The sequence below is a fragment of the Streptomyces sp. GSL17-111 genome (genome assembly GCF_037911585.1).
In the GTDB taxonomy this organism is placed as follows: Bacteria; Actinomycetota; Actinomycetes; order Streptomycetales; family Streptomycetaceae; genus Streptomyces.
The window spans coordinates 110039-166558 of sequence record NZ_JBAJNS010000001.1 but is presented as its reverse complement, the minus strand read 5'-3'; the positions used below and the strand labels follow the sequence as shown (position 1 = coordinate 166558).

General features: G+C 73.1%; 50 protein-coding genes and 3 pseudogenes (2 of these 53 only partly in view). 33 read left to right on the top strand and 20 right to left on the bottom strand.

Annotated features, from left to right (window positions below; all coding sequences use genetic code 11):
* Positions 1–572, top strand: partial view of a CPBP family intramembrane glutamic endopeptidase gene (locus V6D49_RS00830; protein WP_340563581.1) — the 3' portion only. 229 nt of this gene lie to the left of the window's left edge; only the last 572 of its 801 coding nucleotides appear in the window; its start codon lies off the left edge, out of view; the stop codon is at positions 570–572.
* 59 nt (positions 573–631) lie between these two features.
* Here V6D49_RS00830 and V6D49_RS00825 read toward each other — a convergent pair whose 3' ends face one another.
* Complete coding sequence (locus tag V6D49_RS00825) at positions 632–1453, bottom strand: PhzF family phenazine biosynthesis protein (protein ID WP_340556182.1); 822 nt, start codon at positions 1451–1453, stop codon at positions 632–634.
* Between the two features lie 188 nt (positions 1454–1641).
* On the opposite strand from V6D49_RS00825, the gene V6D49_RS00820 reads away from it, so the two are divergent.
* Both V6D49_RS00820 and V6D49_RS00815 read left to right on the top strand, forming a co-directional pair.
* Positions 1642–2649 (top strand): EamA family transporter, encoded by a 1008-nt coding sequence (locus V6D49_RS00820; protein ID WP_340556181.1) that lies wholly within the window; start codon positions 1642–1644, stop codon positions 2647–2649.
* A gap of 154 nt (positions 2650–2803) precedes the next feature.
* Positions 2804–3748 (top strand): annotated as a pseudogene (locus tag V6D49_RS00815) (DMT family transporter); the annotation flags it as partial.
* Here the strand turns inward: V6D49_RS00815 and V6D49_RS00810 are convergent.
* Positions 3743–4414 carry a pyridoxamine 5'-phosphate oxidase family protein gene (locus V6D49_RS00810; protein WP_340556180.1) on the bottom strand — a complete coding sequence of 224 codons (672 nt, stop codon included), beginning with the start codon at positions 4412–4414 and terminating at the stop codon, positions 3743–3745. The pseudogene V6D49_RS00815 and the gene V6D49_RS00810 overlap by 6 nt on opposite strands.
* Positions 4415–4451: 37 nt before the next feature.
* On the opposite strand from V6D49_RS00810, the gene V6D49_RS00805 reads away from it, so the two are divergent.
* Positions 4452–5792: an aminotransferase class I/II-fold pyridoxal phosphate-dependent enzyme gene (locus tag V6D49_RS00805; protein ID WP_340556178.1), complete on the top strand. Its 1341-nt coding sequence runs from the start codon at positions 4452–4454 to the stop codon at positions 5790–5792.
* Between the two features lie 61 nt (positions 5793–5853).
* On the opposite strand, the gene V6D49_RS00800 is transcribed toward V6D49_RS00805, so the two are convergent.
* From V6D49_RS00800 to V6D49_RS00770, 7 genes are all read right to left on the bottom strand, one after another.
* Positions 5854–6318 (bottom strand): Rieske (2Fe-2S) protein, encoded by a 465-nt coding sequence (locus V6D49_RS00800; protein WP_340556176.1) that lies wholly within the window; start codon positions 6316–6318, stop codon positions 5854–5856.
* Positions 6319–6438: 120 nt separating this feature from the next.
* A complete protein-coding gene (locus tag V6D49_RS00795; RefSeq protein WP_340556175.1) occupies positions 6439–8148 on the bottom strand; it encodes an amidohydrolase in 1710 nt (569 codons plus the stop codon).
* A gap of 108 nt (positions 8149–8256) precedes the next feature.
* Positions 8257–9234 carry an alpha/beta hydrolase gene (locus tag V6D49_RS00790; protein WP_340556174.1) on the bottom strand — a complete coding sequence of 326 codons (978 nt, stop codon included), beginning with the start codon at positions 9232–9234 and terminating at the stop codon, positions 8257–8259.
* 63 nt (positions 9235–9297) lie between these two features.
* Complete coding sequence (locus tag V6D49_RS00785) at positions 9298–10368, bottom strand: phosphotriesterase family protein (RefSeq protein ID WP_340556172.1); 1071 nt, start codon at positions 10366–10368, stop codon at positions 9298–9300.
* Positions 10365–11486, bottom strand: coding sequence for a phosphotriesterase family protein (locus V6D49_RS00780; RefSeq protein ID WP_340556170.1), 1122 nt, complete (start codon positions 11484–11486; stop codon positions 10365–10367). The genes V6D49_RS00785 and V6D49_RS00780 overlap by 4 nt, the downstream gene beginning before the upstream one ends.
* A gap of 111 nt (positions 11487–11597) precedes the next feature.
* Positions 11598–12272, bottom strand: a complete 675-nt coding sequence (locus tag V6D49_RS00775; RefSeq protein ID WP_340556168.1) for a GntR family transcriptional regulator — start codon at positions 12270–12272, stop codon at positions 11598–11600.
* A gap of 61 nt (positions 12273–12333) precedes the next feature.
* Positions 12334–13074: an alpha/beta fold hydrolase gene (locus tag V6D49_RS00770; RefSeq protein WP_340556167.1), complete on the bottom strand. Its 741-nt coding sequence runs from the start codon at positions 13072–13074 to the stop codon at positions 12334–12336.
* Positions 13075–13308: 234 nt separating this feature from the next.
* Here V6D49_RS00770 and V6D49_RS00765 point away from each other — a divergent pair, with 234 nt between their 5' ends.
* From V6D49_RS00765 to hpaD, 4 genes are read left to right on the top strand one after another with little or no spacing between them, the layout of a single operon-like run.
* Entirely contained in the window at positions 13309–14748 is a 1440-nt protein-coding gene (locus V6D49_RS00765) for a fumarylacetoacetate hydrolase family protein (RefSeq protein ID WP_340556165.1), read from the top strand.
* A 34-nt stretch (positions 14749–14782) separates the two neighbouring features.
* Positions 14783–15703: a 4-hydroxy-tetrahydrodipicolinate synthase gene (gene dapA, locus V6D49_RS00760; RefSeq protein ID WP_340556163.1), complete on the top strand. Its 921-nt coding sequence runs from the start codon at positions 14783–14785 to the stop codon at positions 15701–15703.
* 24 nt (positions 15704–15727) lie between these two features.
* The gene (gene hpaE / locus V6D49_RS00755) at positions 15728–17227 is read left to right on the top strand and encodes a 5-carboxymethyl-2-hydroxymuconate semialdehyde dehydrogenase (protein ID WP_340556161.1); all 1500 of its coding nucleotides are present in this window, start codon (positions 15728–15730) and stop codon (positions 17225–17227) included.
* 20 nt (positions 17228–17247) lie between these two features.
* A complete protein-coding gene (gene hpaD, locus V6D49_RS00750; protein WP_340556160.1) occupies positions 17248–18273 on the top strand; it encodes a 3,4-dihydroxyphenylacetate 2,3-dioxygenase in 1026 nt (341 codons plus the stop codon).
* A gap of 219 nt (positions 18274–18492) precedes the next feature.
* Here the strand turns inward: hpaD and V6D49_RS00745 are convergent, their stop codons facing one another.
* The 4 genes from V6D49_RS00745 to V6D49_RS00730 are packed head-to-tail and all read right to left on the bottom strand — an operon-like array spanning position 18493 to position 22879.
* Positions 18493–19713 carry a multidrug effflux MFS transporter gene (locus tag V6D49_RS00745; RefSeq protein WP_340556159.1) on the bottom strand — a complete coding sequence of 407 codons (1221 nt, stop codon included), beginning with the start codon at positions 19711–19713 and terminating at the stop codon, positions 18493–18495.
* Between the two features lie 29 nt (positions 19714–19742).
* The gene (locus V6D49_RS00740) at positions 19743–20780 is read right to left on the bottom strand and encodes an alpha/beta hydrolase (protein WP_340556158.1); all 1038 of its coding nucleotides are present in this window, start codon (positions 20778–20780) and stop codon (positions 19743–19745) included.
* Positions 20781–20782: 2 nt separating this feature from the next.
* Positions 20783–21745 carry an aldo/keto reductase gene (locus V6D49_RS00735; RefSeq protein WP_340556156.1) on the bottom strand — a complete coding sequence of 321 codons (963 nt, stop codon included), beginning with the start codon at positions 21743–21745 and terminating at the stop codon, positions 20783–20785.
* 24 nt (positions 21746–21769) lie between these two features.
* Positions 21770–22879 (bottom strand): zinc-binding dehydrogenase, encoded by a 1110-nt coding sequence (locus V6D49_RS00730; protein ID WP_340556155.1) that lies wholly within the window; start codon positions 22877–22879, stop codon positions 21770–21772.
* 101 nt (positions 22880–22980) lie between these two features.
* Between V6D49_RS00730 and V6D49_RS00725 the strand changes: the two genes are divergently transcribed.
* Positions 22981–24384 carry an amidohydrolase gene (locus tag V6D49_RS00725; RefSeq protein ID WP_340556153.1) on the top strand — a complete coding sequence of 468 codons (1404 nt, stop codon included), beginning with the start codon at positions 22981–22983 and terminating at the stop codon, positions 24382–24384.
* 57 nt (positions 24385–24441) lie between these two features.
* Here the strand turns inward: V6D49_RS00725 and V6D49_RS00720 are convergent, their stop codons facing one another.
* A complete protein-coding gene (locus tag V6D49_RS00720) occupies positions 24442–25182 on the bottom strand; it encodes an SDR family NAD(P)-dependent oxidoreductase (RefSeq protein ID WP_340556152.1) in 741 nt (246 codons plus the stop codon).
* A gap of 89 nt (positions 25183–25271) precedes the next feature.
* On the opposite strand from V6D49_RS00720, the gene V6D49_RS00715 reads away from it, so the two are divergent.
* The 9 genes from V6D49_RS00715 to V6D49_RS00675 all read left to right on the top strand — a co-directional run bounded on the left by V6D49_RS00715 (position 25272) and on the right by V6D49_RS00675 (position 35230).
* On the top strand, positions 25272–26240 hold the full coding sequence (locus tag V6D49_RS00715) for an aldo/keto reductase (protein WP_340556150.1): 969 nt from the start codon (positions 25272–25274) through the stop codon (positions 26238–26240).
* Positions 26241–26311: 71 nt separating this feature from the next.
* Positions 26312–27310: a methyltransferase family protein gene (locus tag V6D49_RS00710; RefSeq protein ID WP_340556148.1), complete on the top strand. Its 999-nt coding sequence runs from the start codon at positions 26312–26314 to the stop codon at positions 27308–27310.
* Positions 27311–27603: 293 nt separating this feature from the next.
* Complete coding sequence (locus V6D49_RS00705) at positions 27604–29073, top strand: ABC transporter substrate-binding protein (RefSeq protein ID WP_340556146.1); 1470 nt, start codon at positions 27604–27606, stop codon at positions 29071–29073.
* 63 nt (positions 29074–29136) lie between these two features.
* A complete protein-coding gene (locus V6D49_RS00700) occupies positions 29137–30078 on the top strand; it encodes an ABC transporter permease (RefSeq protein WP_340556144.1) in 942 nt (313 codons plus the stop codon).
* Complete coding sequence (locus V6D49_RS00695) at positions 30075–31868, top strand: dipeptide/oligopeptide/nickel ABC transporter permease/ATP-binding protein (protein WP_340556142.1); 1794 nt, start codon at positions 30075–30077, stop codon at positions 31866–31868. Before V6D49_RS00700 ends, V6D49_RS00695 begins: the two co-directional genes overlap by 4 nt.
* Positions 31865–32716: an ATP-binding cassette domain-containing protein gene (locus tag V6D49_RS00690; protein WP_340556140.1), complete on the top strand. Its 852-nt coding sequence runs from the start codon at positions 31865–31867 to the stop codon at positions 32714–32716. The genes V6D49_RS00695 and V6D49_RS00690 overlap by 4 nt, the downstream gene beginning before the upstream one ends.
* A 7-nt stretch (positions 32717–32723) precedes the next feature.
* On the top strand, positions 32724–33314 hold the full coding sequence (locus V6D49_RS00685) for a TetR/AcrR family transcriptional regulator (protein ID WP_340556138.1): 591 nt from the start codon (positions 32724–32726) through the stop codon (positions 33312–33314).
* A gap of 53 nt (positions 33315–33367) precedes the next feature.
* Positions 33368–34831 carry an aldehyde dehydrogenase family protein gene (locus V6D49_RS00680; protein WP_340556136.1) on the top strand — a complete coding sequence of 488 codons (1464 nt, stop codon included), beginning with the start codon at positions 33368–33370 and terminating at the stop codon, positions 34829–34831.
* 12 nt (positions 34832–34843) lie between these two features.
* Positions 34844–35230: a nuclear transport factor 2 family protein gene (locus V6D49_RS00675; protein WP_340556134.1), complete on the top strand. Its 387-nt coding sequence runs from the start codon at positions 34844–34846 to the stop codon at positions 35228–35230.
* Between the two features lie 69 nt (positions 35231–35299).
* On the opposite strand, the gene V6D49_RS00670 is transcribed toward V6D49_RS00675, so the two are convergent.
* On the bottom strand, positions 35300–36652 hold the full coding sequence (locus V6D49_RS00670; protein ID WP_340556132.1) for a glutamine synthetase family protein: 1353 nt from the start codon (positions 36650–36652) through the stop codon (positions 35300–35302).
* Positions 36653–37014: 362 nt separating this feature from the next.
* Between V6D49_RS00670 and V6D49_RS00665 the strand changes: the two are divergent.
* The 7 genes and pseudogenes from V6D49_RS00665 to V6D49_RS00635 all read left to right on the top strand — a co-directional run bounded on the left by V6D49_RS00665 (position 37015) and on the right by V6D49_RS00635 (position 44111).
* A pseudogene (locus tag V6D49_RS00665) lies at positions 37015–37822 on the top strand (acetoacetate decarboxylase family protein).
* Positions 37823–37859: 37 nt separating this feature from the next.
* Positions 37860–39323, top strand: a complete 1464-nt coding sequence (locus V6D49_RS00660; protein WP_340556130.1) for an aldehyde dehydrogenase — start codon at positions 37860–37862, stop codon at positions 39321–39323.
* Entirely contained in the window at positions 39316–40230 is a 915-nt protein-coding gene (locus V6D49_RS00655; protein ID WP_340556128.1) for a 3,4-dihydroxyphenylacetate 2,3-dioxygenase, read from the top strand. The genes V6D49_RS00660 and V6D49_RS00655 overlap by 8 nt, the downstream gene beginning before the upstream one ends.
* A 24-nt stretch (positions 40231–40254) precedes the next feature.
* Positions 40255–41100, top strand: coding sequence for a fumarylacetoacetate hydrolase family protein (locus V6D49_RS00650; protein ID WP_340556126.1), 846 nt, complete (start codon positions 40255–40257; stop codon positions 41098–41100).
* A gap of 27 nt (positions 41101–41127) precedes the next feature.
* Positions 41128–41787, top strand: a complete 660-nt coding sequence (locus V6D49_RS00645) for a TetR/AcrR family transcriptional regulator (protein WP_340556124.1) — start codon at positions 41128–41130, stop codon at positions 41785–41787.
* Between the two features lie 111 nt (positions 41788–41898).
* Positions 41899–43383: an aldehyde dehydrogenase gene (locus V6D49_RS00640; protein WP_340556122.1), complete on the top strand. Its 1485-nt coding sequence runs from the start codon at positions 41899–41901 to the stop codon at positions 43381–43383.
* Positions 43380–44111, top strand: coding sequence for a gamma-glutamyl-gamma-aminobutyrate hydrolase family protein (locus tag V6D49_RS00635; RefSeq protein ID WP_340556120.1), 732 nt, complete (start codon positions 43380–43382; stop codon positions 44109–44111). Before V6D49_RS00640 ends, V6D49_RS00635 begins: the two co-directional genes overlap by 4 nt.
* Before the next feature lie 15 nt (positions 44112–44126).
* On the opposite strand, the gene V6D49_RS00630 is transcribed toward V6D49_RS00635, so the two are convergent.
* The 4 genes and pseudogenes from V6D49_RS00630 to V6D49_RS00615 all read right to left on the bottom strand — a co-directional run bounded on the left by V6D49_RS00630 (position 44127) and on the right by V6D49_RS00615 (position 49200).
* The gene (locus tag V6D49_RS00630) at positions 44127–44699 is read right to left on the bottom strand and encodes a MarR family winged helix-turn-helix transcriptional regulator (RefSeq protein WP_340556118.1); all 573 of its coding nucleotides are present in this window, start codon (positions 44697–44699) and stop codon (positions 44127–44129) included.
* A gap of 201 nt (positions 44700–44900) precedes the next feature.
* Positions 44901–46225: pseudogene (locus V6D49_RS00625) on the bottom strand (SPFH domain-containing protein).
* The gene (locus tag V6D49_RS00620) at positions 46222–47934 is read right to left on the bottom strand and encodes an SPFH domain-containing protein (RefSeq protein WP_340556116.1); all 1713 of its coding nucleotides are present in this window, start codon (positions 47932–47934) and stop codon (positions 46222–46224) included. Before V6D49_RS00620 ends, V6D49_RS00625 begins: the two are co-directional and overlap by 4 nt.
* 384 nt (positions 47935–48318) lie before the next feature.
* Positions 48319–49200 carry a lytic polysaccharide monooxygenase auxiliary activity family 9 protein gene (locus V6D49_RS00615; RefSeq protein ID WP_340556114.1) on the bottom strand — a complete coding sequence of 294 codons (882 nt, stop codon included), beginning with the start codon at positions 49198–49200 and terminating at the stop codon, positions 48319–48321.
* A 441-nt stretch (positions 49201–49641) separates the two neighbouring features.
* Between V6D49_RS00615 and V6D49_RS00610 the strand changes: the two genes are divergently transcribed.
* The 7 genes from V6D49_RS00610 to V6D49_RS00580 all read left to right on the top strand — a co-directional run bounded on the left by V6D49_RS00610 (position 49642) and on the right by V6D49_RS00580 (position 55852).
* Positions 49642–50460 (top strand): HipA family kinase, encoded by an 819-nt coding sequence (locus V6D49_RS00610; protein WP_340556112.1) that lies wholly within the window; start codon positions 49642–49644, stop codon positions 50458–50460.
* On the top strand, positions 50457–50903 hold the full coding sequence (locus tag V6D49_RS00605) for a DUF3037 domain-containing protein (protein WP_340556111.1): 447 nt from the start codon (positions 50457–50459) through the stop codon (positions 50901–50903). The genes V6D49_RS00610 and V6D49_RS00605 overlap by 4 nt, the downstream gene beginning before the upstream one ends.
* An 81-nt stretch (positions 50904–50984) precedes the next feature.
* Entirely contained in the window at positions 50985–51746 is a 762-nt protein-coding gene (fabG, locus tag V6D49_RS00600; RefSeq protein WP_340556109.1) for a 3-oxoacyl-ACP reductase FabG, read from the top strand.
* Between the two features lie 33 nt (positions 51747–51779).
* Entirely contained in the window at positions 51780–52535 is a 756-nt protein-coding gene (locus V6D49_RS00595; RefSeq protein WP_340556108.1) for an SDR family oxidoreductase, read from the top strand.
* Positions 52536–52909: 374 nt separating this feature from the next.
* Positions 52910–54466 carry an ABC transporter substrate-binding protein gene (locus V6D49_RS00590; RefSeq protein WP_340556106.1) on the top strand — a complete coding sequence of 519 codons (1557 nt, stop codon included), beginning with the start codon at positions 52910–52912 and terminating at the stop codon, positions 54464–54466.
* 97 nt (positions 54467–54563) lie between these two features.
* Complete coding sequence (gene ung / locus V6D49_RS00585) at positions 54564–55235, top strand: uracil-DNA glycosylase (protein WP_340563578.1); 672 nt, start codon at positions 54564–54566, stop codon at positions 55233–55235.
* 110 nt (positions 55236–55345) lie between these two features.
* Entirely contained in the window at positions 55346–55852 is a 507-nt protein-coding gene (locus V6D49_RS00580; RefSeq protein ID WP_340556103.1) for a hypothetical protein, read from the top strand.
* On the opposite strand, the gene V6D49_RS00575 is transcribed toward V6D49_RS00580, so the two are convergent.
* Entirely contained in the window at positions 55840–56292 is a 453-nt protein-coding gene (locus tag V6D49_RS00575; RefSeq protein WP_340556102.1) for a hypothetical protein, read from the bottom strand. The genes V6D49_RS00580 and V6D49_RS00575 overlap by 13 nt on opposite strands.
* 196 nt (positions 56293–56488) lie before the next feature.
* On the opposite strand from V6D49_RS00575, the gene V6D49_RS00570 reads away from it, so the two are divergent.
* A protein-coding gene (locus V6D49_RS00570) for a Gfo/Idh/MocA family protein (protein WP_340563576.1) crosses the window boundary here: on the top strand, positions 56489–56520 show its beginning. It continues 874 nt past the right edge of the window; only the first 32 of its 906 coding nucleotides appear in the window; the start codon lies at positions 56489–56491; its stop codon lies off the right edge, out of view.

Genomic DNA, 56520 nt, shown 5'->3' with positions numbered 1-56520 from the left:
CGCTGGTGCCCGTCCTCCTCGTGGCCCACCTGCTGACGCGCGAGCCCGCCCGGTCCACCGGGTCCGCCGACGGCGGGCTGCGCCTGCTCGGCTTCGACCCGCGTCGGCTCGGCTTCGACCTCGGCCGGGGCGCTCTCGTCGCGGCCGGGATCGGCGGCAGCGGCCTGCTGCTCTACCTCGGCGCCCGCGCGGCCGGAGCCAACCTCACGGTGGTGCCCGAATCGCTGCCCGACGTGTGGTGGAAGCTGCCCGTCCTGGTCCTCTCCGCCGTGCAGAACTCCGTCGTCGAGGAGGTCATCGTCGTCGGCTACCTGCTCCGACGACTCGACCAGCTCGGATGGAGCCCGCTGGGCGCTCTCGCCGCCAGCTCCCTGCTGCGCGCCACCTACCACCTCTACCAGGGCATCGGCGGCTTCGTCGGCAACCTGGTGATGGGCGTGATCTTCGTCTGGCTCTACCGCCGTTGGGGCCGCGTCGGTCCGCTCGTCGCGGCGCACGCCTTCATCGACATCGTCGCGTTCGTGGGCTACGCCCTCCTCGCGGACAAGGTCGGCTGGCTGCCCACCGGCTGAGCCGTGGTCGGAGAGAGGCCCAGCCCGGTCGTGACGCGCGCACACCGCGTCGGAGCCCGTCACACGCCGACGCGCAGCCGGCCCTCCAGCACGGTGACGGCGTGTCCGGCCAGCAGCGTCCGGTCCCCGCGCAGCGTCGTGCGCACCAAGCCGGTGCGCCGGCCGCCCTGCCGTCCGGTGAGGCGCTCGCGGCCCAGCCGGGCGCTCCAGAAGGGGGCCAGCGCGGTGTGCGCGCTGCCGGTGACCGGGTCCTCCGCGATGCCCACCGAGGGGAAGAAGCACCGCGAGACGAAGTCGTGCTCCGCCTCCGGGTCGCCCGCCCGGGCGGTGACGATGAACCCGCGTGCACCGAACCGACCGAGGACCGCGACGTCCGGGTCGAGGGTGCGCACGGTGGACTCGTCGGCGACCTCCACCAGGAAGTCGCCCACGTCCGGCCCGGTCTCGTGCACGCTGAGCGGTTCGACGCCCAGCGCCGCGGCGGCGCCCAGGGGCAGCTGCGCCGCCGTGAGTGGGGCGGTGGGGAAGTCCAGGGTGACGCCCCCGTCCTCGGCGACGCTCGCACCGAGCACCCCGCTCAGCGTGGCGAACCGCACGTCCCCGGTGGCCGGACGTGTGGTGTGCAGGACGTGTGCCGTGGCCAGCGTGGCGTGGCCGCACATGCGGACCTCGGCGGCGGGGGTGAACCAACGCAGCGCCCAGTCCGCCTCGCCGCCCCCGGGCAGCGGGTGGGCGAAGGCCGTCTCGGACAGGTTCATCTCCGTCGCGATGCGCTGGAGGGCCGCGTCCTCAGGGAAGGACGCGCCGTCGAAGAGCATGACGGCGGCGGGGTTGCCGGCGAACGGACGCTCGGTGAAGGCGTCGACGATGCGGATCTCCATGCGGCGGACGCTACGGCGCTCCGCGCGGACCGGTCCATGGCCACCTCGGCTGCGGTGGACCGCCGTGGAGAAGGGGTGCCGACGCAGGCGCGTGCGGGCGGACGGGGCGGCCGGGCGCGGCGTGGCCACACTGCGAGACAGGAGCGACTTCGCTCGACACTCATGTTGGCCGTGGGCATGATGTCGGCATGCCGGAAGCCCCCACATCCGCCGTTCCCCGCCGCGCCGGCGGCGGCATCGGCCTCGCCCTGGTCTCCGCGTTCGCGTTCGGCGGCTCCGGGGTGGCGGCGAAACCCCTGATCGAGGCCGGGCTCGACCCCCTGCATGTCACCTGGCTCCGGGTGACCGGCGCGGCGCTGGTGCTGCTGCCGCTGGCGTGGCGGCACCGCGCCCTGGTGCGCGAACGCCCGGCGCTCCTCGCCGGGTTCGGCCTGCTGGCCGTCGCGGGGGTGCAGGCCTGCTATTTCGCCGCCATCGCCCGCATCCCCGTCGGCGTCGCGCTGCTGATCGAGTACCTGGGGCCCGCGCTCGTGCTGGCCTGGGTGCGGTTCGTCCAGCGGCGGCCGGTGAGCCGCGCGGCGGGTCTGGGCGTCGTCCTGGCCGTGGCCGGGCTGGCCTGCGTGGTGCAGATCTGGGCCGGTCTGCGGCTCGACGCACTGGGGCTGCTGCTGGCGCTGGGTGCCGCGTGCTGTCAGGTGGGCTACTTCATCCTGTCCGACCACGGCGGCACCCCGGTCGACGGCCGCAGGGTGCCCGACCCCGTGGGCGTCATCGCCTACGGCCTCCTCGTCGGCGCCGTCGTGCTCACGGTCGTCGCCCGCCCCTGGACGATGGACGGGCGCGTGCTCACGCGGACGGCGCTCATGGGCGGGGCGGAAATGCCGGCCGTGGTGCTGCTGGCGTGGGTCGTGCTGGTCGCCACCGTGGCCGCCTACCTCACCGGCATCGTCGCGGTGCGCAGGCTCTCTCCCCAGGTGGCCGGCGTGGTCGCCTGCCTGGAGGCCGTCGTGGCGACGGGCCTGGCCTGGTTCCTGCTCGGCGAGCGGCTGGCCGCCGTGCAACTCCTCGGCGGCGCGCTGGTGCTCGCCGGCGCGCTGACGGCGCAGCGTGCGACACCCGCCGCCGCGCCCGCGGAACCCGTCGCCCGGGGCGGGGGCGGGGACGCGCGATTGCCCGAGGACGTCCGGCTTCCCTAAGGTGCTCCCATGCCGATGAGCGTGCTCTCCCCGCCCGCCGCCTGAGGCGGGCGGGCCGAACGACGCACGCGGGCCCCTGGGGGCGCCGCGTGGGCCCCGGCTGCCCGCACACGGGACGAACCTCTTCTTCGACTCGTCGTGGAGCACTCGGCACATGAATCCTCGAACCGCTTCCGCCGCCCTGCCCGTCGGGCGCGGCCTTCTCTTCGTCATCGTCTCCGCCGTCGCCTGGGGCACGGCCGGGGCGGCGGCGGCCCTCCTCTTCGACAGCAGCGGGTTGGGCCCGGTGGCCCTCACCTTCTGGCGCACGGCCGGGGGCCTCGCGCTGCTCGCCGCCGTACGCGCCGTGCGGCGGCCCGCGCGCGTCGTGACCGCGCCCGTCGCCGAGTCCGCCCGGCGGCGGTTCACCCGCGTCCTGGCCACCGGGCTCGGCCTGACCGTCTTCCAGACCGCCTACTTCGCCGCCGTCGAGACCACCGGGCTCGCGGTGGGCACCGTGGTGACCCTCGGCGCCGGGCCGGTGCTCATCGCCCTGGGCGGACGGCTGCTGATGGGCGAACGGCTCGGCCGTGGCGGCGCGCTCGCGGTGGCGGGCGCACTCGCCGGTCTCGGCATCCTCGTACTCGGCGGGGAGGGATCGGGGACCGTGGTGCCCCGAGGCGTCGCCTACGCCCTGCTGTCCGCGCTGGGCTACTCCGCGATGACCCTCTACATCCGGCGGCGCGGCCGGGACGGACAGGCCGCCGACCCGCTCGGCACCACGCTCTCGGCGTTCGCCGTCGGCGCGGCGCTGCTGCTCCCCCTCGCCGCCGCCGAGGGGCTGTGGCCGCAGGGAGCGGACCTGACCCGCTCGGTGCTGCTGATGGTCTACGTGGCGGCCGTGCCGACGGCGCTCGCCTACGCGCTGTACTTCGCGGGGCTGGCCGTGGTCCGGGCGGCGACCGCCTCGGTCATCGCCCTGATCGAGCCGGTCACCGCCGCGCTCATCGCCGTCACGCTGCTCGGTGAGCACCTGAGCGCGGCCACGGTCACCGGGACGGCGGTGCTGCTGGCCGCGGTGACGGCCCTGGTGCTCGCCGAGTCCCGCGGGGCGTCACGTCCCGGAGCCGGCCGTGAGGTAGTCCGGGGTGGCCGTGCCGGGCCTGAGGTCGTCGGCCGGCACCGGATCGCCGTGGACGACGCGGACGGGCACCAGACCGCTCCAGTGCGGGAGTGACAGGTCCTCGGGATCGTCGGCCGGGCCGCCCGTCCTGACCTTGGCGGAGACCTCCTCCAGTTCCAGCGCCAGGACGGCGGTCGCGGCCAGTTCCCGGGCGTCGGCGCGCCGGGAGTCGGCCGAGCGGCCGGGGATCACGTGGTCCACCAGGGCGTCCAGCACGGCGGCCTTCTCCTCGGGGGCGGTCACCGGCGTCGCGGTGCCGTGGACGACCACCGAGCGGTAGTTGACCGAGTGGTGGAAGGCCGAGCGGGCCAGCACCAGCGCGTCGAGGTGGGTGACCGTCACGCACACCGGGAGGCCGGGGGCCGTACCGGCCTCCCGCAGCGGGCGGGAGCCGCTGGAGCCGTGCACGTAGAGCCGTTCCCCGATCCGCGCGTACAGGGTCGGCAGCACCACCGGCCGTCCGTCGCGCACGAAGCCGAGGTGGCACAGGTATGCGGAGTCGAGGATCGAGTGCACCAGCTCGCGGTCGTAGGAGGCGCGTTCCCTGCTGCGGGTGGGGACGGTGTGGGGCGTCGGATCGTAGGAACCGGTGGCGGTGGACATCGTGAGGTGCTCCCCTGGGTCATTGCACTAGTGCATAATGGGTTTTGTGCTAGGAGACTATCGAATCACCGGGCGGCGTGCGACCGAGATCGCCGACAGCGTCGAGCGGGGAGTGAGCAGCGGAGCCCTGCCCCCGGGCCGGGCGCTGCCCGCCCTGCGCGATCTCGCCGCCCACCTGGGCGTCAACCCCAACACGGTCGCCGCCGCCTACCGCACCCTGCGGGAGCGCGGGGTCGTGGAGACGGCCGGGCGGCGGGGCACCCGCGTCCGCGCCCGCCCCGCGAGCACGCCACGGGAGGCGCTGCGCGTGGCGGCGCCGGAGGGTACGCGCGACCTGGCGGACGGGAACCCGGACACCGCGCTGCTGCCGTCCCTGGAGGCGGCGCTGGCGGAGGCGGCCGTCCGCTACACCCGGCGCCCCACGCTCTACGGTGCTCCGGCGGTCAGCGCCGAACTGGCGGCCCTCGCCCGGGTGGCCTTCGACGCCGACGCGGTGCCCGACGGGCCCGTGGCCGTCACCTCCGGATCGCTCGACGCCATCGAGCGGGTGCTGGCCGCACATCTGCGGCCGGGCGACGCCGTCGCCGTCGAGGATCCGGGCTGGGGCAGCGCGCTGGACCTCGTGCCCGCCCTCGGTCTGCGCGTGCTCCCCGTGCGGGTGGACGACGACGGGCCGCTGCCCGGTGAGGTGGAACGGGCGCTGGAGCGGGGCGCTCGCGCCCTGCTCGTCACCTCCCGCGCGCAGAACCCCACCGGAGCGGCCGTCGGTGCCGAACGCGCGGGCGACCTGCGCGCGGTGCTCGGGGCCCGGCCCGGCACGCTGCTGATCGAGGACGACCACGGCCACGGGTTCGTCGACCTGCCCCCGCACACGCTCGCCGGCGCGACGACGCGGTGGGCTGTCCTGCGCTCCGCAGCGAAGGCCCACGGTCCCGACCTTCGGCTCGCCGTGCTCACCGGGGACGAGCTGACGCTCGACCGGGTGCGCGGCCGGCAGGCGCTGGGCCCCGGCTGGGTCAGCCTGCTGCTCCAGGACGCGGTTACCCACCTCTGGCGCGAGGGCGCGGTGGACACCGCCGCCGTCGCCCGCTCCTACACCCGGCGGCGTGCGGGACTGCTGGCCGAGCTCGCGCGCCACGGCGTGGCCGCCCACGGGCGGTCGGGGATGAACGTGTGGGTGCCGGTGCCCGACGAGACCTCGGCGGTGGCCGGGCTCCTGCGGTCGGGCTGGGCGGTCGCGCCGGGTGCCCGGTTCCGGCTGGCGACGCCCCCCGGCGTCCGGCTGACGCTCTCCACACTGGACGTCGGGGAACTGCCGGGCCTCGCCGAGGACGTGGCCGCCGCGCTGCGCCCGCCGCAGGCCCGCCGCTACGGCTGACCTGTGCGGGGCCACGGCCGGCCGTGGCCCCGCACGCGGTGCCGTGGACGACCCGCCGGCGTCAGCCGAGCAGGATGGTGTCCCCCGAGACGGTGATCTCCGCCGGAGGCAGCGGGCGCTGGGCCGGTCCGTCGACCACCGCGCCGTCCTCGACGGCGAAGCGGCTGCCGTGGCAGACGCAGTTGATCGTCCCGTCCGCCACCTCCTTCACGAGGCAGTTCTGGTGGGTGCACACCGCGGAGTACGCCGTGAACTCGCCGGCCACCGGCTGGGCCACGACGACCTTCTGGTCGGCGAAGACCCGTCCGCCGCCCTCGGGGATGTCGGACGTCTTCGCCAGCTCCTCGCCGCCCCCGCCCCCCTCCGGCGCGGAACCCGTCGACCCCTCCTCGGGGGAGCCGCCCCGCGTCCCCCCGGTGTCCGGCTCGGCGGAGTCGGTCCCGCCGCAGGCGACGAGCACGGTGGTGAACCCGGCGGCTCCGGCCGCCGCGAGCACGGCGCGCCGGCTGGTCTCTGGTGTCCTCATCGTGAACCTTCCTCTGACGGGCCAACCTGTGCCGAGGGGTACGCACCCGGGACGCGGCGCGTTCACCGTGGGCCGGACTTCTTCCCGGCCCACGGAGCGACCGCTCGGCCGAGGAGTGGATCAGCCCGCGAGATCCCGCCGCGCGTGGACGACGCGTCCGTCGAGGAACGTCAGGTCGATGGGCAGCTCCGGGATGTCGTGCGGGTCGGTGGCGCGCAGATCGCCACCGAGGACGCACAGGTCGGCGACCTTGCCCGGCTCGATGGTGCCCTTCCACTCCTCGGCGAAGTCCTGCCGGGCGGGGTGGGAGGTGTAGGCCCGGAGCGCCGTCTCCAGGGAGACGCGCTGGTCCGCTCCGCTCACCCGGCCCGTGGCCTTGGACTCGCGCAGCATCATGGCGGCCACCCCCCGACGCCAGTCGGGCGCCGTGATGGGGGCGTCGGAGCCGACGCAGACGGCGATCCCGGCCTCCGCCGCGGACCGCACCGGCCACTGGTAGTCCGACCGTTCGCTGCCGACGATGTCGTCCATCAGGTCCGCGATGGTCCACTTGATGGCCGGGTTCATGTTGATGCCGTACCCGTGGGCGGCCAGCCGGGCGAGGCTCATCGGGGAGGCGAAGTCGCCGTGAATGACGTAGTGGCGGGCGTCCGCCCGGGGGTGTGCCCGGTCGGCGGCGACGAACGCGTCGACCACGGCGTCGATCGCACGGTCGCCGGTGACGTGGACGCCCAGCTGGTACCCCGCCGCGTGGGCGACCCTGATCATCTCCGTCAACTCGGCCTGCTGCAGGCCGGCGTCGGCCCCGTGTACGCACAGCGAGCCGTTGGCCCCGTCCGTGTACGGGTCGTGCATCCAGGCGGTCTCGTTCGGGGGCACGCCGTCGGCGAACACCTTGACGCCGATCGCGGCCAGCCGCCGGGGGTCGACGTCGTCGGGGACGGCGAGCCCTTCGAGCCCGGCCGTCACCTCGGCCGCCGAGCCGCCCATGGGCGCGGGCAGGAGCAGGACCCGCACGCGTGCGGCGAGTTCGCCCGCGCGGGCCAGCTCGACGTAGGCGTGCAGCGTCGCGGTGTCGAGGCCCCCGCCGAGGATCTCGGCCCCGCCGGGGCCGAGCCCCGGCTCGGTGTAGCTGGTGATGCCCTCGGCGTGCAGCGCCGCGACGGCCGTCCGGATCGCCTCCTTGCGCTGCTCGACGCTCGCGGGCGGCACCAGTTTCTGGACGAGCGCCTGCGCCGTCTCCTTGAGGATGCCGGTGGGCTCCCCGGCGTCGTCGACCTCGATCACGCCGCCCTCCGGAGCCGGCGTCCCGCGCGTGACCCCGGCGCGGCGCAGAGCCGCGGAGTTGGCCCAGACCATGTGACCGGAGAAGTCGGTCAGGCACACCGGGTGGTCGGGGGAGACGTCGTCCAGGTCGCGCCGGTGCGGGCGGCGGCCGGGCTCGGCGCGGCACTCCCGCAGGTAGCCGACGTCCCAGCCGAGACCGGTGATCCACTGCCCCGGTGGGGTCCGGTCGGTGGCCCGCCGTACCGCGTCGGCGATGTCGGCGATCGACTCCACGGCCGGGTGGCCGATGTCCAGCGCGAACGGCGGCCGGGTCAGGGCCCAGGCGGCGCCGTGCAGGTGCGAGTCGTTGATCCCCGGCAGCACGGTCCGCCCGGCCAGGTCGATGACCTGGGTGTCCGCTCCGGCGAGCGCTGTGACCTGCTCGTTCGTTCCGACGGCGAGGATCCGGCCGTCCCGGACGGCGAGGGCCTCGGCGACGGAGAACGCGTCGTCGACGGTCAGCACGTCGCCGCCGGTCAGAATGAGGTCCGCTGTCTCCGGCATCGATGACCCTCCTGGGTGGTTGAACGGTTGAACGGGCGAGCGGGGTGAACGCGCACGGCACGACGGGGCGGGGAGGCGTACGGCCCGCGCCCGGAGCACCGGGGCCGGTCAGAGACCGAGCACGCGGCGGAGCCACGAGAGGCGGGTGGCCAGGGCCGCCCGGGTGAGGTCGTGGTCCGGGGCGAAGACGTCGAAGCCGTGGAAGGCGCCCTGCCAGATGTGCAGTTCTGCCTGTCCGCCCGTGGCCCACAGGCGCGAGGCGTAGGCCACGTCCTCGTCGCGGAAGAGCTCCGCGCTGCCGGCCTCGATGAACGCCGGGGGGAGGCCGGAGAGGTCGCGGGCCCGGGCGGGGGCGGCGTAGGGCGACACCTCGGCCGTCGGATCACCGGCCCGCTCGCCGAGCAGCGCGCGCCAGCCGAGCAGGTTCATCTCCCGCCGCCAGGTGCCGCTGCCGTCGTACTGGTGGCTCGACACGGTGGTGTTGGAGTCGTCGAGCATGGGGCACAGCAGCAGCTGCCCGGCCAGGTGCGGTCCGCCGCGATCCCGTGCCATGAGGGCGACCCCGGCCGCGAGGCCACCTCCGGCGCTGCCCCCCATGACGACGACGCGGCGGTGGTCCACACCGAGTTCGGCGGCGTGCCGCGCCATCCACTCCAGACCGGCGTAGCAGTCCTCCACCGGTGCCGGGTCGGGATGCTCGGGGGCCAGGCGGTACTCCACGCCGACGGCCACCACGCCCAACTCCGCCACCAGGTCCACCAGACGCGGCGTGTCCTGGTGCCGGGTCCCGCTGATCATGCCCCCGCCGTGGATGTTGAACAGCCCGGGCACCGGCGCCTTGCGGTGCCGTGGCCGCAGCACGGTGACGGCGAGGTCGGGGGCGCCGTCAGGTCCGGGGACGGTGCGCTCCTCCGCGTCGACGGCCCGCGCGCCGATGACCTCGGCGACGGGCGGCTGGGGGAAGCCGGCCGCGGCGGCGCGGACCGCTTCGACCGTCGCGGGCGGCGGGTCGGCCTCCTCGCCCCGCGTCATCGCGTCGAGGATCGCGGCGAGTGCGGGGTCGAAGGGAGCGGGGGTGACGCGCACGGGGTTCCTCCGGGGACGGTCGGACGCGGGGAGAGAGCGGGCCGGGGTCAGCGCCGGCCGGGGTCAGCGCGGCGCGGCGAAGGCGAGCGCGCGGGCGGGGTTGTCGACCATGATCGCGCGGACGGCCTCCTCGCTCACTCCGAGGCGGCGCAGCGCGGGCAGGAAGTGCCGGGGGATGTAGTCGTATCCCTGGCCGCCGTACTTCTTGAGCTGGATCTTCTGGCACACGTCGTGGCCGAGCACGATCTGGTCGGCGTACCCCTGCTCGACCAGCTCCGCCACGCCCCGGGCGACCTTGTGGTCGCTGGTGAGCACGAGGTGCCCCCAGGGGCTGCCGGGGGAGGCCAGGAAGTCGAGCTCGACGAAGACGCCGCGTGCGAGGACGCGACGGCCGAACGACGGGTCGGCGAGGACCTCCATGGCGTGGCCGAGTACGACGTTCGACGGCGGGACGCCCTCCTCGGCGAGGATGTCGAGCACGCGGAGCTTGTCCTCGCCCACGCCGCCGACGTGGAAGGTGACCGGGGCGCCGGTCACCGCGCTCGCGCGTCCGCTCGCCCGCACGCTCTTGAGCTCGCTCGCGGTCAGCGGCACCGTCTCCGCGCCGACCTCGCCGATCACGCCCGACCGGATGCCGGTGCCGTCGGCGCCGAGGACGACGTCGCGCATGATGACGTCGGCGAGGTCGTCGACGCCGCGCGCGTCCATGTCCGCGGGGTGGAAGGGCGGCGTGTACCAGCCACCGCCCATGACGATGTGGAGCCCGCTCGCCCGGGAGAGCCGCAGCAGCGCCTCGGGGTCGCGGCCCAGTCCGATGGGGGAGACCTCGACCACGGTGCCGCCGCCGCTGTGCGCGAAGGCGAGCACCTCGGCGAGCATCTCGTCGAAGTCGCCCAGCACGTCGTTGTCGGCGTTCGGGTGCCCGTGGCGGGTGCGCGCCAGGGTGCCCACGGTGAGCGGCTCCGCGGCCTCGGGGGAGTCCTCGCCGGGACGGTGGAAGCCCGGTGGCCGCCGCAGGTCCACGAAGAGGTGCTCGTGCATGAGGGTGGCGCCGAGCGCCGCCGGGTCGACGGGGCCGGCGACCGTGAGGGCCTGGCCGGCGAGGTTCGGGATCTCGAAGGGGTAGCGGCTCACGAGGGGGCCCTCCGGTCGGCGAGAGTCAGCAGGCGGCCGGGGTTGTGCACGGTGACGGCCGCCACGAGGGCGTCGTCGGCCCCGAGCATCCTCAGGTAGGGGACGAACTGCCGCAGGACGAAGCCGTAACCGCCCCCGCCGTAGGCCAGGAGCTGGGCCTTGGAGCTGACGCCCTGCGACAGCAGGACGCGCCCCGCGTGGCCCCGGCGGGCGAGTTCCAGCACGGCGGCGGCGACGTCCTGGTCGTCCCAGGTGCTGAGGACCGTGGGCAGCCGGCCGAGCTGGTCGAACCGGACGAACACACCGCGCGCGAGGAGCGGTTCGAGGTCGTCCGGGCGGGGCGCGAGCCCGTCGCAGTGCCCGACGGCGACGCGCGAGAGGTCGGCGCCCTCCTCGGCGAGCACGTCGAGCACCCGCTGCTGCGTCGCGGCGTCCTCGGAGCGGCGCAGGGAGATCGCGGCCCCGGTGGCCGCCGCCGCGCGGGCCGCCGCGACCAGGACGGCGTGCGCGGCGGGCATCGTCGGATCGAGAGCCCCGATCTCGCCGATGATGCCCGCCCGCACGCCGTCCACCCCCTCGGTGAGGTCGCGGACGATCTCCTCGGTGAGGCGTTCGGGGGCCTGTTCCGCGCTCCGCGCGGCGTCGCGGGGAGCGGCCCCCATGACGACGTGCAGGCCGGTGGCCCGTGCGATGCGGCGCAGCCCGGCCGGACGGCGGCCGAGGCCGGGCTGCGTGGCGTCCACCAGCGTCGCCCCGCCCGCGTCCCGGAACGCCGTGGCCTCGGCGGCGGCGAGGTCCTCGTCGTCGAGCAGCCAGTTGTCCCGGTTGGGCGCGCCTGTGCCGACCTCGCCGAGCAGGTCCATCGTCAGCGGCGCCCGGTAGAGACGGACCCGGCTGGCGGCCGTCGGGCGCGCGTGCCCCACCGCCGCCCAGGCGGCCGCGGTGTCGCCGCGTGGCGCGACGTCACTCAGCAGGTGTTCGTGCGGGAGGACCGCACCGAGCGCGTCCGCCCGGATCTCGCCGGTGACGGTGACGACCGTGCCTCCGGACGTCCGTGCGGCCGCCAGGGCCTCGGCGTCGGGCGCCGGGTCGGGCGCCGTGGGGTCGGTGGTGGACATGGCCGTCACGATAGCAGATGAGATATCTCATCGTATACGATTACTTCCGTGAGCGAGCCACCACCGAACGCCCCGACCGCCGTGCGGAGCGCCGGTGGTGGCCCGGCGCCGTCAGGGCTCCGTCTTCGCCCGGCGCAGCGCCTCGGCGGTCGCCACCTTGTGCGCACAGGCGACCCGTTCGATCTCCTCCGCCGGCGCACCCGCCGCGATCAGCTCCAGCATCCGCTCGTGCTCGGCGACCGATCGGCGGGCCCGGCCGGGCACATGGCTGAAGGTCGAGCGGCGCATGTGGTCCAGACGCGCCCACTCCGCCTCCAGCAGGACGACCAGGTGCTCGTCCGGGCAGTGCGCGTAGAGCGAGAAGTGGAACTCCCGGTTGAGCGCGGTGAAGGACGCGGGGTCGAAGTCCTCCAGTGCCCGGGTCATCCGGGCGTTGATCTCCCGCGACCGCTCGATGTGCGGCGCCGTCATGCGGGGCGCGGAGATCGCCGTCGCGTACCCCTCCAGCCGGGCCAGGACCTGGAGCGAGTGCTCCACCTGCGCGGCGTCGAAGACGGCCACCCGGGCGCCGATGTTGCGGACGACCTCGACCAGCCCGTCGGACTGGAGCCTGCGCAGCGCCTCGCGCAGGGGGATCGTGCTGACCCCGGTCTCCCGCGCGAGCTGGCTGAGGACGAGCCGGTAGCCCGGCCCGTACGTCCCGTCGAGGATGCGCGAGCGCAGCAGCTCGTAGCTGACCTCCGCCTTCGACCCCGTGGTGCGGACCGGTTTCTCCGTGGCGTTCATCGGTGTTCCCCAAACCCGGGCCGGGAGGCCGCTGCGCGGCCCCGGCGGTGTACTCGTGCGCTCATCCTGCAAGGACGTCCAGGACGGTACGGCGGAACGCCGCACCGGCGAGGGCCCCGTGGTGATCGCCCGGGACGGTCCGCAGCTCCGCACCGTCCACGAGGCCGGCGACCCGCTCGATCCCGCGCGTCATGACGTCATCCTCCCCGACGACGAGCACCGGCGGTGTCGCCCCCGTCCAGGAGTGCGGGGCGAAGGGGGTGGCCCGCAGGCCCTCGACGCAGCGGGCGAGTCCCGCGGCCCGGTCCCCGTGGACCCGGACCATGCCGGCGATCGCCGCCGTGAACCGGTCGGCGGGCTCGGTCCCCTCGGCCACCGCCCGGCGCAGGGCCGGCACGTCCACGGCCTCGAACGGCTCCGCCGGGCTCAACCCGCCGAGGACGGTCCGCCCCACCCGGCCGGGGGCGGCCTGCGGCAGCTCCCAGACGAGCCGGGCCCCCAGCGAGTACCCCACGGCGTCGAAGGTCTCCGCCCCGGCTTCGTCCACCAGGGCGACCAGGGCGGCGGCCAGGGCCTCGGCCCCGGCCTCGCCGGGCGTCGAGGGGGCCGGGCTCTCCCCGTGGCCGGGCAGGTCGGGCACGAGCACCACGCGTCCGGTCCCGGCCAGGGCCTCGGCGATGCCGGTGTCGACCCAGTCGCGGCGGCCGTCGGAGCCGAAGCCGTGCACCAGGAGCACGGGGGGCGCTTCGGCCTCCTCGGTGGGGATGAACGTACGGACATGCAGACCGGTACGGCTGGGCATCGGATCACGCACCCTTCAGAGCGATGTTCGTGGGCGAGGTGTGATCCGCGCCATGCGGACGCCTCACCCTCAGATCATGCGTGATATCGTATACGATTATTCGGCCGGTGTCCTTCCGGCCCCGTTCCGGTCAGGGCCGGCTCCCGCCGCCCCCGGGTTCCGACCGTGCCCCGGGCACGTGTCGCCCGCCCCGCCGTCCCGCGCCCGAGGCCGCTCACGCCCAGGGAGAACCCCATGCCGCATCCGCTGGGAACCCAGCCGTCGAAGATCATCGCCGTTCACCTCAACTACCCGTGCCGGGCCAAGGAGCGCGGCCGCGTCCCCGAGCAGCCGTCCTACTTCCTCAAGCCCCCCTCCTCCCTCGCCGGCACCGGTGACGTCCTCACCCGCCCGCGTGGCTGCGAGCTCATGGCCTTCGAGGGCGAGATCGCCCTGGTCGTCGGCCGTCGTGCGCACCGGGTCGCGCCGGAGCGGGGCTGGGAGCACGTGGCCTGGGTGACCGCCGCCAACGACGCGGGCGCGTACGACCTGCGGTACGCCGACCGCGGCTCCAACCTGCGCTCCAAGGGTGCCGACGGCTTCACCCCGATCGGCCCCCGGCTGCTCGACGCCGCCCGGCTCGACCCGGCCGCGCTGCGGCTGCGCACCTGGGTCAACGGTGAACTGGTCCAGGACGCCGACACCTCGAACCTGCTCTTCCCCTTCGGGGACCTGATCGCCGACCTCTCCCGGCTGGTCACGCTCGAACCGGGGGACGTCATCCTCACCGGAACGCCCGCAGGCGCCTCGGTGGTCTCGCCCGGCGACGTCGTGCAGGTGGAGGTCGGCACCCTGGACCACGGCGACTCCAGCGGCCGGCTGCGCAACCCCGTCACGGAGGCGGAGCACGACCTCGCGTCCTGGGGCGCCATGCCCCGCGTCGACGCCGCCCTGCGCGCCGACGCCTGGGGCACGCCGCCGGTGGACGACGGACCCGCCCTGGACGAGGACCTCGCCCGGGCCCTGCGCGCTCTGGCCACCGCCACCCTCAGCTCCCAGCTGCGCAAGCGCGGCCTCCTGCACATGACGATCGACGGCGTGCGCCCCACCGACCCCGGTGCCAAGCTCGTCGGTACCGCCCACACTCTGCGCTACCTGCCGTTGCGGGAGGACCTCTTCGAGAGGTTCGGGGGCGGCATGAACGCGCAGAAGCGGGCCGTCGAGGAGCTGCGGCCGGGCCAGGTACTCGTCATGGACGCCCGTCGCGACCCCACGGCCGGCACCATCGGCGACATCCTGGCCCTGCGGGCGAAGGTGCGGGGCGCGGCCGGCGTCGTCACCGACGGCGCCCTCCGGGACAGCGCGGCGGTCGCCGCCCTGGGCCTGCCGACGTACTACGCCGCCGAACACCCCGCCGTCCTCGGACGCCGGCACGTGCCCTGGGACACCGGCGTCCCCATCGCCTGCGGCGGCGCCCTCGTCCAGCCCGGCGACATCCTCGTCGGCGACGCGGACGGCGTCGTCGTCGTGCCCCCGGACCTGGCCACCGAGCTCGTCGCCGACAGTCTCGAACAGGAACGGCAGGAGCGGTTCATCGCCGACCGCGTGTCGGCGGGCGAACCGATCGAGGGCCTCTACCCGCTCGGCCCCGCCTGGCGGGACGCCTACCAGCAGTGGCTGAGCACCCAGTCCTGACCCCGCCCGCACCCCTTCACCCACGGAGCCAGCCATGAAGTTCCGCACCGACCCCGCCTCGATCCGCGGGTCCATCGCCCCCGTCATCACCCCCTTCACCGAGGAGGGTGCGGTCGACCACGACAGCCTGCGGGGACTGATCCGCTGGCAGCTGGAGTCCGGCTCGCACGGCATCTCCCTGGGCGGTTCCACCGGCGAGCCCGCGGCGCAGTCCGCCGCGGAACGTATCGCCGCCCTGCGGACCGCCGCCGAGGAGATCGGCGACCGGGTCCCGTTCCTGCCCGGGACCGGCTCGCACAAGCTGGACGAGACCCTGGAGATCACCGCCGCCGCGCGGGACGCGGGGGCCGACGCCGCCCTGGTCATCACCCCGTACTACGCGCGCCCCACCCAGGAGGCGCTGTACCGGTGGTACGCGACGGTGGCCCGCGAGTTCCCCGACCTGCCCGTCGTCGCCTACAACGTGCCCTCCCGCACCGCCGTCGACATCGCCCCGGAGACGGTCCGGCGCCTGTTCACCGACTTCGACAACTTCGTCGGTGTCAAGGAGACGACCAAGGACTTCGAGCACTTCTCCCGGGTTCTGCACGCCTGCGGCCGCGAGCTGCTGGTGTGGTCCGGGATCGAGCTGCTGTGCCTCCCGTTGCTCGCCCTCGGCGGTGCCGGGTTCGTCTCGGCGGTGGCCAACCTGGCGCCGGGCGCGGTGGCCCGCATGTACGAGCTGTGGGAGGCCGGCGACTTCGACGCCGCACGTGACCTGCACTACCGGCTGCACCCGCTCGTCGACCTGCTGTTCGTCGAGACCAACCCGGCGCCCGCCAAGTGGGTCCTGGAGCAGCAGGGCCGGATCGCCTCGGGCCATGTGCGCCCGCCCCTGACGACGCCCACCGAGTCCGGCCTGGCCCGCATCCGTGAGCTGCTCGCCGAGGGCGGCGACCTCACCCAGCAGCTCTGACCTCCCCCGAACGGAAGAGATGCCATGTCCACGAAGCTGACCACGGGTCGCCCCGCCGACCTGCCCGAGACGATCCGGCACTGGATCGGGGGCGAGCTCCTCGACAGCGCCGACGGAGCGACCTTCCCCGTCCACGACCCCGTCTCCAACACGCCCTACGCCACGGCGGCCGCCGGCGGCCCCGAGGACGTCGACCGCGCCGTGGCGGCGGCCCGGGCCGCCTTCCCCGGCTGGTCCACGCTGGCCAACCGCGAGCGCGCCCGCGTCCTGTACCGCATCGCCGACGCCGTCGAGGCCCGCGAGGAGCGGCTGGCCGCGCTGGAGACCTTCGACTCCGGGCTGCCCATCACCCAGGCCAGGGGCCAGGCCCGACGGGCGGCCGAGAACTTCCGCTACTTCGCCGACGTCATCGTCGCGCTCGGCGAGGAGGCGTTCCGGGCGGGCGACCAGCAGATCAACTACGTCGTCCGCAGCCCCGTCGGGGTCGCGGGCCTCATCACCCCCTGGAACACACCGTTCATGCTGGAGAGCTGGAAGCTGGCTCCGGCGCTCGCCTCCGGGTGCACGCTCGTCCTCAAGCCCGCCGAGTGGACCCCGCTGTCGGCGAGCCTGTGGCCCGAGATCCTCACCGAGGCGGGCGTGCCGGCCGGAGCGGTCAACATCGTCCACGGTTTCGGTGAGCGGGCGGGACAGGCCCTCGTCGACCACCCGGGGGTGCCGCTGATCTCCTTCACCGGCTCCACGGACACCGGGCGGCACATCGTCCGCAGCTCCGCGGCGCATCTGAAGACGACGTCGATGGAGCTGGGCGGCAAGTCGCCGGTCGTGCTCTTCGCCGACGCCGACCTCGACGCGGCGCTGGACTCGGTCGTCTTCGGCGTCTTCTCGCTCAACGGGGAACGCTGCACGGCGGGCTCCCGCGTCCTGGTCGAGCGCCCGGTGTACGAGGAGTTCACCCGGCGACTGGCCGAGCGTGCCGAACGCGTCACGGTCGGACCGCCCGCCGACCCGGCCACCGAGGTGGGGGCACTGGTGCACGCCGAGCACTACGCGCGGGTGCTCGACTACGTCGAGATCGGGCAGCGGGAGGCCAAGCTGGTGGCGGGCGGTGCCCGTCCCGCGCACCTGGCGGAGGGGAACTACCTCCAGCCGACCGTCTTCGCCGACGTCCCCCGCGACGCCCGCATCTTCCAGGAGGAGATCTTCGGGCCGGTCGTGGCCGTCGCCCCCTTCGACGACGAGGCCGAGGCCGTCGAGCTCGCGAACGCGACCGAGTTCGGCCTGGCGGCCTACGTGTGGACGTCCGACCTCAAGCGCGGGCACCGCGTCGCCCACGCGGTGGAGTCCGGCATGGTCTGGATCAACTCGCACAACGTCCGCGACCTCCGCACGCCCTTCGGCGGCGTGAAGTCCTCCGGCCTCGGCCGCGAGGGTGGAGCACATAGTATCGATTTCTACACCGAATCGAAGATTGTCCACGTGATGCTCGGCGAGGCCCACACGCCCCGATTCGGTGTGTCCTGACCGTTAAGGAGTCACCACCCATGACTACCGCTCCCGACGTCGTCCGCTCCGCCTACGCCCAGCTGGTCGTCACCGACCTGGCCCGGGCCCGCTGGTTCTGGTGCGACATGCTCGGATTCCACGTCCAGTACGAGGACGCGTCCGTGATCTGCCTGCGGGGCACCGACGAGCTCACCCACCACTCCCTCGTGCTGCGCCAGGGGGAGACGGCGGCCCTGGACCACCTCTCCTACCGGGTCCGCACCGGCGAGGACGTCGATCGCGCCGAGGCGTACTTCTCCGCCCTCGGCCTGCCCGTCCGCCGCGTGCCGAAGGGCACCGGGACGCCGGGCGTCGGGGACGCCGTCCGGGTCATCGACCCGCTCGGCTTCCCCGTGGAGTTCTTCCACGACATCGAACGCGCCGAGCGCCACATCCAGCGCTACGACCTGCGCCGGGGCGCCGAGATCGCGCGGCTGGACCACTTCAACATCTGCACCCCCGACATCCCCGCCGCCTACGCCCACTACGAGGCGCTCGGGTTCGGCTGCTCGGAGACGATCGAGGGCGACGAGCACGAGCTCTACGCGGCCTGGATGTACCGCAAGCAGACCGTGCACGACGTCGCCTTCACCGGCGGCGCCGGGCCCCGGCTGCACCACGTCGGCGTGGCCACGCACGAGTCGCACCAGGTGCTGCGCACCGCCGACCTCTTCGGCTCCCAGCGCCAGGAGCACCACATCGAGCGCGGCCCCGGCCGGCACGGCGTCTCCAACGCCTTCTACCTCTACCTGCGTGACCCCGACGGCCACCGGGTGGAGATCTACACCTCCGACTACTACACCGGAGACCCCGACCACGAGACGTACCGCTGGAACGTGCGCGACGACCGCCGCCGCGACTTCTGGGGCAACGCGGTGATCGAGTCCTGGTACAAGGAGGCATCCCCGGTCCTCGACCTCGACGGCCGCCCGCAGCCGGTCGTCGACGCGGTGCTGGACGAGTCGGCCGTCCAGGTCGGCGCGGACGGTCTGGGCATCGTCGAGCCGGGCCGGAAGGACGGCTGAGGCACCACCGCAGGGGCCCACGCCCCTTCCGTCGAAGCGCCGGACCGCGACGCGGTCCGGCGCTTCACCGTGTCCGCGTGATCGCCCCCGCGCGGAGTCCGGGCGATCACGCCCACCGTCCCCGCACGCGGAAGCGGACGCGACACGGCGCTGCCGCCGGCGGTGATCGCCGGCGGCAGCGCGTGGGAGGGGGGGACGGGCCCGCCACGGGCCCGCACGTCAGTGCGGAGCGCCCTGGCGCGCGTCGGCGGGGGGTGCCGTGGCCGACCGGCGCAGCCGGGGCCGGACGGCGCCCCACACCAGCAGGCACGCGACCGAGGCGGCGACGGCCATGGTCAGGGACAGCGTCAGGCCGCTCGCTCCGCCGAGCGCCACGAGGGGGGCCACGAGGGGGCCGACGGCGAAGGTCGACATGCCGAGCAGGGCCGCCGCGGTCCCGGCGCGTTCCCCGTGCCCGCCGAGCGCGAGCGAGGAGGCGTTCGGCGTGATCACGCCGTAGCAGAACAGCACCAGCGCCAGCACGACGAGCAGCGCGGCCAGGCCGAACCCGCCGAGCACCGTGAGCAGCAGACCCACGGCGGCCACGGCGGTCGCGGTCGTGCCCACGACGTACATCCGCGCGGGGCCCGCCCGGCGCACGACACCCCGGTTGACCAGCGCGCCGAGCATCGCGACCACCGCGTTCACCGCGAAGACGAGGCTGAACGCCTGCGGGCTGAGGTGGTAGCCGTCCTGGAGCACGAAGCTGATGGACGCCAGGTAGGTGAAGAACGCCGTGCCCGTGCAGGCTCCCACCAGCAGGTAGCAGACGAACAGCCGGTCGCGCAGCACGGTGCCGAAACGTTTCCCGGTCTCGGCGAACCCGCCCGCGTGCCGCCGTTCCGGCGCGAGGGTCTCCGGCAGCAGGGTGCAGACGACGACCAGCAGCAGGACACCCACGGCGGCGAGGACGACGAACAGTCCACGCCAGTCCAGCACCGCGGCGAGCTGCCCGCCCGCGACCGGCGCCAGCACCGGGGCCAGCGCCCCGACGAGGGCGAGCAGGCTCAGCAGCCGCGCGAGCTCGATCCCCGAGGTGATGTCGCGGGCGGCGGCGAGGGCGATGACGACGCCCGCCGACCCGGTGACACCCTGCAGGAACCGCATCACGAGCAGGACCTCGATGGAGGGGGCGAACGCGCACAGCAGCGAGAACACCGTGAAGAGGGCGACCCCCCACATCAGCGGCCGCCGCCGGCCCAGCCGGTCGCTGAGCGGCCCCGCCACGAGCTGGCCGAAGGCGAGCCCGAGCATGCACACCGACATCGACGCCTGGGCGAGGCTGTCGCTGGTGTCCAGATCCCGGGCGAGCTGGGGCAGCAGCGGCATGGACAGGTCCATCGAGAGCGGTCCGAACACCTCCATCGACCCCAGGACGAACGCGGCGCGGCGCGCGCTCATGACCCGCGCGCCCCGCGCCGTGGACGGCGTCATCCGGACCGGCCGGTGGCGCCGAGGACGCGCCGCATCCACGACTCCCGTGCGGCCACGGCGGCCCGGGAGACCTCGGTGTCCGGGGAGAACCCCGAGAAACCGTGGTAGCCGCCGGCCCACACCTGCAGTTCGGCCTGCCCGCCGGTCGCCCAGATCCGGGTGGCGTAGTCGACGGCCTCGTCGCGGAACACCTCGGCCGCGCCGACGGAGACGTAGGCCGGCGGGAGGCCGGACAGGTCACGGGCGCGGGAGGGCGCCGCGTAGGGGGAGACGGCGTCGGTGCCCCGGTCCGGGCCCAGCAGCGCGTCCCAGCCGGTGTCGTTGGTCCTGCGGTCCCAGATGCCGATGCCGTCGTACTGGTGGCTCGACACGGTGGTGTTGCGGTCGTCGATCATCGGGCAGTCCAGGATCTGCCCGGCGAGCGCCGGACCGCCGCGGTCGCGGGCCATCAGCGCGACGGCGGCACTGAGGCCGCCGCCCGCGCTGGCGCCGCTGACGAGGATGCGCGCGGGGTCGACGCCGAGCGAGGCGGCGTTCTCGGCGAACCAGACCAGTCCCGCGTAGCAGTCCTCGGCGGGGGCCGGGGCGGGGTGCTCGGGGGCGAGGCGGTACTCGACGGTCACGGCGACGGCGCCGAACCTCACCACGTCCTCGACCAGTCCGCCGATGCCGAAGAACCGGTTGCCGAGCACCATCCCGCCACCGTGGATGCCGTAGACGCCGGGCGCGTCACGGGCGCCTCCGCGCGGTCGGAGGACCGTCAGCTCCAGGTCCGGCGCGCCCGCCGGTCCCGGCACGGTGAGGTGCTCGAACACCACCGGTTGCGTCCCGATCGCCGCCTCGACGGGGGGCACGAGCGTGGCGAAGTGCGCACGGTTGGCGAGGATCGTGTCCGCGCGCAGCGGGATGCGTTCGATGAGGCTGCGGCAGGCCGCCAGGCCGGGTTCGAGCTCCGGGTCGTAGGGGACGGGCAGCGGTCCGCGACCGGACGACGTCCGCCCGGCCGGGTCGGCTGTGTTGTGCTGTGCGGTCACGGTCAGGGGCCTTCCGGGTCGACGATGCCCCGGTCGACCCAGAACGGCTCGACGAGGGAACGGAGGTGCTCGGCGCCGACGCGGTCGACCAGGTCCAGGGCGGCGATGTTCTGCCGCACCTGCTCCAGCCGGGTCGCGCCGACGAGCGTCGTGGCGTTGGCGGGGTGGGTGAGCGTGAACGCGACGGCGAGCTGCGCGGGCGTCGTGTCCAGCTCACCGGCGAGCTCGGTGATGCCGGGCACGGTGGCGATGATGGCGTCCCGCACGGACCCGGGGTCGCGCCCGATCTCCCGCTCCGGTGAGGTGCGCCCGGCGAGGATGCCGCCCTCCAGGACGTCGGAGGACTGCATGCTCAGCCCGGCGGCGAACAGTTCGGCGAACGGCTTCCCGTCGGGGATGGCCCGGCGCGCCAGGCTGTACTTCAGCTGCGCGATCTGCGGGCCGGGCACGCCGCGTGCGGCGGCGATGCGGCGCAGAGCGTGGATGTTCCCCGCCGACCAGTTGTTCACGCCCCAGGCGCGGATCAGTCCGGCCTCGGTGAGAGCGCTGAGGTCGCCGACCAGGTCCTCCAGCGTGACGTCCTCGCGCCGCAGGTCTCCGAGGATCACCAGGTCGGCGTGGTCGAGCCCGGTCCGCAGGAACGCGTTCTTCAGCTGGGGGGCGAAGCCCTCGCCGTCGAAGGCCTCGATCCACAGCTTCACCGAGGCGAGGTAGGAGTCACGGGGGACGGCGGCGGCGCGCATGATGGCGCCCCACAGCACGTCGGTGAAGACCGGGGGCTTTCCGGGCATGCCGTAGACGCCCACGTCGAAGAGGTTGACGCCCTGGTCCAGGGCGTGGCGGACCATGGTGACGGCGTCGGCGAAGTCCATCCGGTCGAAGGTGTGCCAGGAGCCCAGGGACAGGGCGGAGGCTTCGAGTTCGCTCGTGCCGATACGGCGCCGGGGGAGTACTGCGGTGGTCACGGGAGGTTCCTTTCCGGGGGACGTTCAGGTGAGCCGGGGGTCGATGACGGCCTTGATCTCCTCGTGCCGGCTCATCGCGGTGATGCGGGCCGAGGCCTCCGCCAGAGGGACGCGGGGACCGAAGAGCCGGTCCCAGGGCATGCGTTCGGGGAAGGAGGTGAAGAACGCGATGGCGTCGTGGTAGTCGGCGATGTCGCCGTTGAGCGAACCGACGATGCTCAGCTCCTTGCCCATCACCGTGCCGAGGGCGAGGGCCTCGGAGCCGGGCCCGGTGCTGCCCACGATGACGACGCGGCCGCGCTGGGCCGCCATCTCCACCGCCTCCCGGCCGACGGAGGGGGCGCCCGCGAAGTCGAGCACCAGGTCCGCGCCGTGGCCGCCGGTGAGTTCCCGCACCCCGGCCACCGTCGCCTCGGAGCCCTCGGCGATGTCCACCGTCGCGTCGGCGCCGAACTCCCGCGCCAGGGCGAGGCGGGCGGGCGGCGCACCGACCGTGATCACCTTCCCCGCGCCGCTGAGATGGGCCACCGCCGTGGCGAAGAGTCCGAGCGCGCCCGAACCCTGGACGACGACGCGGGAACCGGGGCGTACGCCGCCGACCCGGGAGAAGGCCCGCAGCACGGTCTTCGCCGCGCACCCGGCCATCGCGGCCCAGGTGTCGGGAACCGCCTCGGGGAGCAGGAGCTTGGCCGCGTGCGGCACCACGTAGGCGTACTCGCTCAGGCCCGCCGTCGCGTAGGGCGGGGCGTCGGACCGTTGCAGGAAGCCGTAGCCCCGGTGGGAGCAGGCGACCGGCTCCCGCAGGACGGCGCAGCCGTGGCACGCGCCGCAGGTCGACTCCGACCAGCCGATCCGGTCGCCGACGGCCAGGTCGCGACCGAGCGCGTCCCTGGTGTCGTCACCGACGGCGACGATCTCGCCGACCATCTCGTGGCCGAGCACCATCGGCAGCATGCCGGGGAAGCTCATCTTCCCCGACCAGATCTCGATGTCCGTGCCGCAGAGCGTGGTGCACAGGATGCGCACGAGGGCGGCTCCCGGTTCCGGCCGCACCGGCAGCGGTAGGTCGATCAGCTCGAGCGCGGACCCGTGTGCGGTGAGGACGGCCGCGCGTGTCGAGGAGGGGATGTCCATCGGAACTCCTTCGGTATCGAGCGGTTTCTGAGGCTCGACGATGGGTTAGTCTACGGACGTTGACTCAAATGTCGAGACCCTGAGAGCCGCGAGGAGCCCCCGTGCGCACAGCCGACGGCGTCACCCCATCTGCATCGGCCGACCTGATCCTGCGGGGCGGCGTCGTCCACACCATGGCCCCGGACGGCGGGAAACCGGGCGCCACCGCCATCGCGCTGCGTGACGGGCTCGTCGTGCGCGTCGGTGACGACCGGGAGGTGCTCGCGCTCGCCGACGCCTCGACCGAGGTCGTCGAACTCGCCGGGCGCGCGGTCCTGCCGGGCATCAACGACGCCCATCTGCACGCCACGTGGCTCGGCGCCCTCTGGCCGCACACGCTCTTCGGTGAGCTCGGTGGCGCCGGCCCCGCGCCGCTGCGTCCCCTGACCGACGACGCGCAGCGGCGGCACGCGATCCTGCGCGCCGGTGAGCTGCTCTCCTCCCTCGGCATCACCAGTTACACCGAGCCCGGCCTCGGCCCGGGCGAGGACCACGGGGAGACCGGGGCGTTCGGCACCTCCGTCGCGGCGCAGTACCGCGCCCTGGCGGCCGAGGGTCTGCTGCGCTCCAGGGTCACGGTGCTGTGGCTCTACGGCGAACTCGACGGCCCGAGCGAGTTGGGCGGCTTCCTGACCGGCATGGCCGCCACCGACGGCGCGACGAGCGACCCGCGGTGGCTGCGTTTCGCCGGGGTCAAGATATTCGCCGACGGCATACCGCCGATGCGGTCCGCGTACACGCACCACTGCTACGCCGACGGCGGCCGCTCCGCCCTCCTGGTGGCCGGTGACGACGACGCCGACCGCGAGGCGAACCTGACGCGCATGATCCTCGCCGCGCACCGTGCGGACCGGCAGGTGGGGGTGCACGCCACCGGTGACCGGTCCGTCCAGGTCGCCCTCGACGCCTTCGAGGCGGCCCGGGCCGAGCACGACGTGGACCTCGGCCACTACATCATCCACGGCGACCTGGTCACCGGATCCCAGCTGCGCCGTATGGCCGCGCTCGGCGTGGGGCTGGACATGCAGCCGGAGATCGCGCTGCTGACCCGGGGGATGGTGGACGAGGCTCTCGGCCCCGGCTCGGCGGCGGCCGCGTGGCCGCTGGGGGCGGCGCTCGACGCGGAGGTCCCCCTGTGCCTGACCTCCGACGCGCCCGTGCTCTCCCCGGACTGGCGGCGCCAGATCGCCGCCGCCGACGCGTGGATGGGGCCCGCGTCCGACCCCGGGCGACGGATGGCCCGGCTGCTGCGCTGCTACACCGTGGAGCCCGCCCGGCAGGACCACGCCGCGTCGTGGAAGGGGACGCTCGCCCCGGGGATGGCCGCCGACCTGTGCGTCCTGGAGGCCGATCCGTTCGGCGTGACCCCCGCCGAACTGCCCGACGTCGGCGTCGAACTGACCGTGGTGGACGGGAGGGTCGTCTACGAGCACCGGGCGCGGGTCGAGGCGTCGAAGGCCGTGTGACGGCACCCGGCCGGAGCCCGCGCCCGGTGGCGGCGGCGGGCCCCGGCCCCGGCGCCCTCAGGTGAGCAGCTGACCGCCGTCCACCGGCAGGCTCGTTCCGGTGACGTGCCCGGCCCCCGGGCCGGCGAGGAAGACGGCCGCCGCCGCGACGTCGTCCACCGAGGCGAGGCGGCGCAGGGGGATGCGGTCCTCCCAGGCCCGACGCTGCGGCGAGCCCTCGGGCATGCCGACGGCCAGCATCTCGGTCAACACGGGGCCGGGCGCCACGGCGTTGACGCGGATGCCGTGCTCGGCCAGCTCGATCGCGGCCCACCGGGTGAGCGCGTCCACGGCCGCCTTGCTGCTCTCGTAGCCGCCCATGCCCGGCGTCGGCTGCCGACCGCCGATCGAGGAGACGTTGACGATCACCCCGGCCGCGCCGTGACCGACCATCCGGCGCGCGACGTGCTGGGTCATCAGGAACGTGCCCACGACATTGGTGTGCAGCACGGTCTCCAGATCGGCGCCGGACAGGTCCAGGAGCGCGCCGTGGACCGTGAGCAGTCCCGCGTTGTTCACGAGCACCCCGACCGGCCCGAGCTCCTGCTCCACCGCGTCGAGCCCGCGGGCGATGGAGGGCTCGTCCGTGATGTCGAGAACCTGTCCCGCGACGCCCAGGGCCTCGGCCGTCTCCCGGACGCGCTGTGCGTCCCGGTCCGCGATCACCACGGTGTCGCCCGCGGCCGCGAAGGCCGCGGCCACGGCGCGGCCGATCCCGCCCGCTCCACCGGTGACGAGCACGGTGCGTGCTTCCTGCATGGTCGCCTCCCTCAAGCCGTGACCCATGTCACGGTCAGCGGTATAGTATACAAGCGTAGACAAAAAAGCCGAGGCTTCCGGGAGGAGCTTTGAGCACTGCACAACCCATTCCCCGCCGCCGACTGGGGCCAGGCGGCCCCGACGTCCCGGTGGTGTCCCTCGGGTCCTGGAACACCTGGGACCGCATGGAGTTCGACGACGCGGTCAGGCTGGTGGCGCGGGCCGCCGAGCTCGGCTGCGCGTTCTTCGACGTCGCGCACTACAACATGGGCCCGCACGCCGAGAACGCCCGCACGGACCTGATCTTCGGGCGCGCGGTGCGGGAGGCCGGGCTCGCGCGCGCCGACTGGCGGTTCTGCGGCAAGCTCTGGCTCTGGGACTACCCCGCCACGGGTTTCACCCGGCAGATGGAGACGTCGCTGGAGCGCGTCGGCGTCGAGAGCGCCGACATGGTGGTCGTCGGCGACTACCTCGACGACATCGACGTCGAGCGGGTCGTCACCGACGTCGCCGAGCAGATCGACGCCGGGCGCTTCACCACCTGGGGCGTCAACAACTGGCGCTTCGCCGACCTGCGGGCGGCGATCGACGTCGCCCGGGAACGCGGGCTCGTGCCACCGTCGTTCGCCCAGCTCAAGTACGGGCTGGTCCGCCGGTCCATGGCGGAGGGGCGCTACTACGCGCCCCTGTTCGACTCCGGCGAGCTCGCCCTCCAGGCCTCCGACGTCTTCGAGGGCGGAGTCCTGGTGGGCAACCTCCGTCCGGGCCGCAAGATCGGCGCGGACGTCGGTGGCATCCGTGAACGCATCGCCGCGTCCTACGGCGAGGTGCGACGGCTGGCCGAGAGTTTCGAGGCGACGCCCGCCCAGCTGGGCATCGCCTTCTGCCTCGCCAACCCCGCCACCGCGAACGTCCTCGTCGGTGTGTCCCGGCAGGCCCAGCTCGAGGACAACGTCGGCGCGATCGCGCTGCTCGAACGGGTGGGGGCGCAAGTGCTGCGGGAGGCCACGGCCTATCTGTGGCTCGACCGCGACGTCGCCGCGGACGGCACCTGGTGAGCCGGTCCGACACCCCGCGAGCGGCCGCAGGGCCGCACGCGCACCATACGACAACCCTTCAGGAGGATCACATGACCACATCCGCCACGCCGGCCACGCCCCAGACGCCCGACCGCATCGTCGACATCGCGATCGGCTACATGGGGGCCAAGCAGCTCTTCGCCGCCGCCCGCACCGGGGTCTTCCGCGCCCTCGCCGAGGGCGAGCGCGACGTGACCGCCCTGGCCAAGGCGACCGGCGTCAGCGAGCAGATGGTGCGCGTCCTGGCCGACGCCATGAACGGACTGGGGCTGCTGGAGCGCCGCGACGGGCGGTACGGGCTCGCCCCGGACGCCGCCGCCTACCTCGGTGGCGACGGCGACCTCGATCTGCACCCCTTCCTCGCCTTCCTCAACGAGATCAGCTACGGGCACTGGCTCCAGTTCGACGCCACCGTCGACGCGACGAAGCCCGGTGAGCTGGAGATGAACGAGGAGCGCTGGAAGGCCTTCATGGCCGGGGTCATGCGCTACAACGCGCTGCACGCCGCCATGCTCGCCCGGGCCTTCGACTTCGGCCCCTACCGGGACCTGCTCGACCTCGGCGGGCTCTCGCCGGAGTTCGCCCTCCACGCGCTGCGGGCCAACCCCGCCCTCTCGGCCCGTTTCGTCTTCGACCCGGCCTCCACGGACTCCCTGAACCAGGCGCTCGACGCGGCGGGGCTCGCCGGCCGCGCGACGATCGAGCCCGCGCCGACCGAGACGGCCCGGCCCGGTGGGGAGCACGACCTCGTCATGGTCAACCACGTCATCCACCGGTTCACCGCCGAGCAGAACCGCGCCATCCTCGCCGGCGCCCGGGACGCCGCCCGCACCGGCGCGACGCTGCTGCTGCTGGACTTCCTGCTGGACGACGACGACCGTCAGCGCTCCATCGACGCCCTGCACGCCGGTGAGTACTTCGTCATCGACGGCACGGTCGTCTACCCGGAGTCCGAGGTCACGGCGTGGCTGGAGGCGTCCGGATGGCGCCGGCGCGAGGTGATCGCGCTGCCGGGAAGTCCCCGCGTCGTCGTGGCGGAGGCCGTCTGACCAGCGCCCCGGTCGCGGCCGGAGCGCCTTTCGGTCACCGGTTGATTTCGGCGAGGCGGGCCCATTGCCTTTTTCGCCGACGACCGTAGACTAACGGCCACGACGCGGGAGGTGGCGTGTGGATGAACCCCCGCGTACGCGCCACTCTCACCCCGCGGGCCGAAGGCTGTGACGGGGAGAGGAAAGGCGGTTTCCTCTCCCCGTCGATCCGGCACCAGCGCCCCTCATACTCGAGAGAAGATTCCATGAAGAGAATCTGGAGAGTCACACTCGCAGCGGTCGCCGCATTCGCGATGGCCGCGTGTACCAACACGACTGCCCCCTCCGACGGTGGCACCGGCTCCGACGACGATATCAAGATCGGTACCCTGCTCGACGTCACGTCCTGGGACCCGGCGCAGGCCGACATCGGTTTCGACGGTCCCTACCTGTCGGCCGTCTACGACCCGCTGGTCTCCCTGAACGAGGACTCCGACCCCGTTCCCGGGCTCGCCATGTCGTGGAAGTACTCGGCGGACCGCCTGAAGCTCACCATGGAGCTGCGCGAGGACGTCACGTTCAGCGACGGCGAGGTCTTCGACGCGGCCGCCGCCGTGCAGAACCTCGAACACCTCAAGGCCGGTGTCCGCTCCGGCGCCACCTACGCCAACGTCGAGCGGTTCGAGGAGGTGGACGAGGACACCATCGCGCTGCACCTGAAGCAGAAGGACGAGGCCCTGCTGTACTACATGGGGCTGGGCCGCAGCTGGATCGCCTCCCCCGCCGCGATCAAGGCCGAGACGCTGGCCACCCAGCCCGTCGGCTCCGGTCCCTACACCTACGAGTCGAACACCTCCACACCCGGTTCCGAGTACGTCTTCACCAAGCGGCCCGAGCACTGGGACGACCAGACCTACCCGTTCGGCACCCTGCACGTCCTGCCCATCGCGGACCCGACGGCGAGCTTCAACGCCATGCTCTCCGGCCAGCTCGACGTCGCCTACGCCAACGCCACCGACATCCCCCGTGCCAAGGAGCGCGGGTGGAACGTCGCGGCCGACGTCGCCACCTGGGTGGGCATCCAGTTCACCGACCGCACCGGCGAGCGGCTCAAGCCGCTCGGTGACGTCCGGGTGCGCCGGGCCGTCAACCACGCCTTCGACGGCGCGGCCATGCTGGAGTCCGTCGGCCAGGGCGCCGGCTCCGCGACCAACCAGGTCTTCCCCGCCGGCGGACCCGTGCACGACCCCTCACTCGACGACCGGTACGCGCACGACATGGACAAGGCCAAGGAACTCATGGCCGACGCCGGCTACGCGGACGGCTTCGAGGTGACGATGCCGATGTCGTCGATCTTCCAGCCGTGGCAGCCGTCCGTCGAGCAGACCCTGGGCGAGCTCGGCATCAAGGTCACCTGGAAGGACCTGTCCCCGGCCGACTACCAGAAGAACGCCGCCACCTACCCGATGTTCGTGGCCGTGCTGGCCCTGGACTCCAACCCCGCGGCCTCGATGGACGGCCGGATCGTCTCGGAGCAGTGGTTCAACCCGAACCCCTCGACGCAGGAGTTCCCCGAGGTCCAGAAGCTCATCGACGAGGCGCTCGACGTGACCGGGGAGGAGCAGCTGCCCCTGATCCGCGAGCTCAACGAAGAGATCACCGAACAGGCCTGGCAGAGCGTCTGGTACCAGGCCGACAACACCTACTTCAGCGTTGAGGACATCACGGTGACGCCCATCACCGGAATGATGTTCCCGACCCTCCGATTCATCCAGCGCGGCTAGTTCCCGTCCCGGCCGGGGCCGTCCGCCAGCGGACGGCCCCGGCCCCCAGAGGGGTCTCCCACCATGTTCAGATTCACGATCCGGCGGCTGATGGCAGGAGTCGCCCTCCTGTTGATCGTCACGTCCGCCACCTTCTTCCTGGCACACCTGGCCATCGGCGACCCCACCGCCGGCCTGCTCGGCAACAGCGCCACCCCCGCCCAGCGGGCCGCCCTGCACGAGAAGCTCGGCCTGGACCGTCCGCTCTTCGTGCAGTTCTGGGACTGGTTCTCGCACGCCCTGCGCGGCGACTTCGGGACGTCGTGGCGCAACTTCCAGCCCGTCTCGGACCAGATCGCCCTGCGCGTCCCGGTCACCCTGTCCGTCGTGATCGCCGCCACGGTCCTGGCGGCCGTCCTCGGCCTCGCCGTCGGCGTCGCGACCGGGCTGCACCCCGGCGGCGCCCTCGCCCGCGTCCTCAAGCTCGCCTCGGTCGTCCTGTTCGCCCTCCCGGGCTTCTGGGTCAGCCTCGTGCTCGTCATGCTGTTCGCGGTCAGGCTGCAGTGGTTCCCCGCGGTGGGCTACGTACCGCTGACGCAGTCCGCGTCCGGATGGCTCAGCTCCATCACCCTGCCCGCCGTCGCCCTGGCGCTCAGCGCGATCGTCATGATCGCCGAGCAGCTCCGCAACGGCTTCGTCGAGGTGACCAAGCAGGACTACGTCCGCACGCTCCGGGCCCGTGGACTGTCCCCGCGCCGGGTGACGCTGCACGTGCTGCGCAACGCCTCGCCCGCGGCCCTCACCGTGCTCGCCGTGATGTTCGTCGGACTGCTGGGCGGAGCCATCGTCGTCGAGATCATCTTCAACCTCCCGGGCATCGGCCAGCTCACCCAGTCGGCGTCCCAGATCGGCGACATCCCCATCCTGCTCGGACTGACCGCCGTCACGGTCGTCTTCGTGGTCCTCGTCAACTTCCTGCTCGACCTCGTGCTCGGGTGGATCAACCCGAAGGTGCGCGACATATGACCGACCCCTCCTACCCGGCTCCCGGCGACGGCGCTCCGGCGCAGCAGCGGCTCTGGTCACGCTTCCTGCGCCGCCCGCTCGGCGTCACGGCCCTGGCCGTGTTCCTGCTCATCGTCCTGGCGGGGCTGTTCGCGCCGCTGCTGGCCCCCCACGACCCCAACCTCGTCGACTTCTCCCTCACCCAGGCACCGCCGAGCGCCGACCACCTGATGGGTGGCGACTCGGCCGGCCGGGACATCTTCAGCCGGCTCCTCTACGGCGCCCGCACGACCGTCTACGGAGCGGCCGTCGCCTGCCTCGTGGGCGTCCTTCTCGGCGTTCCCGCCGGAGTGGCCGCCGGATACTTCGGCGGTCCCACCGACCGGATCTGCTCGTCGATCAGCGACGGCGTCCAGTCCGTGCCCGGCATGATCGTGCTGCTGATCGTCGCCGCGGGCACCGGGGCCGACTTCACGGTGCTGATGATGACGGTGGGCGCGTTCATGGCGCCCGGGTACTACCGGATCTCGCGCTCCCGGGCGCTCGCCGTGCGCAAGGAGCCCTACGTCGACGCCGCCCGGGTGGCGGGCCTGACCCACACCCGCGTCCTGCACGCCCACATGGTCCGGGCCGTGCAGGCGCCGGTGGTCATCCAGTCCGCGCTCACCGCGGGCGTCGCGATGGGCATGCAGACCGGCCTGCAGTTCCTGGGCATCGGCACCGCGTCGACCCCGGACTGGGGCCAGATGATGAACGACGGCTTCCGGACCATGGGCACGCACCCGCTGATCCTGCTGTGGCCCTCGGCCGCGCTGGGCCTCACGATCGCGGCCCTCGCGTTCATGGGATCCACCCTCGCCGACCTGATCAGCGTGCGGACCGAGCCCGTCTCCCGGCGCCGGAAGCAGGCCGTGACGCCCGACGTCGCGGTGGCCCGGGCCACCGGACGGCTGGAGCACCCCGTCGAGGAGAGCGCGCTGCGGATCGAGAACCTCCGCGTCACCTACCGCACGCCGCACGGGGACAAACAGGTGGTACGCGGCGTCTGTCTGGACGTCGCCCCCGGAGAGGTGCTCGGCATCGTCGGGGAATCCGGATCGGGCAAGTCGCAGACGGTCTTCTCCGCGCTGGACCTGCTCCCGGCCGAGGGCCACACCACGGCGGACGGCATCTGGATCGGCGGCGAGCCGGTGGAAGACCTTCCCCGCGCCAAGCGCCACGCGCTGCTCGGCACCCGCGTGGGCTACGTCCCCCAGGAGCCGATGAGCAACCTCGACCCGTGCTACACGATCGGCCACCAGCTCATGGAGCCCCTGCGCTCCGTGCACCGGCTGACCAAGGCGCAGGCGAGGGACCGGGCCCGCTCGATCCTCCGGCGGGTCGGCATCGACGACCCCGACCGCGTGCTGGCCTCCTACCCGCACCAGGTCTCCGGCGGCATGGCGCAGCGCGTCCTCATCGCCGGCGCCGTCGCGGGCAAACCGCAGCTCCTGGTCGCCGACGAGCCGACGACGGCGCTGGACGTCACCGTCCAGGCGGAGGTCCTGGAGCTCCTGCGCGAACTGCAGGAGGAGTACGGCATGGCACTCGTCATCGTCACGCACAACTTCGGCGTGGTCGCCGACATCTGCGACCGCGTCGCGGTGATGCGGCACGGCCGGGTCATCGAGACGGGCGCGGTGGCGGACATCTTCGCCAAGCCCGCGGACCCGTACACGGCGGAGCTCATCCGGGCCTCGCTGGACGACACCGAGAGCCGCGACGACCTCGACGCGGCGTGGAACAAGGCCGGACGGACGGTGCGCACATGACCACGGAAGTGAACGACGCCCCGCTGCTGGACGTGGCCGACCTCGTCGTGGACTACCGGCGCGGACGCCACTCCTTCCGCGCGCTGGGGGGCGTCTCGATGACCATCGGGACGGGGGAGTGCGTCGGTCTGGTCGGGGAGAGCGGATCTGGCAAGTCGACGCTCGGCAAGGCGATCCTCGGACTCGCCGAGGTCACCTCGGGCACCATCCGCTTCGACGGCGAGGACATCACGCACCTCAAGGGAGCCGCCCGGCGCCGCCTGGCCGCCGATCTCCAGGTCGTCTTCCAGGACCCCTACGGTTCACTGGACCCGACGATGACCGTCGGTCAGATCCTCGCGGAGCCCCTGACGGCCTCGGGCGTCGGCAGGACCGCCGCCCGGGCGACGGTGGTCGAGATGCTCGACCACGTGCGGCTCCCCGCCGACACCGTGACGCGCTACCCCAGCGAGTTCTCCGGGGGCCAGCGCCAGCGCATCGCGATCGCCCGCGCGCTCGTGCGCCGTCCCCGCCTCATCATCTGCGACGAGCCCGTCAGCGCGCTGGACCTGACCACCCAGGCGGCCGTGATCGACCTGTTCATCGACATCCAGCGCGAGACCGGCGTCTCCTACCTCTTCGTCTCGCACGACCTGGGCGTCGTGCGCCGCATCTGTCACCGGGTCTCGGTGATGTACCAGGGCGCATGCGTCGAGACGGGGCCGAACGAGAGAGTCACCCGCGACCCCGAACACCCCTACACCCGCAGGCTGCTCCTCGCGTCCCCGGTCGCCGATCCGGCCCGCCAGGCCGAGCGCAGACGCAGCCGGCTCGGGCTACGTTCACCAGCCGGTCCGCCAGTACCGTAGGAAGACTATGCCGAAGATTATCGACCACGACCAGCGACGCCGTGAGATCGTCGCGGTCGCGAAGAAGCTGATCATCCAGGGTGGCTTCGAGGCGGCGACGATGCGGAGCATCGTCGCCGAGGCGGGCTACGCCAACGGGGCCCTGAAGCGGTACTTCCCCAGCAAGGACAGCATCGTGGCCGCCACCTTCCAGAGCGTCCTGGCGGAGATGAACGAGCGGATCGCCGCCGACGAGACCCCGTCCGACCCACGGGAGGCGCTGCGTCACGACGTCGAGGCGACCCTGCCGCTGGACACGTACCGGATCGACTCCGCGCGCGTGCTGCTGGCCCTGTGGGAGCACTCGATGGCCAACGAGGAACTCGCCGCGCTGTACCGCGCCCACCTGCAGGACTGGCGCGGCCGGCTCGCCGAACGCATCGCCGCCGCACGGGGCGGGGACGAGTCCGTCGACGACCCCGCGGTCACGCACCTCGCGCAGGAGGTCATCGCGGTGGCCATCGGGGCCAGCGTCACCTCCCTGATGTTCCCGGACGGGGCGCTGATCCCGGAGTACCGCGCCTACGTCGACCGGTTGATGCAGAAGATCACCGACTGACCCGCACCGCGCGGTCGTTCGGTCCATGACGAGGTTCACCAGAAGGATCAGGTATGGATGTGCGAGGTCAGCTCCACATCGGAGGTGAGTGGACGGCCGCCGCGGACGGGGCGGAGTTCACCACCTGCGATCCGGCCACCGGCGTCGCCCTGGGCCGCTGCGCCCAGGCCGGCACCGCGGACGTCGACGCCGCCGTCGACGCGGCGCGGCGGGCGCTCGGCGACCCGGCGTGGGCCGGTCTGCCGGCGGCGGAACGCGCCCGGCTGCTGTGGCGCGTCGCCGAACTGATCGAGCGTGACGCCGCCGCGCTCGCGGAGTTGGAGACCCGCGACCAGGGTCAACCGCTGGCGGTGTCCAGGGGCGTCAGCGTGGCCGGGGCCGCGGAGCACTTCCGCTACTACGCCGGCTGGGTCACCAAGATCGAGGGGACGGTCGTGCCGGTCTCCTTCCCGGACACGCTGCACTACACGCGCCGCGAACCGGTGGGCGTCTGCGCGCTCATCACCCCGTGGAACTTCCCGCTGATGATCGCGGCGTGGAAGCTGGCGCCGGCCCTCGCCTGCGGCAACACCGTGATCCTCAAGCCCGCCGAGCAGACCCCGCTGACGAGCGCGTGGCTGGTGCGCCTGTGCGAGGAGGCCGGCTTCCCGCCGGGCGTGGTCAACCTGCTGACCGGCGGGCCCTCGACCGGCCGCGCCCTCGTGGAGCACCGCCGCGTCGACAAGGTCTCCTTCACCGGATCCACCGAGGTCGGCCAGGCGATCGTGCGGGCGTCGGCGGGCGATCTGAAGCGCGTCACGCTGGAACTGGGCGGCAAGGCGCCCAGCATCGTCGCCCGCGACGCCGACATCGACGCCGCCGTCGCCGGGAACGTGCAGGGAGCACTGCTCAACAGCGGGCAGGTCTGCGCCGCCTACGCCCGGTTCTACGTGGACCGTCACCGGGCGGAGGAGTTCACCGAGAAGCTCGCGGCGGCCGTGGACGCCCTGCGCCTGGGTCCCGGTCTGGCACCGGACACCCAGCTCGGGCCGCTGGTGACCGACGAGCATCTGCGGCGGGTGGACGCCATGGTGCGGGCCGGCGTGGCCGAGGGCGCGGAGCTGGTCACCGGGGGAGCCCGCGCCGACGGCGGCCTGGAGAAGGGCCACTTCTACCGGCCCACCGTCCTGTCGGGCGTCCGGGACGCCATGTCCGTGGCCCGGCAGGAGGTGTTCGGCCCGGTGCTGCCGGTGCTCACCTACGAGGACGAGGACGAACTGGCCGCCCGGGCCAACGACACCCACTACGGCCTGGCCGCCGCCGTCTGGACGCGTGACCTGTCCACCGCGCACCGGCTGGCGGCGGACGTCCGGGCGGGGGCGGTCTTCGTCAACATGCCGCCGATACCCGACCCCGCGGCTCCCTGGGGCGGGTTCGGATCCAGCGGCTGGGGCCGGGAGATGGGCTCCTCCGCGCTGGAGGTGTTCACCGAGACCAAGGGCGTCTGGATCCACCACGGCCGACCCGCCCGTACCTGAGAGGAAGAACCGATGAGTGAGCAGCACCCGGTGGCGCACGAGGGCGTCCGGTCCGCCGTCGAGGCCTACGTGACGGCGGTGAGCGCGGCGGACCCGGCGGCCGTCCGGGCCGCCTTCCGCCCGGACGCCCACATGTGGGGCTACCTGGGCCCGGAGTTCGTCTCCGCCCCGATCGAGGCGTTCTGCGAGGTGGTCGCGGCCGACACGGACACGGCCCGCTGGGTGCCGTCCTACCGGTACACCATCCGCTCGGTCGAGGTGAGCGGCGACGTGGCCGTCGCGGTGCTGGAGGAGTTCGGCTACCAGGGCCACGACTTCACCAACCACTTCTCCCTGGTCCGGGCGGACGGCACCTGGCGGATCGCCGGGAAGACCTTCTTCCGCCACGACGGCGACTGACACCCCCGGCAGCACCGGAAACGGCCCGTCCCCCGTCGCGCCGAGCGACGGGGGACGGGCCGTGGTGTGTCACAGGTGGTAGGCGTACTCGGTGAACTCCCAGTCGGTGACGTGGCGGCGGAAGCGGGCGATCTCGTCGCGCTTGTACGTCAGGTAGGAGGCGGTGAAGTCCTTGCCGAGCAGCTCGCTCAGAGCCGTGTCCGCCTCCAGGGCGGTCAGGGCGTCCGACAGGGTCGTCGGGAGGAGCGGGGCCCGCCCGGCGTCGTAGCCGTAGCCCTCCAGAGGCGCGGGCGGCTCCTCCCCGGCCGCGATGCCGAGCAGGGCAGCGGCGATGGTGCCGGCGATCAGCAGGTAGGGATTGGCGCTCGCGTCGCCCAGGCGCACCTCGAACCGGGTGGCCGCGTCGCGCTCGGGCGGGATGCGGACCATGGCGCTGCGGTTGTCCAGGCCCCAGTCGATCAGCCAGGGCGCCAGCGTGTCGGGCCCGAACCGCTTGTAGGAGTTGACCGTCGGGTTGGCCAGTGCGGCCAGCGCGGGTGCGTGGGCGAGGACGCCCGCCACCGCGTGACGTGCGGTGGCGGACAGCCCGTACGGCCCGGCGCGGTCGGCGAAGGTGTTCTCGCCCCGGTCGTCGGTGCAGGACAGGTGGAGGTGGAAGCCCGAACCGCCGGCGTCGTTGAAGGGCTTGGCCATGAACGTGGCCAGGCGCCCCTCCGTGCGGGCGAGTTCCTTGACGGCGGCCTTGAAGGCGAAGGCGCGGTCGGCCGCCGAGACGGCTTCGGAGTGGGTCAGGTTGATCTCGAACTGCGCCCCGTCGTACTCGTGGTTCCCGCCGCTGACGCCGATGCCGGTGTCGCGCAGCGACCGCAGGGTGCGCAGCAGGTGGTTGTCCGGGTCCGCGCGCAGGCCGGCGGTGTAGATGACGCCCGCCGCGTCGCTGTAGCGGCGCCAGCCGGTGCCGTCGGGGACGGAGTCGCACAGGTAGTACTCCAGCTCCGGCCCCACGACGGGGTGCAGGCCGTAGGCGGCGCACCGGCCGAGAACGGCCCGCAGCAACTCGCGCGGGGACTCCGGGGCGGGTCGGCCGGTGGCCGGGTCCGTGACGTCGCCGAGGCAGGTGGCGACCCCGGGCTCCCAGGGGAGCGGGCGCAGGGTGTCGAGGTCGGGCGTGACGCAGATGTCGGGCAGTCCGGCCTCCAGCCCGCCGGGCACCGGCACCGTGTCGCCCTGCGGGCTCGTGTGGTAGACGGCGCGGCAGAAGGCCAGGCCGTGCTCGCAGGCGGCCGGGAGGTGCTCCAGCAGGAGGTCCCGGGCCCGTTCGGTGCCGATGAGGTCGGGATAGGTCACCCGGACGACGTCGATGCCCTCGGCGGCCAGTTGCTCCACGCGACGACGGACGGCTGCGGGGTCGGTTGCGCTCACCGGTGGCTCCTCGGGGAAACGGGTGCCCCAGGCCCGTGGGCTCCGGGGGAGATCAGGGTGATGGAAGAAGGGGGCGGCCTCGGACTGCGCGGGGCAGGAGGCGGCGCACGGCTTCGGTGTGCCCAACGTAGAGACGGCCGCCGTGGTCCCACAAGGGGTACGGCCGAGAAATTTATCCATCCGGATAGCTATTGACCCCGGGGGGCGCTCCTTCCTATCTTGTTTGGAGCCAAACGATTGACGAGGCGCCTTCGCGCCGTCGCCGGCCACCCCGCACGCGTCGACGTGCCCCGCCGTCCGTCACCCCCGGGCCGCAGCCTCCGTCAGCCCGCCCCGGCCGCCCCGTCCCGCAAGGAGCCTCCGTGACCCGCCTCCGTGGATTCCTCCACCCCAAGACCCCGACGGGTGACTCGTCGCTCATCCCCACGCCCCCGTGGCACTACTCCGGCGACCTGCTGACCGTCGAGTACCGCACCGACCCCGCCCGCGTCCGCGAACTGCTGCCCGCCCCGCTGGAACTCGCCGAGGAGGACCCCGGCGCCGTCGCCCTGATCTGGGCCGACTGGCAGTCCTGCTCCACCTCGGGCCGGGAAGCTGCTCGATCCGGTGCTCGCCCAGTACAAGGAGGCGTTCGCGGTCGTCCGCTGTGCCTACCGGGGGCGGACCTACACCCGCTGCGTGTACATCTGGGTCGACAAGGACTTCGCCCTCGCGCGCGGACTGCACCAGGGCTATCCCAAGAAGCTCGGCTCCATCCACCAGACCCGCCCCCACCCCTACGGACCCGCCCCGCGCATCGCGGCCGGGGCCCGGTTCGGCGCGACGCTCGCCGCGGCCGACCGGCGGCTCGCGCAGGCCGTGGTCACCCTGCGCGCGCCGTCCGAGCACAACGGCTTCGTCAACAGCCACCCCATGGCCCACCACCGGTGGCTGCCCTCGATCGAGAAGGGCGGTGGCCTGGCCCTGGACGAACTGGTCGAGTCCGGCGCCGCCTCGTTCGAGGCCGGTCAGGCCTGGGTGGGGGAGGCCGAACTGGACCTGTTCGAGGCACCCACCGAGGAACTGGCCCGACTGGAGATCCGCGAGCCGATCGCCGCCTACTACCGGCAGGTCGGCGTGGTGTGGGACGGCGGACGGCTCCTGGAGTCGCACACGTCCGGCGCCCGGTGACCGCATCCCACCGCACGACCCTCAGGAGCCCAAGGCCATGAGCGCACACCTCACCACCGTCGCCGGGGTCGCCGTCGACACCCGGCACTGGATCGGCGGCGAACGCGTCGCCTCCACCGACACCTTCACCGACGTCTCACCCATCGACGGCGCATCCCTCGGGGAGATCTCCCGGGCCACGGCGATGGAGGCCGCCGCCGCCGTGGCCGCCGCCAAGGCCGCCTTCCCCGGCTGGGCCGCCACCCCCCGCGCGGAACGGGCCCGGCTGCTGCACGCCGTCGCCGACGGGGTGCAGCGGCGCACCGAGGAGCTCGCCCTCGTCGAGACGACGGACAACGGCGCGTTGCTGCGCTCGCACCGTCGTGGCGTCATGCCGCGCGTCGCCCACAACTTCCGGTTCTTCGCCGACCAGCTCCTCGGCCTGGAGCACGAGGACTTCACCACCCGCGACCACGCCAACCACGTCACCTGGGATCCGGCCGGCCCGTGCGTGCTCATCACCCCGTGGAACGCGCCGCTGATGCTCGCCACCTGGAAGATCGCCCCGGCTCTCGCCGCCGGGAACACGGTCGTCCTCAAGCCCGCCGAGTGGACCCCGCTGACCGCCTCCCTGCTCGCCGACATCGCCGCCGAGGCCGGGCTCCCGCCCGGCGTCCTGAACGTCGTGCAGGGGTACGGGGCCGAGATCGGCGACGCCCTCACCGGCCACCCCGACGTGCGTCGCATCAGCTTCACCGGCTCGGTGCCGACCGCGCGGCACATCGCGGCGCGGGCCGCCGCGAACCTCACCCCGCTCAGCCTCGAACTGGGCGGTAAGTCCCCGCTGCTGGTCTTCGCCGACGCCGACCTGGACCTGGCCGTCGACCTCGCCGTCGAGCAGTACGACAACGCGGGCCAGGTCTGCCTGGCGGCCACCCGACTCCTGGTGGAGGAGGCCGTCGCCGAGGAGTTCCTGCACCGCTTCGTCGCCAAGGCCTCCGGGCTCCGGCAGGGCGACCCGCGCGAGGAGGGCACCGACATCGGCCCCACCATCCATCCCCGGCAGCTGGAGAAGATCGACGGCTTCGTCCAGCGCGCCCGCGCGGACGGCGCGCGCGCCGTCATCGGCGGCCACCGCGGCCAGGGGCAGTACTACGCCCCCACCCTCCTGACCGGGGTGCGGCAGGACTCCGAGATCGTCCAGGAGGAGGTGTTCGGCCCCGTCCTGACCCTGCAGACGTTCAGCACCGAGGACGAGGCCGTCCGCCTGGCCAACGACACCCGCTTCGGGCTGGCCGCCACGTTGGCCACCGGCGACCGGGAACGCGCCGACCGTGTCACCGCACGGCTGGTGGCCGGCACCGTCTGGGTCAACTGCTTCTTCGTCCGCGACCTCCGGGCGCCCTTCGGCGGCTCCCGCCACTCGGGCGTCGGGCGCGAGGGGGGCATCTGGAGCTTCGACTTCTTCTGCGACCTCAAGAACACCGTCACCGCTCCGAAGGGATGGCAGGACCATGGGTGAGATCACCGGGGCGGGACTGCTCGCCCACGTCCCCACCATCGTGCTCCCCGAGGAGACCAGGCGGGAGCTGAACGAGGGCAAGGAGATCACCCTCGTCACCGGGCTGCGGGAGCTGCGCCGGGACGTCTTCGCGCGCGACGACTACGACACGGTCGTCGTGCTCGACTCGCACTGGGCCACCACCGTCGAGTTCGTCGTGACGGCCCAGTCGCGCCGGGCCGGGCTGTTCACCTCCGAGGAACTGCCGCGCGGCATGTCCCGCATGCCCTACGACTTCCCCGGCGACCCCGAACTCGCCCGCAACATCGCCTCCTTCGCCGACCGACACGGCACCTGGATCACTCCGATCGACGACGCGTACCTGCCGATCTACTACGCCACCCTGAACCTGTGGAAGTACCTCGGGGAGGGCCTGCCCGACAAGCGCTGGGTGACCATCGGCGTCTGCCAGACCGGGGACATGGAGGACCACCTGCGGCTCGGCCGCGCCCTGGCCGACGGCATCGCCGCCACGCCGGGCCGCCGCGTCCTGGTCATCGCCTCCGGGGCGCTCTCGCACACGTTCTGGCCGCTGCGCGAACTGCGCGACCACGAGGCCAGCGACCCGTCCCACATCTTCACCCCCGAGGCGCGGGCGGCCGACGAGCAGCGCATCGACTGGCTGACCGGGGGCCGACACGACCGGGTCCTCGACACCATGGACGAGTTCTGGACCCACAAGCCCGAGGCCCGGTTCTTCCACTACCTGATGATGGCCGGGGCCCTCGGCGAGCAGGCGTGCACCGCGCCCGGGCGCCAGTACGGCGCCTACGAGAACTCCGTGGGCACCGGCCAGGTCCTGCTCTGGTTCGACCGGCCCGCCGGTGGCTGGACCGCCCCGCGCCCCTCCGACCCCGCCGCTGCCTAGACCGCCTCCCGAAAGGCTTCCGCCATGCCCGAGTACCGCCGCATCCTCCTCGACGGCGCAGCCGTGGAGACCGTCCGCGACGGCGACGACCTGGTCGCCGGGGACGGACGCCGCGTCCGCGTCGAGGACGCCCACCACCTGCCGCCGGTCGTCCCCTCCAAGGTGATCGCCGTCCACCTCAACCACCGCAGCCGGGTCGAGGAGTTCGGCATCGGGCTGCCCGACACCCCCACCTACTTCCACAAGCCGACCTCGGCGCTGAACGGCCACCGGGGCGCGGTCGTCCGTCCCGAGGGCTGCGCGTGGCTCAACTACGAGGGGGAGGTCGCCATCGTCATCGGGAGGACCGCCCGCAACGTCGCCCCGGAGCACGCGGGGGAGTACATCGCCGGCTACACCGTGGCCAACGACTACGGCCTGCACGACTTCCGGGACACCGACGCCGGGTCCATGCTCCGCGTCAAGGGCTCCGACACGCTGTGCCCGCTCGGCCCCGGGCTGGTCACCGACTGGGACTTCCGCGGCAAGCGGCTGCGCACCCGCGTCAACGGCGAGACCGTGCAGGACGGCTCCACCGACGAGATGACGTGGGACATGCACTACCTCGTCGCCGACATCGCCCGCACCATCACGCTGTACCCCGGCGACGTCCTGCTGTCCGGCACCCCGGCCAACTCCCGGCCCGTGCGTCCCGGTGACGTCGTCGAGGTGGAGGTCGAGGGGCTGGGCACCCTCACCAACCACGTCGTCACCGGCCCCACCCCCGTCCGGGCCGACGTCGGGGCGCAGCCGACCGCGTCCGAGGAGGTGCTGTCGACCGCGCTCGGCGGTGACTGGGAGTTCCGGGGGATCAGACCGCCCAGGCGCTGAGCGGGGGCCGCCGGTAGGGTCGGCGGCATGACCGATCCCGTCGAGCCCACCGGTGAACGCAGCCCGCGCAAGCGGATCACCAACTACGGTTCGGGCCGGGTCGCCCTGCTGGACGCAGCCGTCCGCGTGGTGGCCCGGGGCGGCTTGCGCAAGCTGACCTACCGGGCCGTCGCCGAGGAGGCGGGCGTCACCCACGGGCTCGTCGTCCACCACTTCGGCTCCCGGGACGCGCTGATCGAGGAGGCCGTCGACCACGCCGTCCGCTCCTCGCTGAACGTCAACGCCCTCGGCACCGGCGGCGGCACGGCGGACGACTTCGCCGCGAAGCTGGGGGAGCTGGTGGTGACCGGCCCGGACCTCCAGGCCTTCCAGTACGAACTGCTGCTGGAGAGCCGGCGCAGGCCGGAGCTGATGCCGCAGCTCCGCGCCCTGTACGAGGAGTACTTCGAGACGGCGCGACGTGATCTGGCCCGGGTGTTGTCCCGGCCGGTCGACCGGGGCCTGTCCCGGCTCGTCTTCGCCGCGCTGGAGGGGCTGGTGCTGCACCAGCTCGTCTTCGGTGAGCGGGAGGTGACCGAAGAGGCGCTGGCGGAGCTGCGGTCGCTGCTGACGAACCTGGCCTCCGACGCCTCCGACGCCTCCGACGCCTCCGACGCCTCCGACGCCGAGGACCGGGCCGGGAGCTGACCCGGGGGCACCGCTGAACCCTCGGCACGGCCCGTGCCGGGCGGACCTCCGCCCACCCCGACGACTACATCGTTTGACCCGAAACGACTTTTCCACGACAGGAGGCCCACGGTGGACGCCACGCACGACGTCTGGATACGCCGGGCCGGGACGCTCCGCCCGGACGGCTCACACCTCATCGACGGTTCCGCCCACGCGGGAGGCCGCACGTTCACCGTGGTCTCGCCACGGGACGGGCGACCGCTGGCCGAGGTGGCCGACGGGGGTGCGGACGACGTCGACCGGGCCGTCGCCGCCGCCCGCCGGGCCTTCGACGACGGCCCCTGGCCCCGGCTCGCACCCGCCGAACGCGGACGTGTCCTCACCCGCGTCGCCGACCTCGTCGAGGAGCGGCGCGCGGACCTCGCGCTCACCGTCAGTCTGGAGATGGGCAAGCCGATCACGGACGCCCTCGACGTCGAGCTGCGCGCCCTGATCGCCACCTTCCGCTGGTACGGGCAACTGGCCGACAAGCTCACCGACGCGTCCCCGCACACCGCACCCGACGCGCTCGCCCTCGTCACCCGCGAACCCGGCGGCGTCGTGGGCGCGGTCGTGCCCTGGAACTTCCCGCTGACGCTGGCGGGATGGAAGATCGCCCCCGCCCTGGCGGCCGGCTGCTCGGTCGTGCTCAAGCCCTCCGAGCGAAGCCCCCTCTCCGCCCTGCACCTGGCCCGGATCGCCGGTGAGGCGGGGCTGCCGCCCGGCGTCCTCAACGTCGTCAACGGCGAAGGGCCCGTCACCGGCCGGGCCCTCGGGCTGCACCCCGGTGTCGACGTGCTCGCCTTCACCGGCTCCACGGCCGTGGGGCGTCACTACCTGCGCTACGCCGCCGACTCCAACCTCAAGCGCGTCTGGCTCGAACTGGGCGGCAAGTCCCCGAACATCATCCTGCCCGACGCCCCCGACCTGGAGACCGCCGCCGCCACGGCGGCCTGGGGGATCTTCTTCAACCAGGGGGAGATGTGCACCGCGCCCTCCCGGCTGCTGGTGCACTCCTCCATCGCCGAACGCGTCACGGAAGCGGTCGTCGAACGGGCCCGGGCCCTGCGCGTCGGCGACCCCCTGGACCCCTCGACCGAGATGGGCGCACTGGCCGGTGAGGAGCACCTCGACCGCGTGCTCGGACACGTCCACGCCGCCCTCGACGCCGGGGCGCGACTGCGGACCGGCGGTGAACGCACCCTGACGGAGACCGGAGGCACGTACCTGCGACCCACCGTCTTCGACCGCGTGGACCCCGACTCGGCCCTCGCGCGCGAGGAGGTCTTCGGGCCGGTCCTGTCCGTCCTCACCTTCGACGATCTCGACGAGGCGGTCGCCCTCGCCAACGCCACCGACTACGGCCTCGCCGCGGGCCTGTGGACCTCCGACCTGTCCACCGCCCACCGCGTCGCACGCGCCCTGCGGGCCGGAACGGTCTGGGTCAACTGCTACGAGGAGGGCGACCTGACGGTGCCCTTCGGCGGCATGAAGCAGTCCGGCAACGGACGCGACAAGTCCGCCCACGCGCTGGAGAAGTACACCGAGCTGAAGACCACCTGGATCCAGCTGTGAACCGCGCCGCCCGTCCCCTCATCGCCGTCCCGGCCCGCTTCTCCGCCACCACCTCCGCCCTGCGGTACGCGGCCGAGGTCAACGCCCGTGCCCTCATCGAGGCGGTCTGGCGGGCGGGCGGCGAACCCGTCACCCTTCACCCCCACGCACCCGAGGGCCGCTGCGACCCCGCCGAGACGGCCGCCCGCCTCGCCCGGTTCGACGGCGTCCTGCTGCCCGGCGGCGGGGACCTCTCGCCGCACCGCTACGGGGCCGGCTCCGTCCACGACGCCGTCTACGACGTGGACCACGAGCAGGACGCGTTCGACCTCGAAGTCGCCCGCCGGGCCGGCGCGGCGGGGATGCCGCTGCTGGCGGTCTGCCGCGGCCTGCAGGTGGTGAACACCGCGCGCGGCGGCACTCTGCACCAGGACATGGGTGGCCCGGACCGGGAGCACCGGCACCTCACCCATCCGGTGCGGCTCGCCCCCGGATCGGCCGTCGCGGCCGTCGTCGGGACCGGGACGACCGAGGTGTCCTGCTACCACCACCAGCACGTCGACCGCCTCGGTGCGGGCCTGACCGCCACCGCGCACGCCGCCGACGGCACCATCGAGGCCGTCGAGGCGCCCGGGGACCGGGGATGGTTCCTGGCCGTGCAGTGGCATCCCGAAGACACGGCGGAGGCGGACCCGGCGCAGCAGCGCCTGTTCGACGCGCTGGTCGCCGCCGCCCGCGTCTTCCGCTGACCTGTGTGCGGGGGCTCAGCCCCTGGCGCGACGGCCGCTGCGGCGCGGCGCGGGCTCCGCCCCGTTCCGCAGCGCGTCGCGGCGCTCCTCGCCGTGCTCCTCCACCTGGAGGACGACCCGCCGCAGCATGTCAGCGAGGTCCCGGCACTCCTCGTCGTCCAGCCGGGCGGTCACGAAGACCTCCTCGTCGTTGAACGCGGGGAACACCTCCCGCATGAACGCCTCGCCCCGCTCGGTGAGGCTCAGCAGCACGAGCCGCCCGTCGGTGGGGTGTTCCCCGCGCCGCAGGAGTCCGCGCGACTCCAGGGTGCGGGAGACACCGGTCAGGGTGCCCTTGGAGATGCCCGCCTCCTCCGCGACGCGCCGGGTCTCCGACTCGCCCCAGACCCACACCACCCACAGCACGACGAACGCCGTCCAGGTCAGATCCGAGCCGCGCAGGACGGAGTTCTCCAGGTGGTGGCGCACGACGGCGGCGGCACGGTGGATGTTGGCCACCGCCGCCATCTGCTCCCGTCGCACGGCCATGCCGTCGAGCCGGGCCCGCGCGAGCTTCTCCGCCTCGGTGATGGAACGCCGGCCGGGCACATGGGCTCCCTGGATCTCCTGTGCTGCGACGGGCGGCCCACCGGGCCGTCCGGTCTCTCGGGCACCCAGTCTAGAAGCGCGCCCGCACACCCCGGAAGGCGCCGCCACGCGCTCTGTTGCGCCCCCGCGTCCGAGACCGCGGCCGCCGGCTCCCGAGAGAGCCGGCGGCCGCCGGTCGAGGGGAGCGGGGTGACGCACACCTCAGGCGTCGGTCCCCCCGTCCTGGGCTTCACTCCCGAAGTACCGTGTCGGCGCCGTGGGCGGCTCCGTCATCCGCGGCAGCAGCTGTGCGGCGAGCAGCGTCGAGAGCGCCGAGGTGTCACCGCTGCCGCCGTCGGTGCGTACGACCACGGCCTGCGGTGCCTTCGACGCCAGTTCCGCGCCCACTTCGAGGCGGCGGCGGGCCAGCTCGTACTGCAGGACGGCGCGGTTGTCACGGTAGGCCCTGGCGAGGGCGCGCTGGGCGCGGGCCTCGTTCTCGGCGGAGATCAGGCCGCTGCGACCGCGTGTCTCGATCTCGAAGCGGACCCGCTGGGCGTTGGTCTCCTGCTCCTCCAGCAGCTGGGCCACCTGTTCGCGGGCGTTGTTGAGGGCGGCCTTCACCTCGACGACGCGCGCGTCGCGCACCTTCTTGGCCCGCTCGATCTCCATGCCGAGGCTGTCGATACGGCGCTTGCGGGTCAGCCCCCACTCCTGTTCGTACGCCGTACGCTCCTTGGCGACCCGCTCCCTGGTGGCCAGGTGCTGCTGGTACTGCGTCGGCAGCTGGACGTCCGGGATGTTGGAGCCGGTGATGCGTACCCCGTAGCGCTCCAGCTGGCGGTTGAGCAGCTCCTGCATGTCGGCCACGTCCGAGCCGCGCAGGTCGTACGCCCGCTCGGTGCGCATCTTGCGGGCGCGCTGGCGGATGGCGTCCTGGACGGCGCTGGAGAGGACCAGGTCGAAGTTGCCCGCGCCGATCGTGCGGACGAACCGGACCGCGTCCGTGATGCGGAACTTCAGGAAGAACTCGATCGACCGCAGCGGGACGTTCTCCTGCGTCGGGCAGGCCATCACCGGGGCGGAGTACGGGATCTCGGTGGCCGTGTCGACCACGAAGTCCACCCTTGACCAGGGGTGCCAGAGGTAGTGGCGGCCCGCGTCCAGGGTGCGGGTGACCGCGCCGTAGCGGGTCAGGACACCGTTCGTACCTGTTCGATCTCGACGATCGAGGAGCGCCACCACCACAGAACGCCGGCGATCAGGAGCAGAGCGCCGACGCCGTAGGCGAGGCCGGCGAGTGCCCCGTACGCGAGGTCCGCCGCGCTGTCGGAGTCCGTCTCCCGCAGCGACAGCGTCACACCGGCGAGCAGCGCGAACAGGCTCAGCCACAGGGGCAGCATCCACCACAGCCTGCGCCGGTGGCGGGGGATGATGACGGGAACCAGCGTGCCCGCCTCGCCGCCGCGCAGCAGCTGGGCGATGTCGCTCCAGGGTGCGACCGCCTCGGAGATGACCGACTTGCGGTTGACACGTGCGGTACTCACTGACCGGCCTCCTCGGTGGACTCGGGAACCTCGGACGCCGTCGCCTGTTCGGCGGTCTCCTGGCCGGCCGAGGAGCCCTTCGGCGATCCGCTCCCGGTCGACGGCACGGTGGGCCGCTCGGCCCGGAGCAGCGCCACGATCTCGTCCTCGCGTCCGGTGATGCGTTCGCCGATGGCGGTGAGCTGCCCGCGCATGGCGGTCATGTCCGACTCGCTGAACAGCTCCTCGCCGCGCTCGCCGACCAGCTCCCGGGCCAGCTGGAGGAAGTCCACGCCGGCGGCGCCGTCGCCTTCCCCCGTGCCGCCGATGCGCACGAGGCGCGGCAGGTGTTCGGCGATCCGCTCAAGGGCGTCGAGGATCTGCTGCTGGTAGCGGTACTCGAGGATCTCCGGAGCCTCGGCGGCGGTGACCGCGCGGATGTCGAGGGCCTGGGCCTCCAGTAGCGCCGCGTTGGCCTTCGCCTCCGATTCCGCCTGCACGTAGCGCTGGCGGGCGAGGGCCTGGGCGCGGTTGGTCTCGCGTTCCACGGCGGTGTCCATCTGGGCCTGGTACTGGGCGATGTCGGCGTGGATCGCGGAGAGCGTCTCGTGACTGGTCGCCAGCTCCCTGCTCAGGTCGCCCTCGTCCTGCTCCTTGCGGAGCATCAGCGCGTACTCGTGGGTGTACGCCTCCTTCGCCATCCGCACCGTCTCCGGGGCGGCCAGGTCCATCCGGTAGTTGCGGTCGGACGGCTCCGCGTGCGTGATGTTGGCGTTGGTCAGCTCGACGGCGGGCCGGAACTGCTGGTTGAGCTGTTCCAGGAGCCGGCCGGTGTCCTCGCCGACCAGGTCGTAGATCCCGGCGGCCTCCTGTTCGTAGATGAGGCTGCGGATCGTCTCGCTCACCGCGTTGCTCAGCTTCTCCTCGAAGCCGCGGACCGCGCCCAGCGTGTAGACGAACTCCGTCGCGTCGCTGATCCGGAACTGGATGAACAGGTCGATCGAGGCCTTCACGCCGCCCTTGGTCGGCGCCTCGCGCACCGGCGCGTTGAACGGGTACTCCCGCGTGGTGTTGAGGATGTACGAGACCCGCTTCCACGGGCTGATCAGGATCACCCGGCCGGGGCCGACGACCTTCTCCAGCTTCCCGAAGCGTGTGATCAGTGCCTGGCAGCCGTCCGGAACCATCACCATGCCCTGCCGCCACCACACGAAGGCGACCGCGGCCACGGAGATGACCCAGTAGTGCACGCCGAACAGCGGATTGGTCAGCGGGGAGTCGTCCATCGCGGACACGACCGCAGTACCCACAGCGCCCAGGATGAGCAGGGACAACACCGGAAGCATGCTCAGGAACGAGCGGCCCTTCGGGAGCACCATCGGGCAGATCGCATGGACCTGGTCGCCACCCTCACGCTGCTGTTCGCTTCGGTTGAGAGCCTCGCCGGCCTCGTCGAGGGAGACGGTCTTCTGCCTCATCACCGTGGCGATGGAGCCGCCCTGTTCTCTCGCGGCCGGAAAGTCGGCGGGGTCCATGCCCCCTTCCTCCGGCACGGACGACTCCTCGTCGGCGTTCCCCGGCTCCTGGCCGGCCCGTCCCCGGTTCTGCGGCCGACCGGCCGACCGCCCGGTGCGTCGCAGCGCTTCCTCTTCGGCCGCCTGCCGGGGATCAGCACCCGAGGCCACCGCCGAGGCCACCCTCCGCAGGCTCTGCGTCTTCGCTCCTGCCATCGTTCCCCCTCCTTGCTTGCTCTTCTCGTGTTCGCCTTGCCCGTACGGCCAGAACTACACGATGGGACGCCTGAACGCCTCTGCTCGCACCCGCCCGTCGGAGGCCGACGTCTGCCCGCGAGGCGCCATGCGGAGTGCGTGCCGAATCCTGGAACCGGCCGCGGAGGACTCCTTAACCACGGCTTCGGTCTGCGCGTCAGGGGCAGCGTGGGGCGATGAGGCTCGGCGGGGCGGGCGCGGAGGGTGCCTTACGCGTGACGGGAGCCGGTCCCGCCAGGGGGGAGGAGGAATCCCCCGGCACGACCGGCTCCCGTCACAGCCCGCGCGGGCCTTCCCGGCCGCCGGGCACGCGGCGGCCGGGGATCGGCGACGAACGTCAGCCCGTCAGCCGGACTGACGGCCCGCCCTGCGGCGAGCGAGGCCGAAGAACAGGGCGCTCACGGCGAACAGGCCGGCACTCGCCCCCCAGGCCACGTTGGCCGACGGCAGGGAGGTGGCACTCTGCGCCGAGGTGGCGGCCATCGTCGGCCTGTGCTCGTCGCCACCGTGCCCGTGGTGGCTCACGGTCGAGTGGGCCGCGCCCTCCTTGATCTCGGTCTCCGTCGGTGCCTCGGCCTCGGCGGCTCCCGCCGACCCGAAGACGACGTCGGAGCAGCCGTAGAACGCCTCGGGGCTGTCGTGGCGCTGCCAGACCTTGTAGATGATGTGACGGCCCGTACGGGCGGGGAGGTCGCCGGTGAACCGGTAGTAGCCGTTGTCAGTGGTGCGCTTCGTGGGGTGCGTGCCCACCGGCGTCGGGTCCAGGTCCGACCACTTCAGCGGCTTCGTCGGGTCGAAGCCCTCCTTGGTGATGTACATCGTCATCGTGCCCAGGTGGGGGGCGGTGATCCGCACGTTGAAGTCGTAGGAGCCGGCGGCCACCGTGGTGGTCGGCCAGTCGGTCCTGGCCCAGTCCAGGGCGCGGTACTTCTCGCGGCCCGCGGAGCAGAGCTTTCCATCGGGAATGATCTCCTGGTGCCGCCCCGCGGCGTTGGCGATGTTCACCTCGTTCCAGTCGTAGAGCGGCTGGGTCCCCGAGTCGGCGATCAGATCCTTGCAGACCTGGGACTTCGGGGTCTCCGGCCCTTCGGCGTAGCAGGCGCTCACCCGGCTGACCGGGTCGAAGACGGAGCCGTGGGCGCTCGCGGGGGAAGGCGTCAGCGACAGGAGGGTCGCGGCGGACAGGACGGTGGAGGCTGCGGCGATGCGGCGCCGGGCTGAAGCCATGTGGGGGCTCACTCTCGTTCGTCGGGCCGTGGGGAGGCCCTGTGGTCCGGATAACACCCTTTCGAAGCAAGGGAGTTCGGATAGAGCTGCACCAGCAGAATTGCATTGGTACATACCAATGGGCAAGACTCGTGCGGCAGCGCCGTCTCGCCGCTCGGGGGACCGATCGGTGCACGGCCCGTCTCGGGCGGCCCGCCCCCGGCCCGGCGTACGGGCACTCCGCTCCGGTGATCACCCTCGGTTACCATGCTCACTGCGTGCCGGTGGTCGGCGGCAAGGGGGCGCGTGCGTCATCGACGGTCGGCCCGGGGAACGGGGGACCGGCTCGCCGGCCGACACGCCCGGCTTTCCCCAGGGGCCGCCCACCGGTGATCCTTTCCTCTGCGCCCCGGAGAGGTCGTCCGTGGACGCTGAGGCAGAAGAGATAGGTGGCCTGAGAACGTGTTGGAAGAAGTGGTGGCGACTCGCTACGTCACGCCCCTGCGGGAGGGCGGATCGCTGCCCGGCATCGTCGAGGCCGACGATCTGGGCACCTACGTCATGAAGTTCACCGGGGCCGGGCAGGGCCGCAAGACCCTCGTCGCCGAGGTCGTCTGCGGCCGGCTGGCCCGGGAGCTCGGCCTGCGGGTGCCGGACCTCGTCGGGATGTGGCTCGACCCGGTCATCGGCCTCGGCGAACCGGACGAGGAGGTGCAGGAGCTGCTCAAGGCCAGCGGCGGCCTGAACCTCGGCATGGACTTCCTTCCGGGTTCGCTCGGTTTCGACGCACTGGCCTACCGGGTGGACGCCGGCGAGGCCGGCCGGGTCGTGTGGTTCGACGCCCTGGTGGGCAACGTCGACCGCTCCTGGCGCAACCCCAACCTGCTCGTGTGGCACGGCGACCTGTGGCTCATCGACCACGGCGCCACGATGATCTGGCACCACAACTGGCCCACCGCCGCGGCGGCGGCGACGCGCCCCTACGACGCCTCCGACCACGCGCTCGCGCCCTTCGGGCCCGACGTCGCCGCCGCCGCGGCCGAGCTCGCGCCCCGTGTCACCCGGGACCTCCTCGCGTCCTGCGTCGCCGACGTGCCCGACGTGTGGCTCGCGGACGAGCCCGGCTTCGGCGGTCCGGACGAGGTGCGGTCGGCCTACGTCGACGTCCTGGCCTCGCGCGCCGAGGGCCTCCACGACCGCATCACGGTGGGGACACCCAGCACCGACGGACCCTCGCGGGCGCCGGGGTGGCTCACCGGCCGGACGGAGGCGGCCCGATGAGCGTCGCCGCGGCCGACCGGGTCGTCTTCGAGTACGCGCTGCTGCGCGTCGTGCCCCGGGTGGAGCGCGGTGAGCTGATCAACGCGGGCGTCGTGGTCTACTGCCGGGCCCACGGCTTCGTGGCCGCCCGGACGGCCCTGGACGAGCGCCGGCTGCTGGCCCTCGACCCGGAGGTGGACCTGCCGGGCGTCCGGGCGGCGCTGCGCGCCGTGGAGCACGTCTGCCGGGGCGGGACGGAGGCGGGGCAGGCCTCGGGTGACGACGCCGGCCGACGCTTCCGCTGGCTCATCGCCCCGCGCAGCACCGTCGTCCAGCCCGGGCCGACCCACACCGGGCTGACCTCGGATCCGGAGGCGGAGGTGGAGCGCCTGCTTGACCTGCTCGTGCGCCCGCCCCGTCCCGTCGCTGAGCGGGAAGGGCGGCGGCGGGCGGCCGACCGTTGACAGCGGTGGGTCCGGCTTCTAGCGTCACCTCCACCACCTACTAAGCGGTTGCTCACCCCATCGAGGACGAGGAGAACCAGCATGTCCAGCACCGAGCAGCGCGTCGCGGTCGTGACGGGCGCAGCACGAGGTATCGGCGCGGCCACCGCCGTCCGGCTGGCCGAGGAGGGGCGGGCCGTCGCGGTGCTCGACCTCGACGAGGGCGCGTGCAAGGACACCGTGGAGACGATCACCGCGGCGGGTGGCCGGGCGCTCGCCGTCGGCTGCGACGTCTCCGACGCCGAGCAGGTCGAGACGGCCCTCGCCAGGATCGCCGCGGAACTCGGCGCACCGGTCGTCCTGGTGAACAACGCGGGCGTCCTGCGGGACAACCTCCTGTTCAAGATGAGCGAGTCGGACTGGGACACCGTGATGAACGTGCACCTGCGCGGCGCGTTCCTCATGTCGCGCGGCTGCCAGAAGCACATGGTGGACGCGGGCTTCGGCCGTATCGTGAACCTCTCCTCCAGCTCGGCCCTCGGCAACCGCGGCCAGGCCAACTACTCGGCGGCCAAGGCCGGTCTGCAGGGGCTGACCAAGACGCTGGCCAAGGAGCTCGGCAAGTTCGGGGTCACGGCCAACGCGGTCGCCCCCGGCTTCATCGCCACCGACATGACGGCGGCCACCGCGGCCCGCGTCGGTATGGACTTCGAGGACTTCAAGGCCGCCGCCGCCTCGCAGATCCCGGTGCAGCGGGTGGGCCGCCCGGAGGACGTGGCCGGTGCCGTCGCCTACTTCACCCGTGACGACAACGGCTTCGTCTCCGGCCAGGTCCTGTACGTCGCCGGCGGACCCCTCGACTGACCGGGTCACCACGAGAGACAAGGCAGGACAGCGATGACAACGCCGGACACCGGTCGCGTCGCCCTGGTCACCGGCGGGAGCCGGGGGATCGGGTACGGCATCGCGCAGGCCCTCGTGGCCCGTGGCGACCGCGTCTGCATCACCGGACGCAACGAGGAGTCCCTCAAGGAGGCCGTCGCCTCCCTCGGGGCCGAGCGCGCCATGGGCGTGCCGGGGAAGGCCCGGGACGAGGCGCACCAGGCCGAGGCCGTCGAGCGGGTCATGGACGCCTGGGGCCGCGTCGACCACCTGGTCAACAACGCCGGCACCAACCCCGTCTTCGGCCCGCTCGCCGAGCTGGACCTGGAGGTGGCGCGCAAGGTGTTCGAGACGAACGTCGTCTCGGCCCTCGGCTTCGCCCAGCGCACCTGGGCGGCCTGGCAGCGCGACAACGGTGGAACGATCCTCAACATCGCCTCCGTCGCGGGCGTCAGCGCCTCGCCGTTCGTGGGCGCCTACGGCGTCAGCAAGGCGGCGATGGTGAACCTGACGCTGCAGCTCGCCCACGAGATGGCGCCCGGCGTGCGGGTCAACGCCCTCGCCCCGGCGGTGGTGAAGACCCGGTTCGCCGCGGCGCTGTACGAGGGCCGTGAGGAGGAGACGGTGCGGCGCTATCCGCTCGGACGCCTCGGGCTACCGGAGGACATCGGCGGTGCGGCGGCGTTCCTCACCTCGGACGACGCCCAGTGGATCACCGGCCAGACCCTGGTGCTCGACGGCGGCCTCTTCCTCAACGCCGGCGTGGCCTGACGGCGTCGGCCCGTACCCGCGCGTTCGCCCGTACCGGCGCCGGCCCCGAGGGGGTCGGCGCCGGTCCGCGTGCCCCGGAAAAGGGGCCGATGAGCACCGGTGAGTCACCGTCGCTGCCGGTTCCGTGACGGTCGTGCGAACCGATGCAGAGGTGGTTGATCCGTCCATGTAGTTCCGGCGTTCGCTGCGGTAGGGTCTGCGACGTCACAGGCTGCGGGGTCCGCCGCCGCACCTGGTGCGTTCCGCGCGGGGGGCCGAGAGTGGGCGAGTACCTCTTCCCAGCCGGCGAGTCCTGTCGCACGCACCGAGATCCGTTGTGGCCCCGTTCATCGAGGAGCGTGCACGTGTTCAGCCGGAAGAGGCTTCTCCGAAGCATGGCGGCAGGGTCGGTCATCACCCTGCTCGCCGGTTGCGCTTCACTGACCGGAGGAAGCGACGCGGAGGATGAGCCCATCATCGTCGGCACGACCAGCGCGCCGAGCGCGCTGGACCCGGCGGGGGCCTGGGACGGCTCCTGGGAGCTGTTCCGCAACGTCTACCAGACGCTGCTGCACTTCCCGAGCTCCAGCGGCACGCCGGCCCCCGACGCCGCCAAGAGCTGTGCTTTCACGGACAACAGCAGCCAGGTGTACCGGTGCGAGCTGAAGGAGGGGCTGAAGTTCTCCAGTGGCCGTCCGCTGGACGCGGAGGCCGTGAAGTACTCGATCGAGCGGACGGTCAACATCGCCGCGCCGCTCGGTCCCGCGCAGCTGCTGGACTCGCTGGACCGCGTCGAGACGAGCGGTGACCACACGGTCGTCTTCCACCTGAAGAAGTCCAACGCCACGTTCCCGCTGATCCTGGCCACGCCCGCCGCCTCGCTCGTCGACCCCGAGGTCTACCCGGCCGACAAGCTGCGGGAGTCCGAGAAGGTGACGGCCTCGGGCCCCTACGAGCTGAAGTCCTACCGGCGCGGCAAGGAGTCGGTGCTCGTCAAGAACACCGACTACCAGGGTGCCGCCGAGCTGAAGAACGACGCGGTGACGATCCGCTACTTCCAGGACTCCGACCGGATGATGCAGGCGCTGGAGAAGGAGGAGGTCGACCTGACCTTCCGCGGCCTGACCCCGGACCACATCAGCGCCGTCCGGGAGGGCGAGTTCGGCAACAAGGACGTCTCGCTGCACGACGTCGTCGGGACCGAGACGCGCTACCTGGTCTTCAACCCGGGGCTCGGGGCCGCCGGGGACGCCGCCGTGCGTCAGGCGATAGCCCAGCTCGTGGACCGCAAGGCCCTGGTGCGCGAGGTCCACCAGCGTACCGTCGAGCCGCTCTACTCGATGGTGCCCGGTGGCATCACCGGCCACACCAGCGCGTTCTTCGACGAGTACGGCGAGCCCAACCAGAAGAAGGCGGAGGAACTGCTCTCCGCCGCCGGGGTGAGCACGCCGGTGGAGATGACGTTCTCCTACACCACCGAACGCTACGGCTCCGCCACCAAGGCCGAGTTCGAGGAGATCCAGAGCCAGCTCAACTCCACGGGGCTCTTCTCGATAGAGATCGAGCACAAGCCGACCTGGGACGAGTTCCAGAGCGGGGTCAAGGAGGGCGAGTACGAGGTCTTCGGCCGCGGCTGGTTCCCCGACTTCCCCGACGCCGACAACTTCATCGGCCCGTTCGTCGGCAGTGAGAACGCCGTCGGGGTGCCCTACGAGGACGCCGAGCTGACCGAGGAGCTGCTCCCGGAGTCGCGGCGGCAGAGCGACCGCGCTGCGGCCGGCAGCGTCCTGAAGGAGGCCCAGCGCATCCTCGCCGAGGACGCCCGGTTGATCCCGCTCTGGCAGGGGCGCGTGTACATCGCCGCGCACGACGAGATCGCGGGCATCGAGTGGACGATCGACTCCTCGACGATCATGCGGGTGTGGGAGCTGCACCGTAAGGCGAGCTGGTAACCGCACTGTCAGTGCCCAGCGGTACGTTCGATGGCGCCCGGCGGTCTCTCCGCCGGGCGCCATCGCGTATTCACGGAGGGGTGACCAGGTGATCGACATGCTGCCCGCGTCCTGGCAGGACGTACTCGGCGAGGAGCTCGACAAGCCCTACTTCAAGGAGCTGACGGAGTTCGTCGAGGAGGAGCGGGCGCGCGGTCCGGTGTACCCGCCGCGCGAAGAGGTCTTCGCCGCGCTGGACGCGACACCTTTCGACAGGGTCAAGGTGCTGATCCTCGGCCAGGACCCGTACCACGGCGAAGGCCAGGGCCACGGGCTGTGCTTCTCGGTGCGTCCCGGGGTGCGCGTCCCGCCGTCCCTGCGCAACATCTACAAGGAGCTGAACGCGGAGCTGGGGCACCCGGTGCCGGACAACGGCTATCTCATGCCGTGGGCGCGGCAGGGCGTGCTCCTGCTCAACGCGGTGCTCACCGTGCGTGCCGGAGAAGCCAACTCGCACAAGGGCAAGGGCTGGGAGCAGTTCACCGACGCCGTGATCCGTGCCGTCTCCGCCCGGCGCGACCCGGCGGTGTTCGTACTGTGGGGGAACTACGCGCGCAAGAAGCTGCGGCTGATCGACACCGCGCGCCACACCGTCGTGGAGGGGGCGCACCCCTCGCCGCTCTCGGCGAAGCGGTTCTTCGGCTCCCGGCCCTTCGGCCGCATCGACGAGGCCGTCGCCGCCCAGGGACACGAGCCCATCGACTGGCGCATTCCCGACCTGGCGGGCTGAGCGCCTGTCGTGGATCCGCCGCCCCGGCCGCTAGCGTCGGGGCGGCGGATCGCCCCGCCCCCGGCCGCCGGCGCCCCCGGCCGTCCGGCCCCACCGCACGGGAGAACCAGGTGAACCAGCAGACCCCGGCCGAGCAGGCGATGACGACCCGGATCGGCCAGGCCGTGATGCTGCTGCACGGTGGCGACCGCGAGGAGGCGCGCAACCGTTTCTCCGCGCTGTGGGCCGAGCTGGACCACGACCGCGACCACCTTCACCGCGTCACGGTGGCCCACTACATGGCCGACACCCAGGACGACCCGCAGGCCGAGCTCGCCTGGGACCTGCGCGCGCTCGGGGCGGCCGAGGCACTGGCCGGAGCCCGGGCGGGCTTCGGGGGCCACGAGATCGACGTTCGCGGCCTCTACCCCTCCCTGCACCTCAACCTGGCCGCCGACTACCTCAAGCTCGCCCAGCACACCGCCGCCCGCCGGGAGCTGGACCGCTGCCACGCCGTGCTGGACGCGCTGGGCGACGACGCGTACGGCAGCGGCGTCCGGGCCGCCGTCGGCCGCCTGGAGCTGCGGCTGGCCGAGGCGGGCGGGGATCCGCAGCGGCCGGACGGTCAGTCGCCGTAGGCGGAACGGCAGTGGTCCCCGACGCGGCTGCCCGACTCCCAGCCGCCGTACACCTCCCCGAGCCGGCAGACGTCCGTCCCCCTCGCGGCGGAGGCGACGGGATCGGGCAGCGCGGTGGGCGGCGGCCCGGCCGGGAACCCTCGCCCGGTGGGCGGGGCCGGGGCGGGAGGCGGGCCGGTCGGCCCGTGTCCGGCGTCGGCGTGCCCGTCCTGGGGTGCACCCTCCGTGATCTCCGCCGAGGTGGCGGACGGTCGGGGCCGGGGCGTGGTGAGCGCCTCGCGCGGTGTGGGCGCGGTGGACCCGGGCGGGGTGCTCTCCGGGCCGCCGCTGTGCCGGTCGGCGGCCGGTTCCGGGCGCTGCTCGGCGGGTACGGTGACGCAGCCGGAGGCCGAGGCCAGGGCCACGCCGGTCAGGAGAAGGGCACAGGAGGATCGTCGCACCGGACCCACTGTGCCGTAATCGGCGGCGTCCGGTAACTCCCCGTGAGGGTGATCCGGAGGTCGTGCCGACCGGTCGGGATGCCCATGCCGCCCCGCGCCTTCGCCGGGGCGCCGAACCGGCCGCCCCGGCCCCGGCGTATGCTGCCCGCGTGCCGACGGAGCGGCTGGCATGGCGGGCGAGGCGAGGAGACACGCGGTGAAGGTCGGCGTCATCGGGCTGGGAGACAT

Excerpts from the sequence above, each read along its gene's own strand:
- V6D49_RS00800 (WP_340556176.1), bottom strand. The coding sequence starts at position 6,318 with ATGAGGACACCAGAGACCAGCCGGCGCGCCGTGCTCGCGGCGGCCGGA.
- V6D49_RS00780 (WP_340556170.1), bottom strand. The coding sequence starts at position 11,486 with ATGTCCACCACCGACCCCACGGCGCCCGACCCGGCGCCCGACGCCGAG.
- V6D49_RS00825 (WP_340556182.1), bottom strand. The coding sequence starts at position 1,453 with ATGGAGATCCGCATCGTCGACGCCTTCACCGAGCGTCCGTTCGCCGGC.
- ung (WP_340563578.1), top strand. The coding sequence starts at position 54,564 with ATGCTGCCCGCGTCCTGGCAGGACGTACTCGGCGAGGAGCTCGACAAG.
- fabG (WP_340556109.1), top strand. The coding sequence starts at position 50,985 with ATGTCCAGCACCGAGCAGCGCGTCGCGGTCGTGACGGGCGCAGCACGA.
- V6D49_RS00795 (WP_340556175.1), bottom strand. The coding sequence starts at position 8,148 with ATGCCGGAGACAGCGGACCTCATTCTGACCGGCGGCGACGTGCTGACC.
- V6D49_RS00695 (WP_340556142.1), top strand. The coding sequence starts at position 30,075 with ATGACCGACCCCTCCTACCCGGCTCCCGGCGACGGCGCTCCGGCGCAG.
- V6D49_RS00745 (WP_340556159.1), bottom strand. The coding sequence starts at position 19,713 with ATGAGCGCGCGCCGCGCCGCGTTCGTCCTGGGGTCGATGGAGGTGTTC.
- V6D49_RS00765 (WP_340556165.1), top strand. The coding sequence starts at position 13,309 with ATGCCGCATCCGCTGGGAACCCAGCCGTCGAAGATCATCGCCGTTCAC.
- V6D49_RS00820 (WP_340556181.1), top strand. The coding sequence starts at position 1,642 with ATGCCGGAAGCCCCCACATCCGCCGTTCCCCGCCGCGCCGGCGGCGGC.
- V6D49_RS00730 (WP_340556155.1), bottom strand. The coding sequence starts at position 22,879 with ATGGACATCCCCTCCTCGACACGCGCGGCCGTCCTCACCGCACACGGG.
- V6D49_RS00660 (WP_340556130.1), top strand. The coding sequence starts at position 37,860 with ATGAGCGCACACCTCACCACCGTCGCCGGGGTCGCCGTCGACACCCGG.
- V6D49_RS00775 (WP_340556168.1), bottom strand. The coding sequence starts at position 12,272 with ATGAACGCCACGGAGAAACCGGTCCGCACCACGGGGTCGAAGGCGGAG.
- V6D49_RS00605 (WP_340556111.1), top strand. The coding sequence starts at position 50,457 with ATGAGCGTCGCCGCGGCCGACCGGGTCGTCTTCGAGTACGCGCTGCTG.
- V6D49_RS00690 (WP_340556140.1), top strand. The coding sequence starts at position 31,865 with ATGACCACGGAAGTGAACGACGCCCCGCTGCTGGACGTGGCCGACCTC.
- V6D49_RS00685 (WP_340556138.1), top strand. The coding sequence starts at position 32,724 with ATGCCGAAGATTATCGACCACGACCAGCGACGCCGTGAGATCGTCGCG.
- V6D49_RS00590 (WP_340556106.1), top strand. The coding sequence starts at position 52,910 with ATGGCGGCAGGGTCGGTCATCACCCTGCTCGCCGGTTGCGCTTCACTG.
- V6D49_RS00645 (WP_340556124.1), top strand. The coding sequence starts at position 41,128 with ATGACCGATCCCGTCGAGCCCACCGGTGAACGCAGCCCGCGCAAGCGG.
- V6D49_RS00705 (WP_340556146.1), top strand. The coding sequence starts at position 27,604 with ATGGCCGCGTGTACCAACACGACTGCCCCCTCCGACGGTGGCACCGGC.
- V6D49_RS00595 (WP_340556108.1), top strand. The coding sequence starts at position 51,780 with ATGACAACGCCGGACACCGGTCGCGTCGCCCTGGTCACCGGCGGGAGC.
- V6D49_RS00710 (WP_340556148.1), top strand. The coding sequence starts at position 26,312 with ATGACCACATCCGCCACGCCGGCCACGCCCCAGACGCCCGACCGCATC.
- V6D49_RS00805 (WP_340556178.1), top strand. The coding sequence starts at position 4,452 with ATGGGTTTTGTGCTAGGAGACTATCGAATCACCGGGCGGCGTGCGACC.
- V6D49_RS00720 (WP_340556152.1), bottom strand. The coding sequence starts at position 25,182 with ATGCAGGAAGCACGCACCGTGCTCGTCACCGGTGGAGCGGGCGGGATC.
- V6D49_RS00770 (WP_340556167.1), bottom strand. The coding sequence starts at position 13,074 with ATGCCCAGCCGTACCGGTCTGCATGTCCGTACGTTCATCCCCACCGAG.
- V6D49_RS00675 (WP_340556134.1), top strand. The coding sequence starts at position 34,844 with ATGAGTGAGCAGCACCCGGTGGCGCACGAGGGCGTCCGGTCCGCCGTC.
- dapA (WP_340556163.1), top strand. The coding sequence starts at position 14,783 with ATGAAGTTCCGCACCGACCCCGCCTCGATCCGCGGGTCCATCGCCCCC.
- V6D49_RS00620 (WP_340556116.1), bottom strand. The coding sequence starts at position 47,934 with ATGGCAGGAGCGAAGACGCAGAGCCTGCGGAGGGTGGCCTCGGCGGTG.
- V6D49_RS00700 (WP_340556144.1), top strand. The coding sequence starts at position 29,137 with ATGTTCAGATTCACGATCCGGCGGCTGATGGCAGGAGTCGCCCTCCTG.
- V6D49_RS00680 (WP_340556136.1), top strand. The coding sequence starts at position 33,368 with ATGGATGTGCGAGGTCAGCTCCACATCGGAGGTGAGTGGACGGCCGCC.
- V6D49_RS00655 (WP_340556128.1), top strand. The coding sequence starts at position 39,316 with ATGGGTGAGATCACCGGGGCGGGACTGCTCGCCCACGTCCCCACCATC.
- V6D49_RS00650 (WP_340556126.1), top strand. The coding sequence starts at position 40,255 with ATGCCCGAGTACCGCCGCATCCTCCTCGACGGCGCAGCCGTGGAGACC.
- hpaD (WP_340556160.1), top strand. The coding sequence starts at position 17,248 with ATGACTACCGCTCCCGACGTCGTCCGCTCCGCCTACGCCCAGCTGGTC.
- V6D49_RS00810 (WP_340556180.1), bottom strand. The coding sequence starts at position 4,414 with ATGTCCACCGCCACCGGTTCCTACGATCCGACGCCCCACACCGTCCCC.
- hpaE (WP_340556161.1), top strand. The coding sequence starts at position 15,728 with ATGTCCACGAAGCTGACCACGGGTCGCCCCGCCGACCTGCCCGAGACG.
- V6D49_RS00615 (WP_340556114.1), bottom strand. The coding sequence starts at position 49,200 with ATGGCTTCAGCCCGGCGCCGCATCGCCGCAGCCTCCACCGTCCTGTCC.